Origin of the sequence: Pseudomonas sp. Irchel s3f7 (genome assembly GCF_900187615.1) — a bacterium.
Lineage (GTDB): Bacteria > Pseudomonadota > Gammaproteobacteria > Pseudomonadales > Pseudomonadaceae > Aquipseudomonas.
Window position 1 is genome coordinate 1 of record NZ_FYDO01000038.1, and the last position, 55,233, is coordinate 55,233.

46 protein-coding genes, 5 tRNA genes and 4 pseudogenes are annotated in these 55,233 nt (G+C 58.9%); 19 read left to right on the forward strand and 36 right to left on the reverse strand.

All coding sequences use genetic code 11. From position 1 onward, the window contains the following. Positions 1–207: 207 nt before the first annotated feature. From CKW19_RS25465 to leuC, 16 genes are all read right to left on the reverse strand, one after another. Complete coding sequence (locus tag CKW19_RS25465) at positions 208–984, reverse strand: SDR family oxidoreductase (protein WP_095060885.1); 777 nt, start codon at positions 982–984, stop codon at positions 208–210. Next, the gene (locus CKW19_RS25470; RefSeq protein ID WP_095060887.1) at positions 981–2,192 is read right to left on the reverse strand and encodes an O-succinylhomoserine sulfhydrylase; all 1,212 of its coding nucleotides are present in this window, start codon (positions 2,190–2,192) and stop codon (positions 981–983) included. Before CKW19_RS25470 ends, CKW19_RS25465 begins: the two co-directional genes overlap by 4 nt. 73 nt (positions 2,193–2,265) lie before the next feature. Continuing rightward, a complete protein-coding gene (gene purF, locus CKW19_RS25475) occupies positions 2,266–3,771 on the reverse strand; it encodes an amidophosphoribosyltransferase (protein ID WP_095060889.1) in 1,506 nt (501 codons plus the stop codon). Positions 3,772–3,812: 41 nt separating this feature from the next. Continuing rightward, complete coding sequence (locus CKW19_RS25480; protein WP_095060891.1) at positions 3,813–4,373, reverse strand: CvpA family protein; 561 nt, start codon at positions 4,371–4,373, stop codon at positions 3,813–3,815. Between the two features lie 98 nt (positions 4,374–4,471). Continuing rightward, positions 4,472–5,143, reverse strand: coding sequence for an SPOR domain-containing protein (locus CKW19_RS25485; RefSeq protein WP_095060893.1), 672 nt, complete (start codon positions 5,141–5,143; stop codon positions 4,472–4,474). Further along, positions 5,127–6,434: a bifunctional tetrahydrofolate synthase/dihydrofolate synthase gene (gene folC, locus CKW19_RS25490; RefSeq protein WP_095060895.1), complete on the reverse strand. Its 1,308-nt coding sequence runs from the start codon at positions 6,432–6,434 to the stop codon at positions 5,127–5,129. Before folC ends, CKW19_RS25485 begins: the two co-directional genes overlap by 17 nt. Continuing rightward, positions 6,431–7,351, reverse strand: coding sequence for an acetyl-CoA carboxylase, carboxyltransferase subunit beta (gene accD / locus CKW19_RS25495; RefSeq protein ID WP_095060897.1), 921 nt, complete (start codon positions 7,349–7,351; stop codon positions 6,431–6,433). The genes folC and accD overlap by 4 nt, the downstream gene beginning before the upstream one ends. Positions 7,352–7,577: 226 nt before the next feature. Further along, positions 7,578–8,204 (reverse strand): phosphoribosylanthranilate isomerase, encoded by a 627-nt coding sequence (locus CKW19_RS25500; RefSeq protein WP_095060899.1) that lies wholly within the window; start codon positions 8,202–8,204, stop codon positions 7,578–7,580. 63 nt (positions 8,205–8,267) lie between these two features. After that, on the reverse strand, positions 8,268–9,092 hold the full coding sequence (gene truA, locus CKW19_RS25505; RefSeq protein ID WP_095060901.1) for a tRNA pseudouridine(38-40) synthase TruA: 825 nt from the start codon (positions 9,090–9,092) through the stop codon (positions 8,268–8,270). 249 nt (positions 9,093–9,341) lie between these two features. Then, complete coding sequence (locus CKW19_RS25510) at positions 9,342–12,026, reverse strand: FimV/HubP family polar landmark protein (RefSeq protein ID WP_095060903.1); 2,685 nt, start codon at positions 12,024–12,026, stop codon at positions 9,342–9,344. 206 nt (positions 12,027–12,232) lie between these two features. Next, positions 12,233–13,243: an aspartate-semialdehyde dehydrogenase gene (locus tag CKW19_RS25515; RefSeq protein WP_095060905.1), complete on the reverse strand. Its 1,011-nt coding sequence runs from the start codon at positions 13,241–13,243 to the stop codon at positions 12,233–12,235. A 248-nt stretch (positions 13,244–13,491) separates the two neighbouring features. Continuing rightward, positions 13,492–14,604, reverse strand: coding sequence for an aspartate-semialdehyde dehydrogenase (gene asd / locus CKW19_RS25520; protein ID WP_095060917.1), 1,113 nt, complete (start codon positions 14,602–14,604; stop codon positions 13,492–13,494). A gap of 66 nt (positions 14,605–14,670) precedes the next feature. Beyond that, positions 14,671–15,753, reverse strand: coding sequence for a 3-isopropylmalate dehydrogenase (gene leuB, locus CKW19_RS25525; protein ID WP_095060919.1), 1,083 nt, complete (start codon positions 15,751–15,753; stop codon positions 14,671–14,673). A gap of 51 nt (positions 15,754–15,804) precedes the next feature. Further along, on the reverse strand, positions 15,805–16,572 hold the full coding sequence (locus CKW19_RS25530) for a class I SAM-dependent methyltransferase (RefSeq protein ID WP_095060921.1): 768 nt from the start codon (positions 16,570–16,572) through the stop codon (positions 15,805–15,807). A gap of 137 nt (positions 16,573–16,709) precedes the next feature. Further along, positions 16,710–17,354, reverse strand: coding sequence for a 3-isopropylmalate dehydratase small subunit (leuD, locus tag CKW19_RS25535; protein ID WP_053157879.1), 645 nt, complete (start codon positions 17,352–17,354; stop codon positions 16,710–16,712). Between the two features lie 11 nt (positions 17,355–17,365). Further along, positions 17,366–18,784, reverse strand: a complete 1,419-nt coding sequence (gene leuC, locus CKW19_RS25540; RefSeq protein WP_095060923.1) for a 3-isopropylmalate dehydratase large subunit — start codon at positions 18,782–18,784, stop codon at positions 17,366–17,368. A 147-nt stretch (positions 18,785–18,931) separates the two neighbouring features. On the opposite strand from leuC, the gene CKW19_RS25545 reads away from it, so the two are divergent. Then, on the forward strand, positions 18,932–19,822 hold the full coding sequence (locus CKW19_RS25545; RefSeq protein WP_095060925.1) for a LysR family transcriptional regulator: 891 nt from the start codon (positions 18,932–18,934) through the stop codon (positions 19,820–19,822). 65 nt (positions 19,823–19,887) lie between these two features. Next, a complete protein-coding gene (locus CKW19_RS25550) occupies positions 19,888–23,166 on the forward strand; it encodes an EAL domain-containing protein (protein ID WP_095060927.1) in 3,279 nt (1,092 codons plus the stop codon). Between the two features lie 58 nt (positions 23,167–23,224). Here CKW19_RS25550 and CKW19_RS25555 read toward each other — a convergent pair. From CKW19_RS25555 to gltX, 10 genes and pseudogenes are all read right to left on the reverse strand, one after another. Further along, positions 23,225–23,332, reverse strand: a pseudogene (locus CKW19_RS25555) (heat-shock protein); the annotation flags it as partial. Next, a complete protein-coding gene (locus CKW19_RS25560) occupies positions 23,329–24,288 on the reverse strand; it encodes a tRNA-dihydrouridine synthase (protein WP_095060929.1) in 960 nt (319 codons plus the stop codon). The gene CKW19_RS25560 and the pseudogene CKW19_RS25555, both read right to left, overlap by 4 nt. Before the next feature lie 172 nt (positions 24,289–24,460). Next, the gene (locus CKW19_RS25565; protein ID WP_095060931.1) at positions 24,461–24,898 is read right to left on the reverse strand and encodes a thioesterase family protein; all 438 of its coding nucleotides are present in this window, start codon (positions 24,896–24,898) and stop codon (positions 24,461–24,463) included. Between the two features lie 48 nt (positions 24,899–24,946). Next, the gene (locus CKW19_RS25570) at positions 24,947–25,780 is read right to left on the reverse strand and encodes an alpha/beta fold hydrolase (RefSeq protein ID WP_095060941.1); all 834 of its coding nucleotides are present in this window, start codon (positions 25,778–25,780) and stop codon (positions 24,947–24,949) included. A gap of 29 nt (positions 25,781–25,809) precedes the next feature. Beyond that, a complete protein-coding gene (locus CKW19_RS25575; RefSeq protein ID WP_095060943.1) occupies positions 25,810–26,349 on the reverse strand; it encodes a TetR/AcrR family transcriptional regulator in 540 nt (179 codons plus the stop codon). A gap of 184 nt (positions 26,350–26,533) precedes the next feature. Continuing rightward, a tRNA-Glu gene (locus CKW19_RS25580) sits at positions 26,534–26,609 on the reverse strand. Between the two features lie 81 nt (positions 26,610–26,690). Further along, positions 26,691–26,766: transfer RNA gene (locus tag CKW19_RS25585), tRNA-Ala, on the reverse strand. 53 nt (positions 26,767–26,819) lie between these two features. After that, positions 26,820–26,895: transfer RNA gene (locus CKW19_RS25590), tRNA-Glu, on the reverse strand. Between the two features lie 79 nt (positions 26,896–26,974). After that, positions 26,975–27,050 (reverse strand) — tRNA-Ala (locus CKW19_RS25595). A 217-nt stretch (positions 27,051–27,267) separates the two neighbouring features. Beyond that, on the reverse strand, positions 27,268–28,749 hold the full coding sequence (gene gltX, locus CKW19_RS25600; protein ID WP_095060945.1) for a glutamate--tRNA ligase: 1,482 nt from the start codon (positions 28,747–28,749) through the stop codon (positions 27,268–27,270). A gap of 229 nt (positions 28,750–28,978) precedes the next feature. Between gltX and CKW19_RS25605 the strand changes: the two genes are divergently transcribed. Together CKW19_RS25605 and CKW19_RS25610 are read left to right on the forward strand one after the other, a co-directional pair. Then, positions 28,979–30,067: an HlyD family secretion protein gene (locus CKW19_RS25605; RefSeq protein ID WP_095060947.1), complete on the forward strand. Its 1,089-nt coding sequence runs from the start codon at positions 28,979–28,981 to the stop codon at positions 30,065–30,067. A 49-nt stretch (positions 30,068–30,116) separates the two neighbouring features. Then, positions 30,117–31,607 (forward strand): MDR family MFS transporter, encoded by a 1,491-nt coding sequence (locus CKW19_RS25610; protein WP_177408853.1) that lies wholly within the window; start codon positions 30,117–30,119, stop codon positions 31,605–31,607. A gap of 40 nt (positions 31,608–31,647) precedes the next feature. Here CKW19_RS25610 and uvrB read toward each other — a convergent pair whose 3' ends face one another. Further along, positions 31,648–33,663 carry an excinuclease ABC subunit UvrB gene (gene uvrB / locus CKW19_RS25615; RefSeq protein WP_095060951.1) on the reverse strand — a complete coding sequence of 672 codons (2,016 nt, stop codon included), beginning with the start codon at positions 33,661–33,663 and terminating at the stop codon, positions 31,648–31,650. Here uvrB and CKW19_RS28905 point away from each other — a divergent pair. The 3 genes from CKW19_RS28905 to CKW19_RS25625 all read left to right on the forward strand — a co-directional run bounded on the left by CKW19_RS28905 (position 33,662) and on the right by CKW19_RS25625 (position 35,640). Continuing rightward, positions 33,662–33,811 (forward strand): hypothetical protein, encoded by a 150-nt coding sequence (locus tag CKW19_RS28905; RefSeq protein WP_218232136.1) that lies wholly within the window; start codon positions 33,662–33,664, stop codon positions 33,809–33,811. The two genes, uvrB and CKW19_RS28905, sit on opposite strands and share 2 nt — an antisense overlap. Before the next feature lie 187 nt (positions 33,812–33,998). Then, on the forward strand, positions 33,999–35,195 hold the full coding sequence (locus CKW19_RS25620) for an amino acid aminotransferase (protein WP_095060953.1): 1,197 nt from the start codon (positions 33,999–34,001) through the stop codon (positions 35,193–35,195). Between the two features lie 235 nt (positions 35,196–35,430). Continuing rightward, positions 35,431–35,640, forward strand: coding sequence for a hypothetical protein (locus CKW19_RS25625; protein WP_095060955.1), 210 nt, complete (start codon positions 35,431–35,433; stop codon positions 35,638–35,640). Here CKW19_RS25625 and CKW19_RS25630 read toward each other — a convergent pair. Continuing rightward, complete coding sequence (locus CKW19_RS25630) at positions 35,637–35,867, reverse strand: hypothetical protein (RefSeq protein ID WP_046027137.1); 231 nt, start codon at positions 35,865–35,867, stop codon at positions 35,637–35,639. The genes CKW19_RS25625 and CKW19_RS25630 overlap by 4 nt on opposite strands. A 230-nt stretch (positions 35,868–36,097) precedes the next feature. Here CKW19_RS25630 and CKW19_RS25635 point away from each other — a divergent pair. Next, a tRNA-Asn gene (locus CKW19_RS25635) sits at positions 36,098–36,173 on the forward strand. Positions 36,174–36,361: 188 nt separating this feature from the next. Here the strand turns inward: CKW19_RS25635 and CKW19_RS25640 are convergent. After that, on the reverse strand, positions 36,362–37,891 hold the full coding sequence (locus CKW19_RS25640) for a nucleobase:cation symporter-2 family protein (protein ID WP_095060957.1): 1,530 nt from the start codon (positions 37,889–37,891) through the stop codon (positions 36,362–36,364). A gap of 114 nt (positions 37,892–38,005) precedes the next feature. On the opposite strand from CKW19_RS25640, the gene CKW19_RS25645 reads away from it, so the two are divergent. Next, on the forward strand, positions 38,006–38,233 hold the full coding sequence (locus tag CKW19_RS25645) for a BrnT family toxin (protein WP_256580385.1): 228 nt from the start codon (positions 38,006–38,008) through the stop codon (positions 38,231–38,233). Positions 38,234–38,236: 3 nt separating this feature from the next. Further along, positions 38,237–38,542, forward strand: a complete 306-nt coding sequence (locus CKW19_RS25650; protein ID WP_095060961.1) for a BrnA antitoxin family protein — start codon at positions 38,237–38,239, stop codon at positions 38,540–38,542. A 55-nt stretch (positions 38,543–38,597) separates the two neighbouring features. On the opposite strand, the gene CKW19_RS25655 is transcribed toward CKW19_RS25650, so the two are convergent. From CKW19_RS25655 to CKW19_RS25670, 4 genes are all read right to left on the reverse strand, one after another. After that, a complete protein-coding gene (locus CKW19_RS25655) occupies positions 38,598–39,428 on the reverse strand; it encodes an arylamine N-acetyltransferase (protein ID WP_095060963.1) in 831 nt (276 codons plus the stop codon). A 113-nt stretch (positions 39,429–39,541) separates the two neighbouring features. After that, positions 39,542–40,336 (reverse strand): exodeoxyribonuclease III, encoded by a 795-nt coding sequence (locus tag CKW19_RS25660; protein WP_095060965.1) that lies wholly within the window; start codon positions 40,334–40,336, stop codon positions 39,542–39,544. 269 nt (positions 40,337–40,605) lie between these two features. Next, a complete protein-coding gene (locus CKW19_RS25665; RefSeq protein WP_095060987.1) occupies positions 40,606–42,177 on the reverse strand; it encodes a GGDEF domain-containing protein in 1,572 nt (523 codons plus the stop codon). A gap of 123 nt (positions 42,178–42,300) precedes the next feature. After that, positions 42,301–44,055, reverse strand: coding sequence for a murein L,D-transpeptidase (locus CKW19_RS25670; RefSeq protein ID WP_095060967.1), 1,755 nt, complete (start codon positions 44,053–44,055; stop codon positions 42,301–42,303). An 81-nt stretch (positions 44,056–44,136) separates the two neighbouring features. Between CKW19_RS25670 and CKW19_RS25675 the strand changes: the two genes are divergently transcribed. The 5 genes and pseudogenes from CKW19_RS25675 to CKW19_RS25695 all read left to right on the forward strand — a co-directional run. Next, a complete protein-coding gene (locus CKW19_RS25675; RefSeq protein WP_095060969.1) occupies positions 44,137–44,838 on the forward strand; it encodes a murein L,D-transpeptidase catalytic domain family protein in 702 nt (233 codons plus the stop codon). 105 nt (positions 44,839–44,943) lie between these two features. Continuing rightward, a complete protein-coding gene (locus tag CKW19_RS25680; protein WP_095060971.1) occupies positions 44,944–46,611 on the forward strand; it encodes a copper resistance system multicopper oxidase in 1,668 nt (555 codons plus the stop codon). 10 nt (positions 46,612–46,621) lie between these two features. After that, positions 46,622–47,509: a copper resistance protein B gene (locus CKW19_RS25685; RefSeq protein ID WP_095060973.1), complete on the forward strand. Its 888-nt coding sequence runs from the start codon at positions 46,622–46,624 to the stop codon at positions 47,507–47,509. Between the two features lie 52 nt (positions 47,510–47,561). Continuing rightward, positions 47,562–47,944: pseudogene (gene copC, locus CKW19_RS25690) on the forward strand (copper homeostasis periplasmic binding protein CopC). Positions 47,945–47,947: 3 nt separating this feature from the next. Then, a pseudogene (locus CKW19_RS25695) lies at positions 47,948–48,322 on the forward strand (copper resistance protein CopD); the annotation flags it as partial. 87 nt (positions 48,323–48,409) lie between these two features. On the opposite strand, the gene CKW19_RS25700 reads toward CKW19_RS25695, so the two are convergent. After that, entirely contained in the window at positions 48,410–48,628 is a 219-nt protein-coding gene (locus tag CKW19_RS25700) for a hypothetical protein (protein ID WP_095060975.1), read from the reverse strand. Between the two features lie 210 nt (positions 48,629–48,838). Between CKW19_RS25700 and dusA the strand changes: the two genes are divergently transcribed. After that, positions 48,839–49,834 (forward strand): tRNA dihydrouridine(20/20a) synthase DusA, encoded by a 996-nt coding sequence (gene dusA, locus CKW19_RS25705; protein WP_095060977.1) that lies wholly within the window; start codon positions 48,839–48,841, stop codon positions 49,832–49,834. Between the two features lie 55 nt (positions 49,835–49,889). On the opposite strand, the gene CKW19_RS25710 is transcribed toward dusA, so the two are convergent. Further along, on the reverse strand, positions 49,890–50,726 hold the full coding sequence (locus CKW19_RS25710; RefSeq protein WP_095060979.1) for an undecaprenyl-diphosphate phosphatase: 837 nt from the start codon (positions 50,724–50,726) through the stop codon (positions 49,890–49,892). Positions 50,727–51,276: 550 nt separating this feature from the next. Between CKW19_RS25710 and CKW19_RS25715 the strand changes: the two genes are divergently transcribed. The 3 genes from CKW19_RS25715 to CKW19_RS25725 all read left to right on the forward strand — a co-directional run bounded on the left by CKW19_RS25715 (position 51,277) and on the right by CKW19_RS25725 (position 54,721). Then, on the forward strand, positions 51,277–52,017 hold the full coding sequence (locus CKW19_RS25715) for a winged helix-turn-helix domain-containing protein (RefSeq protein ID WP_095060981.1): 741 nt from the start codon (positions 51,277–51,279) through the stop codon (positions 52,015–52,017). A 272-nt stretch (positions 52,018–52,289) separates the two neighbouring features. Further along, positions 52,290–52,949, forward strand: coding sequence for a winged helix-turn-helix domain-containing protein (locus CKW19_RS25720; RefSeq protein WP_095060982.1), 660 nt, complete (start codon positions 52,290–52,292; stop codon positions 52,947–52,949). Between the two features lie 377 nt (positions 52,950–53,326). Then, positions 53,327–54,721 (forward strand): undecaprenyl-phosphate glucose phosphotransferase, encoded by a 1,395-nt coding sequence (locus CKW19_RS25725; RefSeq protein WP_095060985.1) that lies wholly within the window; start codon positions 53,327–53,329, stop codon positions 54,719–54,721. A gap of 392 nt (positions 54,722–55,113) precedes the next feature. Here CKW19_RS25725 and CKW19_RS29265 read toward each other — a convergent pair. Continuing rightward, positions 55,114–55,233, reverse strand: a pseudogene (locus CKW19_RS29265) (IS110 family transposase); the annotation flags it as partial.

The following is a 55,233-nucleotide window of genomic DNA, read 5'->3' on the forward strand; positions in this document are numbered from 1 at the left end:
CTGCGACCTGAAAGACCTGCTTGGCAAGATCGACCGCCACTGTCGTACAGGCCGACACATCGGTTGAAGACAGGGACTGTTTAAGCGTCGTATTCTTTTTCATGGACTCGCCCTCGCTGCCGTTGGCTTCTTAGACTGCCACCGTGGCGCATTGACGCCTCGGCGTGGGCGAGTCCATCCAATTACGGTTGATCAGATCCGCCAGCGTCACTCGCTGTAGATCATTTTCTTGGTCATACCGCCGTCGACCACAAACTCCTGGCCCGTAACGAACCCTGCGTTCCTGGACAACAGCCACGCCACCATCGCCGCCACATCCTCAACCGTCCCCACCCTGCCCGCCGGATGCTGGGCATGATCGGCATCAGTCAGTGGTTCGGCACGGCGTGCCGAAGGGTCGCGCGCATCGATCCAGCCAGGGCTGACGGCGTTGACCCGAATCTCCGGGCCCAGGCTGATTGCGAGCGCGTGAGTCAGGGCCAGCAGGCCGCCCTTGCTCGCCGCGTAAGCCTCTGTGTCAGGCTCCGACTGCCCGGCACGGGTCGAAGCCAGATTGACGATCGCCCCGCTGTGAGCGCGCAGGTACGGCGCACAGTGCTTGGCCAACAACATCGGCCCACTGAGGTTTACCGCCAGCACACGATTCCAGTAGGCCAGATCAAGGCTTTCCAGAGTGATGTTGTGCGGATCCGCAACCGCGGCGTTACAGACCAGCGCATCAAGACGCCCGAATTGGCCCAACACCTCGGCAACACCGAGTGCCACCTGCCCTTCGTTCGAGACATCCATGGCAATGAACCAGGCGCTATCACCCAGGACCTTCGCCACTTTCGACCCGCGCTCGCGGTCCAGGTCCGTCAATACGACTTGCCAGCCTTCGCTGATCAGCCAGGCGGCAATCCCCAAGCCAATACCTCGCGCCGCACCGGTTACCAGTGCGACACGACCATTGGAGCCAGCGGACGGCGTGGACAACTCGATCACAGCGCAGCCAGACCGCGTGCCAGATCGGCTTGCAGATCGGCCACGTCTTCGAGGCCGACAGCAACGCGAATCAGACTGTCACGAATACCGGCTGCTTCACGCTCTTGCGGCGCCAGACGTCCGTGCGAAGTTGTGCTCGGGTGCGTGATGGTGGTTTTGCTATCGCCCAGGTTGGCGGTGATCGAAATCAGTCGCGTGGCGTCGATAAAGCGCCAGGCGCCCTCTTTGCCACCCTTGACCTCGAAACTCACCACCGCCCCGAAACCCTTCTGCTGGCGCAAGGCCAACTCGTGCTGCGGATGGCTCTTGAGCCCGGCGTAATGGACTTTCTCGATACCGTCCTGCTGCTCCAGCCACTCGGCCAGTTGCTGGGCGTTGGCGCAATGCGCCTTCATCCGCAGGTTCAACGTTTCCAGGCCCTTGAGGAAGATCCAGGCGTTGAACGGGCTAAGCGTTGGCCCGGCAGTGCGCAGGAAGCCGACCACCTCTTTCATCTGTTCGCCACGACCTGCAACGACGCCCCCCATGCAACGGCCCTGACCGTCGATGAACTTGGTGGCCGAGTGCACGACGATGTCTGCGCCCATTTTCAGCGGCTGCTGCAATGCCGGCGTGCAGAAACAGTTGTCGACCACCAGCATCGCGCCTTTGGCGTGAGCGATTTTCGACAGTTCCGCGATGTCCACCAATTCAGCCAGTGGATTGGACGGCGACTCGACGAACAGCAATTTGGTATTGGATTTGATCGCCGCGTCCCAACCGGACAAGTCCGCCAGGGCTACGTAATCGACTTCGATGCCGAAACGCTTGAAGTACTTCTCGAACAGGCTGATGGTCGACCCGAACACGCTACGCGACACCAGCACGTGATCGCCAGCGCTGCACAGACTCATCACCACCGCCATGATCGCGGCCATGCCGGTCGCGGTGGCCACGGCCTGCTCGGCGCTTTCCAGCGCGGCAATGCGCTCTTCAAAGGCGCGCACGGTCGGGTTGGTGTAGCGCGAGTAAACGTTACCCGGCACTTCGCCAGCGAAACGCGCAGCGGCGTCGGCGGCGGTACGGAATACGTAGCTGGAGGTGAAGAACATCGGATCACCGTGTTCGCCTTCCGGCGTGCGGTGCTGACCGGCACGTACGGCCAGGGTATCGAACGCTACGCCTTCGAGGTCGCTGTCCAACCGACCGGCATCCCAATCCTGACTCATGCTGTCACTCCTTTCCCTATTCTCGTAGTTTAAAAGCCAGATACAAAACCGGCCCCTCAGGGCCGGTAATTACTCAGTTGTTGTACAGATCGATGATCGCACTGACTGCCTGCGTCTTGACCTTGGAGGCATCGTTGCGTGCCTGCTCGATCTTGTTCAGGTAAGCCTCGTCGACGTCACCGGTGACGTAATGGCCGTCGAACACCGCACAATCGAACTTGTCGATCTTGATCTTGCCGCCACCGACCGCTTCGATCAAGTCAGGCAAGTCCTGATAGATCAGCCAGTCGGCGCCGATCAGGTCGGCCACGTCCTGAGTGGTACGGTTGTGGGCGATCAGCTCGTGAGCGCTCGGCATGTCGATGCCGTAGACGTTCGGGTAGCGAACAGCCGGGGCCGCGGAGCAGAAGTAAACGTTCTTGGCGCCGGCTTCGCGGGCCATCTGGATGATCTGCTTGCAAGTAGTACCGCGAACAATGGAGTCGTCCACCAGCATCACGTTCTTGCCGCGGAATTCCAACTCGATGGCGTTGAGTTTCTGGCGTACGGATTTTTTCCGTGCTGCCTGGCCCGGCATGATGAAGGTCCGGCCGATGTAGCGGTTCTTCACGAAGCCTTCGCGGAATTTCACGCCCAAGTGGTTCGCCAGCTCCAGGGCCGCGGTGCGGCTGGTGTCCGGGATCGGGATGACCACATCGATGTCGTGCTCCGGACGCTCGCGCAGGATCTTCTCGGCGAGTTTCTCACCCATGCGCAGACGAGCCTTGTAGACCGACACGCCGTCGATGATCGAGTCCGGACGCGCCAGGTAGACGTGCTCAAAGATGCACGGCGTCAGGGACGGGTTGGTCGCGCACTGACGGGTGTAGAGCTTGCCCTCTTCAGTGATGTAGACCGCTTCGCCCGGTGCCAGGTCGCGAATCAGGGTAAAACCGAGCACGTCCAGGGAAACGCTTTCCGAAGCGATCATGTACTCGACGCCTTCGTCGGTGTGACGCTGGCCGAATACGATCGGACGGATGCCGTGCGGATCGCGGAAACCGACGATGCCGTAGCCGGTGATCATCGCTACAACGGCATAACCACCGACGCAACGGTTGTGCACATCAGTGACGGCAGCAAAAACGTCTTCTTCGGTTGGCTGCAACTTGCCGCGCTGGGCCAGTTCGTGCGCGAACACGTTGAGCAGCACTTCCGAGTCGGAGTTGGTGTTGACATGGCGCAGGTCAGATTCGTAAATCTCCTTGGCCAGTTGTTCAACGTTGGTCAGGTTACCGTTGTGCGCCAAGGTGATGCCGTAAGGCGAGTTGACGTAAAACGGTTGCGCTTCGGCCGAAGTCGAGCTGCCCGCGGTCGGGTAGCGCACATGGCCAATGCCCATGTGGCCAACCAGACGCTGCATGTGACGCTGCTGGAACACATCACGCACCAGGCCGTTGTCCTTGCGCAGGAATAACCGGCCATCATGGCTGGTCACGATACCGGCAGCGTCCTGGCCGCGGTGCTGGAGCACGGTTAGCGCGTCATACAGCGCCTGATTGACGTTCGACTTACCGACGATACCGACGATGCCACACATGCGACGCAACCCCTACTTAATGGATCTGAACTGAACACTGCTCACTGAGGCGTTTTGGCCATCGGCAAGAGGTGTTCCTTGAACGGTATTTCAGCGGGTACGCTGATACCGCTGGCAAGCCACTGACTGCTCCACCCGAGAATCAGGTTTTTGGACCAGTCGGCGACCAATAGAAATTTTGGCACGAGCTGTGATTCTTTCCACCACCCGTCCTGCTGTACCGGCCCCAGGCTCAACAGCCCGACAGCAATAACCACCAGCAACACACCGCGTGCGGCGCCGAAGGCCATGCCGAGGAATCGGTCGGTCCCGGAAAGCCCGGTGACGCGTACCAATTCGCCGATAAGATAATTGATCATTGCGCCTACGATTAACGTGGCGACAAACATGATGGCACAGCCCGTGATTGTACGAGCCGATGGCGTTTCGATGTATCCGGCGAGGTACTCGGACAATGAGCCACCAAACATCCAGGCAACGACTCCTGCGATGATCCAGGTCACCAGCGACAAAGCTTCTTTGACGAAGCCGCGGCTCAGACTGATCAATGCGGAGATGGCGACGATAGCAACGATCGCCCAGTCAACCCAGGTAAATGGCACAGTGCAGCCTACAGACGGATAAGGCGGCGCATTTTAGCAGAGCCCATGCTTATCGGTAAGCTGCGATTGTCAGTGCATTTCAAATAGGAGCGATAGTTTTAACCGCGCTCTGGCTGAAAGCGCACGACGAACCCCTTGAGGTTCTGTTGACGGCTGAGCAAGTCACGCAGGCGATCCGCTTCGGCGCGCTCGATCAACGGCCCGACAAACACCCGGTTTTTGCCGTCAGCAGCACGAATGTAGGCGTTGTAACCCTGGCTACGCAGGGACTTTTGCAGTTTTTCCGCGCTTTCACGACTGGACAGGCTGGCCAGTTGCACCGACCAGCTGACCGACAGCCCATTGGCATCGACGCGGCTTTGTGTGGTGTCTGGTTTGCTCGGTGCCGTGGTGATCGGCTGAGCAGGCGCAGTAGCAGGCTTGGCGGCCAACGCTGGATTCGGGGCCAGCGCAGGCGCTGCCGATTTGACCGCGGGAACCGGCGCCACTGGCGCACTCGGTACAGCCGGCACAACAGGCGTTTCCTGCTGAGCGATTTCGTCATCGCTAGGCACCGGCTCTTGAGGCAATGCTTGCGGCTCAGGCACCACCACTGGCTCCACTTGTACCTGGGGCATCGCCGGAGCCTGTGGTGCCGACGGAGCGTCAACCGTCACCGAACGCTGTTCATCCTGACGGGAAAACAGCATGGGCAGAAAAATCACCGCCAGCGCTACCAGCACCAGGGCGCCGACCATACGCTGTTTGTATGCTTTATCCAGCAATGCCATTTGCCGCTTCCTCCGTGGAGCGCCGGGCCAGCCATTCAAGGGCCTCGGCGACACAATAAAATGATCCGAACAACAGGATTTCATCGTCGTTCGTTGCTTGCGCGCACTGCCCTTCCAGGGCGGCGGCCACACTGTCGTAACACGTTACCGACGCGCCAAGGCTCTGTAACGCGCCCTGCAACTCAGCAACCGGCCGAGCGCGCGGAGAATCCAGCGGCGCAACGGCCCAGTGCTGGACACTAGCACTCAACTCACCGACAACACCATCCAGATCCTTGTCCGCCAGCAGCCCGAACACCGCCAGGCGCTTGCCAACCGGAGGACGACTCGCCAGACGACGGGCCAGATACTCCGCCGCATGGGGGTTATGCCCTACATCCAGCAACAAATTCAGGCGTTTACCCTGCCAGTCGATCTCACGACGGTCCAGACGACCAACGACACGCGTCGCTTGCAGCGCCTTGACAATCTGCGCATCCACCCAAGGCAAACCGAGCAACAGGTAAGCCTGCAGAGCCAGCGCGGCATTCTCCATCGGCAAGTCGAGCAACGGCAGATCGTGCAACTCAACCACACGACCTTGAGCATCAAGACCGCGCCATTGCCAGTTGTGATCGGTGACACCCAGATCAAAATCACGCCCACGCAGGAAAAACGGGCAGCTGAGCTCGCGCGCTTTATCCAGCAGGGGTTGAGGGGGATTCAGGTCACCACAGAGTGCAGGCGCGCCCTGGCGGAAAATGCCGGCCTTTTCGAAGGCCACGGATTCGCGGGTATCACCCAGATAATCCGCATGATCGACGCCGATACTGGTGACCAGCGCAATGTCGGCATCCACCACGTTGACCGTGTCCAGACGCCCGCCCAGACCGACCTCCAGCACCACTGCATCGAGCGCTGACTGTTGAAACAGCCAGAATGCCGCGAGCGTGCCCATCTCGAAATAAGTCAGGGAGGTTTCGCCGCGACCCGCTTCCACCGCAGCAAAGGCTTCACACAGCTGCGCGTCAGTGGCTTCGACGCCATCAACCTGCACCCGCTCGTTGTATCGCAGCAGGTGCGGAGAGTTGTACACCCCGACTTTCAGGCCCTGCGCCCGCAGCAATGACGCCACGAAGGCACAGGTAGAACCCTTGCCGTTGGTGCCGGTGACGGTGATCACCCGAGGCGCCGGCTTGCCCAGTCCCATGCGGGACGCTACCTGTTGCGAACGCTCCAGGCCCATGTCGATGGCCGAAGGGTGCAACTGCTCAAGGTAGGCGAGCCATTCGCCAAGGGTGCGCTCGGTCATACGTTGGCAGGTACCGGTGGAACCACGATCGGCTCAATAGGTGCAGCGACGAATGTCGGCGTCGGCAGGCCCATCATTTGCGCCAGCAGATTGCCCAGACGCGGACGCAGCTCCTGACGGTGAACGATCATGTCGATGGCACCGTGCTCCAGCAGGAACTCGCTGCGCTGGAAGCCTTCCGGCAGTTTTTCGCGAACGGTCTGCTCGATAACACGCGGACCGGCAAAACCGATCAGCGCCTTCGGCTCACCGACAATCACGTCGCCCAGCATCGCCAGACTGGCGGAAACACCGCCGTAGACCGGATCGGTCAGCACGGAGATGAACGGGATGCCCTCTTCACGCAGACGCGCCAGCACCGCGGAGGTCTTGGCCATTTGCATCAAGGAAATCAGCGCTTCCTGCATTCGCGCACCACCGGAAGCGGCGAAGCAGATCATCGGGCAGCGTTTTTCCAGGGCGTAGTTGGCGGCGCGAACAAAACGCTCACCGACGATGGCGCCCATCGAACCACCCATGAAGGAGAACTCGAACGCCGAGACCACAACCGGCATACCCAGCAAGGTACCGCTCATGGAGACCAGGGCGTCTTTTTCGCCCGTCTGCTTTTGTGCAGCGGTCAGGCGATCCTTGTACTTCTTGCCGTCGCGGAATTTCAGGCGGTCAACCGGCTCCAGGTCCGCACCCAGCTCGGCACGGCCTTCGACGTCGAGGAAGATGTCGATACGGGCGCGGGCGCCGATACGCATGTGATGGTTGCACTTGGGGCAAACATCCAGGGTCTTTTCCAACTCGGGACGATACAGCACCGCCTCGCAAGACGGGCATTTGTGCCAAAGACCTTCAGGCACCGAGCTCTTCTTGACCTCGGAACGCATGATCGAAGGGATCAGTTTGTCTACTAACCAGTTGCTCATGCTTTCTTTCTCCAGTACCGGTGGCCCGAACGCTCTGGTTCGCAACCCCGTGTATGCCCTTGAGCTAAATTCATGTGTACGGCGATGATCGAAGGGTCGCCACGGTCAGCGCGAAACATGACCTGCGTGCAACCCCGAAAACCCTCAGCCTTGCCTGCTTTGTGCAAGTGCAGTTAAAGACGGCGGCAGTGTGCCAGCCGTCACATCGACAAATCGCAGCCTCGTTTCACGAGACAGCTCCTACGGCTGCCTTGATGAAGGCGCGAATCTTTGCATGATCCTTGATGCCTTTGCTTGCCTCTACCCCGCCGCTGACGTCCACGGCATAGGGCCGAACCCGCGCCACGGCTTCTGCGACGTTATCGGGCGTAAGGCCACCGGCCAGGATAATCGGCTTACTCAGGCCTTGCGGTATCAAAGACCAGTCGAACGCTTCACCGGTTCCCCCGGGAATGCCTTCGACATAGGCATCGAGCAAAATTCCGCTGGCACTCGGGTAAGCATTACAGGCTGCCGCAATGTCATCACCGGCCTTGACCCGCAGCGCCTTGATGTAGGGTCGGTGCCAGCTTTCGCAGTCCGCGGCGACTTCATCGCCATGAAACTGCAGCAGGCCCAACGGCACCGCATCGAGGATTTCCCCCAATTCGCAACGGCTGGCATTTACGAACAAACCGACAGTGGTCACGAACGGCGGCAGCGCCTGGATGATCGAGCGCGCCTGCTGGAACGTCACTGCCCGGGGGCTCTTGGCATAGAACACGAATCCAATGGCATCCGCCCCGGCCTCGACGGCTGCCAACGCATCTTCTATGCGGGTAATCCCACAAATCTTGCTGCGAACGGCTGACATGTCGGCACAACTCCAAGACAAATCCGGGAAAGTCCCGGATGGTAGCAAAAGCGTTCGAGGGCGTCAGCCGTCAAGTTCCGAGAAACCGGTCAAGAAGTGTGGACCGATGTAACGCTCGGGCAACTCGAATTCGTCGCGATACTCGACCTGCACCAGGTAAAGACCAAACGGATGCGCCGTCACCCCGCCGGAACGGCGTATACGACTTTCCAGCACTTCTTTCATCCACTCCACCGGACGCTCGCCGGCGCCAATCGTCATCAGCACGCCGGCAATGTTGCGCACCATGTGGTGAAGGAACGCGCTGGCACGAATATCCAGCACGATCATCTTGCCGTGGCGCGTGACGCGCAGGTGATGAAGCTCCTTGATCGGCGACTTGGCCTGACACTGACCGGCGCGAAAAGCGCTGAAATCATGGGTGCCGACTAAATACTGAGCCGCTTCGGCCATGCGTTCGACGTCCAGCGGACGGTGGTTCCAGGTGATTTCTTCATTCAGATGCGCGGGACGAATCTGATCGTTGTAAATCACGTAGCGATAGCGCCGGGCGATCGCCTTGAACCGCGCATGGAAGTGCGGCGGCATAACCTTGGCCCAACTGACGCTGACGTCGTGGGGCAAATTGATATTGGCGCCCATGACCCAGGCCTTCATCGAGCGCTCGACCTGCGTATCGAAATGCACCACTTGTCCGCAGGCGTGCACTCCGGCATCCGTACGACCGGCACAAAGCAGCGACACCGGGGAGTCGGCGACTTTGGACAAGGCGTTTTCGAGGGTTTCCTGCACGGTGAGCACGCCAGAGGCCTGACGCTGCCAGCCACGATACCGCGAGCCTTTGTATTCCACGCCCAACGCGACCCGGAAAAAGCCGTCGGCCGCCATTTCGGCGGCCGGATTATCTATATTTGCCAAGGAGTGACAGCCTGCTGATTGACGCAAAGGTGGGCATTATAAGGCGCTCGGGCGGGGATGCCAGAGTTGGTCGACTGAAGATCGAAAGATCGCAGCCTGCGGCAGCTCCTACAAAAAAGCATGCAATCCCCTGTAGGAGCTGTCGCAGGCTGCGATCTTTTGACTCAACAAACAAAAACGGCAGCCTCAATGGCTGCCGTTTCATTTGCAACGATTGACTCACACCAGACGCGAAAGCATTTCCTCGGCTTCGCTCTTCTGACCGGCATCGCCTTCCGTCACCACCTCATTGAGGATGTCCCGGGCGCCGTCGTTGTCACCCATGTCGATGTAGGCCTGGGCCAGATCGAGCTTGGTAGCGACTTCATCAGTACCCGACAGGAAGTCAAACTCGGGTTCCTCGTCAACTGTGGCCAGAGCATCGTCCACGGTGAAGCTCGGCTCACTGATGCTCTGGGACAGGCGATCCAGTTCGGCGTTGACGTCGTCCAGCTCGACGGCAAAGGCGTCCGGCGCATCTGCAGCTTCCGTGGCGTCCATTTCGTCAGCCAGTGACAGATCAAAGTCAGATGGCAGCTCCAGGTCGTCCAGCGGTGCTTCAGCAACCGCTGGAGCGTCAACCGACGGCAGATCTTTCACCCCTTCGTCGAGATCCAGCAAGAAGTCGTCTTCAGCGAGAATGGCTGGCGTTGGCTCCGCCCCCAGATCCAAATCCAGATCGAAGTCTGCCAGGTCGTCGAGGTTGTCCCTGATATCGGTCTGCTGCTGCAATACCGACTCAAAGCTCAAATCGTCATCCCGCGGGAATTCTTCCAGCTCGCCCAGGGTCGCATCCGGCTCAGGTTGTGTCGCTGGAGCAATGTTTTCGAAGTCATCGAGACTCAGGTCGAAGGCGCTGTCGAGACCATCTTCGGCCGGGACCGGAGCAGCCGGCGCCGGTGTCACGTTTTCGAGATCGTCCAGGCTCAAGTCGAAAGCACTGTCGAGATCGTCATCAACGGCGGCCGGTGCTTGCGGCTCATCCAGCAGCAGATCCTTGACGTATTGCGCGTCCAGTTCGGCGGTAGCCGCGGCGGCGGCGATTCCACCGGCAGCAACCAGTACCATCGCCGGGAAGCGGCTTTTCAGCTTTTCAACCTGGGCGTAGTTGTCGCCATTGGCCACCAACTGACGTTCCTGCGCAACGAACGCATCGCGGTCGCCTTGCTGGCCGTAGACTTCCATCAGTTTCAAGCGCACATCGCTGCGCTGGGGCTCTTGCTTGACGCCGTCTTCCAGCAACGCTGCGGCCTGATTCAGGCGACCGGCGTTGATGTGCGATTGCGCCTGACCCAGCACATCATCGGAACGCTCGGCAGACGGTGCAACCAACGGCGCAGCGATTGGCGTGGTCATCACAACCGGTGCAACCACTGGCGCAGGAGCAGGTTTCGGTGCAGTCGCCAGTTTCACACTTGGCGATGGAACCTCAAGACCTTCAAAGCTGCTTTCCGGCAGATCAAGGTCAGCCGAAAACGGCTGTTCTTCAGCCAGCGCACGGGCCATGCGCAGATGTTTTTCAGCTTCTTGCTGGGCTTTGCGGCGACGAGCCAACAACAGCAGCAGAAGCAGAAGCACTACAGCGCCACCACCCATCAGGCCGAGCAGTAATGGGTTGGTCAGCAGTTCGTTGAATTTTTGATCGTCGGATGTGGCTGCTGGCGTTTCGACGGGTGCCTGCGTTGGAGCCGTCGCCTCAGGCGCAGCTACAGCTGGCGTCGGGGCTGGAGCAGTCTGCGATGGCGTTGCCGCGGGATCGGCAGCCAGCTCAGCCGACATCGCTGGCGCTGTGGCAGCCGGTGCGCCCGCAGCCCCTTCGGCCTGCAACTTGGCCAATTGATTGTTTTTCAGCTCGATCAGGCGTTGCAGCTTGTCCAGCTGACTTTGCAAATCGGTCATGCGGCTTTTCAGTTCAGCGTTGTCACGACGCGTCGTGTCGAGGCTTTCCTGGGTTACCGCCAACTTGTTGTTTAAGGCTTTGGCATCACCGGCCGCACCTTTGCCAAGGTTCTTGCCGGATTCGGCAGACACCAGGCTCAGCTTATCGGTGGCCGCCTGTTTCGGAGCATCTTCACCGCGGGCGCGATGGGTGGCGTCGATCTGCTGCTGCCCTGCCCCTGGCTTGGCGACGTAACGACGGCCCTGACGCCATGCGGTGTTCTGGGCTGCCACTTCGGCGATGGCTTTGGATTGCGGCAAACCGGTGCTCTGCGCCTGATCCGGCAGGCGCAACACCTGGCCGGTTTTCAAGCGGTTGATATTGCCATCGATGAACGCATCCGGGTTCAAGGCCTGGATGGCCAGCATGGTCTGCTGGATCGAACCGCCGTTACGCGCCTTCGCAGCAATTTCCCAGAGGGTATCGCGTGGCGAGGTGGTGTGCTGGGACGGTTTGGTCGCACCGGTGACAGGCGCGGCAACCGTAGACGTCGGTTGCGCAGCCGCTTCAGCGGTTTGTGGTGAGAATTTGGACGGATCGAGCAACACGCTGTAATCGCGCAACAGACGGCCGTTCGGCCACATCACCTGCACCAGGAATTTCACCATGGGCTCGGAGAGTGGTTTGCTGGAGGTCACGCGCAGGATGCTTTTGCCGCTGGCGTTGAGTACCGGGGTGAAGGTCAAGTCGTTGAGAAACGCCTGGCGGTCGACACCGGCCTTGGCGAAATCGTCAGGCGAAGCAAGGCTTGGCACCACTTCGGCAACGGTGAGGTCCTTGACATCAAGCAGCTCGATTTCCGCAACCAGCGGCTGGTTGAGCGTCGATTTCAGGGTCAGCTCCCCGAGCCCGAGGGCATGCGCCATACCGGAGGACAGCGCCGAGGCGGCCGCTATTGCTAACACCAGTTTGCGAACTTGAACCATTAGTTCATCCTTAGTTTGAACATTCCTCGGCCAGCGAGAAGGTATTGATAGTCGCTGCCGCAAGGCATTGCGCGCAACGGCGAAGGTCGTCGCGCGCGGTCATTTCATTGTTGCTCCGCAAAGCCACGCAGAGTGGCTCTGCCGTCAGCATTCGGGCAAGCATAGGCTCGCCCGGAAACATTCGACAATTTGTAGCAAAGTATCTTTTACAGCAGGTCTTTTATCAACAACTCAGCCAGTTGCACAGCGTTGAGCGCAGCGCCTTTGCGTACGTTATCTGACGTCAGCCACAAATTAAGTTCCGACAGGTCGTCGATACCCTGGCGAACCCGACCAACGTAGACCACATCCTGCCCCACCGCATCGCCAACCGGGGTCGGATAATCGCCGGCTTCCACCAGCTCGATACCCGGCGCGTCTTCCAGGGCTGCGTTCACCTTCGCCAGGTCGATATCACTTGCCGACTGCAGGGTCACATTAAAGCTATCGCCAAAAAACACCGGGGCTTGAATGCAAGTGACAGAAATCTTCAACGACGGCAGGTTCATGACCTGGCGAAGTTCACGTACCAGCCGCTTTTCCAGCAGCGTATGGCCCTGATCATCCGGCTTGCCGACTTGTGCCAGCAGGTTGAATGCCATCTGCCGATCAAAGAACTTCGGTTCAAGCGGGCGCACATTGAGCAGTTCGGCGGTTTGCCGCGCCAGCTCGCTCACCGCTTCGCGGCCCTGGGCAGACACCGCGAGGCTGGCGGTCAGATTGATACGTTGCAATTCCATCAAGCTCAGCAACGGTGCAAGCACTACCGCCAGGGTGGTGGCCGATGGACTCGGGCTGCTGACCAGGAATGGCTTTTTCAAGTTGGCCAGTACCTGTGGATTGGCTTCCGGCACCACTTGCGGCGCTTGTTCGGCCGACAAGGCTCCGGACAGATCAATCACCGAGCAACCGGCAGCACTGGCGCGCGAAGCGAAACTCAGGGTTACCGCCGGGCCTGCGGCAAAAAATACCAACTGCACTTTGCCGAAATCGAATTCATCGACTTCGCGCACACGCACGTTCTTGCCACGAAACGGCACTGAGCTGCCGGCGGATTCGCTGCTGGCCAGCAAGTGCAGGTTACCGATTGGAAAATCGCGCTCTTCCAGAATCTGCACGAGCGTTTCGCCGACAGTACCGGTGGCGCCGATCACGGCGATATCAATGGTCTGGCTCATGGGTTTTACCTCTGGCGAAACGGGGGGAGCGGCACTTTACCGGGTGGGTGGCACACAGGCAATTTCCGCAGGGGGTTATGCGGCGCCGATGAGATCGCCATCGCCAGCAAGCCGGCTCCTACAGGTGTGAGTAAGCTCATCATTGTAGGAGCCAGCTTGCTGGCGATGGCGGCCTGACTGGCGACACAACTCCCATAAAAAAACCCGCACCTCTTTCAAGGCGCGGGTTCTTTCATTGCATCAATCGATCAACGCTCAAGCAGGATCCGCAGCATGCGACGCAGCGGTTCGGCCGCGCCCCACAGCAACTGGTCGCCGACGGTGAATGCACCGATGAACTGCGAACCCATGTTCAGCTTGCGCAGACGACCCACCGGCACGTTCAGGGTACCGGTGACCTTGGTCGGGCTCAGTTCCTGAATGCTGGTCTCGCGGTTGTTCGGCACCAGCTTGACCCAAGGGTTGTGCTGGCTGATCAGCCCTTCGATATCGGCGATCGGCACGTCTTTGTTCAGCTTGATGGTCAAAGCCTGGCTGTGGCAACGCATGGCGCCGATGCGCACGCAGATGCCGTCGACTGGAATCGGGCTCTTGAAGCGACCGAGAATCTTGTTGGTCTCGGCCTGGGCCTTCCACTCTTCGCGGCTCTGACCGTTCGGCAATTCCTTGTCGATCCACGGGATCAGGCTGCCGGCCAGTGGTACGCCGAAGTTTTCGGTCGGGTACGCGTCGCTGCGCATGGCTTCGGCCACACGGCGGTCAATGTCGAGGATCGCGCTGGCCGGATCGGCCAGTTGATCGGCGACAGCGGCGTGGGTCGCGCCCATTTGCTTGATCAGTTCACGCATGTTCTGCGCGCCGGCACCGGAGGCCGCCTGATAAGTCATGGCGCTCATCCACTCCACCAGGCCAGCTTCGAACAGGCCACCGAGGCCCATCAGCATCAGGCTGACGGTGCAGTTGCCGCCGATGTAGTTCTTGGTGCCCGCGTCCAGTTGCTGGTCGATGACCTTGCGGTTCACTGGATCCAGAACGATCACCGCATCATCCTGCATACGCAGGCTGGAAGCGGCGTCGATCCAGTAACCCTGCCAGCCGGCTTCACGCAGTTTCGGGAAGACTTCGCTGGTGTAGTCGCCACCCTGGCAGGTCAGAATCACATCGAGGGTTTTCAGCTCTTCAATGCTGTAAGCGTCTTTGAGCGGAGCAATGTCCTTGCCCACGGACGGGCCTTGGCCACCGACATTGGAAGTGGTGAAAAACACCGGCTCGATAAGATCGAAATCCTGCTCTTCCAGCATCCGCTGCATGAGCACGGAACCGACCATACCGCGCCAACCGATCAGACCTACACGTTTCATCGCAACTACACCTTCTTGAAATGTGGGCCGCTGCTTTGTCTTGAATTTGGCAGCGGGCCCGAGAGATTACAGATTCCGCAGCGCGGCGACTACTGCGTCACCCATTTCCTGCGTACCGACTTTAGTGCAACCTGCCGAATAAATGTCACCGGTGCGCAAGCCCTGATCCAGCACCAGGCTGACGGCTTTCTCAATGGCATCGGCTGCAGCCTGCTGATTGAAGCTGTAACGCAGCATCATCGACACCGACAGAATGGTCGCCAGCGGGTTGGCGATGCCTTTGCCCGCGATGTCCGGCGCCGAACCGTGGCACGGCTCGTACATGCCCTTGTTGTTGGTGTCCAGGGACGCCGATGGCAGCATGCCGATGGAACCGGTGAGCATCGAAGCCTGGTCGGACAGGATGTCGCCGAACATGTTGTCGGTGACGATCACGTCGAACTGCTTCGGTGCACGCACCAGTTGCATGGCGGCGTTGTCGACATACATGTGGCTCAGTTCGACTTCAGGGTAATCCTTGGCCACTTCCTCGACAATTTCACGCCACAGTTGGCTGGAGGCCAACACGTTGGCTTTATCCACCGAGCAGAGCTTCTTGCCACGGACCATGGCCATGTCGAAACCGACACGGGCGATACGGCGAATTTCGCTTTCGCTGTACGGCAGCGTGTCGTAGGACTGGCGCTCGCCGTTTTCGAGGGTGCGGGTACCGCGTGGCGCGCCGAAGTAGATGCCGCCGGTCAGTTCACGAACGATCAGGATATCCAGGCCGGCAACGATTTCCGGCTTCAGGCTGGAAGCCTCGGCCAGTTGCGGGTAGAGGATTGCCGGACGCAGGTTGCCGAACAAGCCCAGTTGCGCACGGATTTTCAACAGACCGCGCTCAGGGCGGATGTCACGTTCGATGGCATCCCATTTCGGGCCGCCAACGGCACCCAACAGCACGGCATCGGCCGCACGGGCACGTTCCAGGGTCTCGTCGGCCAGTGGCACGCCGTGCTTGTCGATGGCAGCGCCACCGATCACGTCGTGGCTCAGCTCGAAGCCCAGGGCGAACTTGTCGCTGGCCAGCTCCAGCACCTTGACCGCTTCGGCCATGATTTCCGGGCCAATACCGTCACCTGGGAGAATCAGAATCTGCTTGCTCATGCTTTCCTCATGTCATCAGTCGGTGCGCCCATGGACGCACCCGGAAAAATTCTATCGCTCGGCCATCAGTACCAGTACATCGGTACTGAACGAACCATCAGCCTCAATCTCAAAATATTCGCGCACTTCGTTGCCCATCGACTGCTGCAACTCGCGGATCGCCGCGCGCATCACTTCAGGCGTGCGCATGCGTTCGACCCAGCTGCTGTACTCCAGGCGCAGGCGCTGACGAGTGGTACTGCGGGTGTGCAGTCCCGCCTCGCTGACCTGGCGCAACCACTCGCCGGCGGAATAATCGCGCACATGGCTGGTGTCGCGCAGCACTTCGACGCTTTGCAGGTAAGTGTCGAACAACGGGCTGCCCGGTGACAACACGTCGATGAACGCGGCGACGCCACCCGGTTTCAACACCCGACGCACTTCGCGCAATGCCAGGCCGAGATCACTCCAATGGTGCGCCGAATAACGGCTGAAGACGAAATCGAATTCGCCATCGGCAAACGGCAGACGCTCAGCGGCACCATTGACCGTGGACACATTGTTCAAGCCACGATCGATGGCAGCGGCCGTCACCACGTCGAGCATCTGCTGCGACAGGTCGTAGGCCACCACTTCTTTCACCAACGAGGCAACGTGAAAACTCACGTGACCGGCGCCGCAGCCCAGGTCCAGAATCCTGGCATCGCCCTGCCCCGCCAGCTCAGCCTGTAGCAGCGCGAACTCGGTACCTTGAGCGTGAACGGCGCTGCTCAAGTAGGCCGAAGCCTGTTCACCGAATTGCTTTTGGACTACCTGGTTGTGCTGGGCGGTGCTGGTCATGGGGACTTCCTTTTTGGGGTTTAGCCTGGTGTTGTCTGGGCGGGCCTCTTCGCCGGCAAGCCAGCTCCTACAGGGGAATGCGTTTCAACTGTAGGAGCTGGCTTGCCGGTGATGGCGTCATTACGCCTTACACAAAATCACGCGTCGCGAAACAACCAAGGCTGGCTCGCACGATGCTTGGCCTCAAACGTCGCAATCGCATCGCCGTCCTGCAAGGTCAGGCCGATATCGTCCAGGCCGTTGAGCAGGCAATGCTTGCGGAACGCATCGATTTCGAAGTTCAACACCTTGCCGTCAGGGCGAGTCACGGTCTGGGCTTGCAGATCGACCTGCAACTGATAGCCCGGATTAGCCTCGACCTGCTGGAACAGTTCATCGACTTCGGCGTCGCTCAAGATGATCGGCAGCAAGCCGTTCTTGAAGCTGTTGTTGAAGAAGATGTCGGCGTAGCTCGGCGCGATGATGCTGCGGAAACCGTACTCTTCCAGTGCCCACGGCGCGTGTTCACGGCTGGAACCGCAACCGAAGTTTTCACGGGCCAACAGTACGCTGGCGCCTTGATAACGCTCGGCATTAAGGACGAAGTCCTTGTTCAACGGGCGCTTGGAGTTGTCCTGATACGGCTGCCCTACATCGAGGTAGCGCCATTCATCGAACAGGTTCGGGCCGAAACCCGTGCGCTTGATCGATTTCAAGAATTGCTTCGGGATGATCTGGTCGGTGTCGACGTTGGCACGATCCAAAGGCGCGACAAGTCCAGTGTGCTGGGTAAAAGCTTTCATGCTGCGCTCCTTTAGATCAATTCACGGACGTCAATGAAACGACCGTTCACAGCGGCGGCCGCGGCCATGGCCGGGCTGACGAGGTGGGTACGGCCACCGGCGCCCTGACGGCCTTCGAAGTTACGGTTAGAGGTCGACGCGCAATGCTCGCCGGACTCCAAACGGTCCGGGTTCATCGCCAGACACATCGAGCAACCCGGCTCGCGCCATTCGAAACCGGCTTCGAGGAAAATCTTGTCCAGACCTTCCGATTCGGCCTGCGCCTTCACCAGACCCGAGCCCGGCACCACGATGGCCTGCTTGATGGTCGAAGCCACTTTGCGGCCCTTGGCGATCACGGCCGCAGCGCGCAAATCTTCGATCCGCGAGTTGGTGCAGGAACCGATGAACACGCGGTCGAGCTGGATGTCGGTGATCGCCTGGTTGGCGGTCAAACCCATGTATTTCAAGGCGCGGACGATGGAATCGCGCTTGACCAGGTCCATTTCCTTCGCAGGATCTGGCACGTTCTGGTCTACCGCCAACACCATCTCAGGCGAAGTGCCCCAGCTGACTTGCGGTTTGATCTGGGTCGCATCGAGCTCGACCACAGTATCGAACCTGGCATCAGCGTCGGAGACGAGGTCCTTCCAGGCTTCGACGGCCAAATCCCATTCCGCGCCTTTCGGGGCGAATGGACGGCCCTTCACGTAAGCCACGGTCTTTTCGTCAGCGGCCACCAGGCCTACGCGAGCGCCGGCCTCGATGGACATGTTGCAGATGGTCATGCGGCCTTCGACAGACAGGTCGCGAATGGCGCTGCCGGCAAATTCGATGGCATGGCCGTTACCGCCGGCGGTGCCGATCTTGCCGATCACCGCGAGGACGATGTCCTTGGCGGTCACGCCGAACGGCAATTGACCTTCGACGGACACCAGCATGTTTTTCATTTTCTTGGCGACGAGGCACTGAGTGGCGAGCACGTGCTCGACCTCGGAGGTGCCGATACCGTGAGCCAGAGCGCCAAATGCGCCGTGGGTCGAGGTGTGGGAGTCACCGCAGACCACAGTCATGCCCGGCAAGGTCGCGCCCTGCTCAGGGCCAATAACGTGGACGATACCCTGGCGGATGTCGTTCATCTTGAACTCGACGATGCCGTATTCATCGCAGTTGTCGTCGAGGGTCTGAACCTGCAAACGCGAGACCTGGTCGACAATCGCCTCGATGCCGCCCTTGCGCTCCGGGGTGGTCGGTACGTTGTGGTCCGGGGTCGCGATGTTGGCATCGATGCGCCATGGCTTGCGCCCGGCCAGACGCAGGCCTTCGAAGGCTTGCGGCGAGGTCACTTCGTGAATGATGTGACGATCGATGTAGATCAGCGCAGAGCCATCATCGCGCTGCTTGACCAAATGCGAATCCCAGAGCTTGTCGTAGAGCGTTTTGCCGGCCATCAGACGGTTCCTCATCAGCTTGTTTCTATGCCCCGGGCCTTGAAAGTCTCAATAACCCTTTGGCTTGTGAGGCTGATCCTATGGGGTTACATTAAATAACTCAAATTCATATTTTTTATGCTTTGGATAACCAACTGGAATACAACCATGGACCTGGCCAATCTCAATGCCTTTATTGCCATCGCCGAGACCGGAAGCTTCTCCGGTGCGGGCGAACGGCTGCACCTGACTCAACCGGCGATCAGCAAACGCATCGCCGGGCTGGAGCAGCAATTAAAGGTGCGACTGTTCGATCGACTGGGCCGCGAGGTCGGGCTGACCGAGGCTGGCCGCGCCCTGTTGCCACGGGCGTATCAGATTCTGAATGTCCTCGATGATACGCGCCGCGCCCTGACCAACCTCACGGGCGAAGTGACCGGTCGTCTGACCCTGGCCACCAGCCACCACATTGGCCTGCACCGCTTGCCGCCCTTATTAAGGGAGTTCACCCGACGCTATCCCGAGGTGGCGCTGGATATTCAGTTCCTCGACTCAGAAGTCGCCTACGAGGAAATTCTCCACGGCCGCGCTGAACTGGCTGTCATCACCCTCGCGCCGGAACCCCACACACTGGTCAAAGCCACGCCTGTATGGGACGACCCGCTGGACTTCGTGGTTGCCCCGGAGCACTCACTCCTCAACAACGGCAAGGTCACCCTCGCGGACATAGCCCGGCATCCCGCCGTTTTCCCCGGCGGCAACACCTTTACCCATCACATCGTGCAGCGCCTGTTTGAAGCCCAAGGCCTGACGCCCAACATCGCCATGAGCACCAACTACCTGGAAACCATCAAGATGATGGTCTCGATCGGCCTGGCCTGGAGTGTTTTACCGCGCACCATGCTCGACGATCAGGTGGCGAGGATACCTTTGCCGGGCATACAGCTCACTCGCCAGCTAGGCTATATCCTGCACACCGAACGGACATTGTCGAATGCTGCCCGGGCTTTCATGGCCCTGCTGGACGCCCAACTCGATCTGCCAGGGACTCAAGGCTAAATTGTGCTAAGCCTATAAAGCCGCGAACACCTGTGCCAAACGCCCATTCAGCCTAAGGCTTGCCAATGCCGAAATCTGTTGACCGTATTCCGCCGATGCCGCGTATACAGGCGATTGACCCTAAAAACTCGGAGCAGAGTTGGGAAAGTGCCTCGCAATTGCTGGCCGCACTTAACGGCGCGCACCTGGGTGCCTGGTATTGGGACATTGAACGCGGGCAGATCAGTTGGTCACGAGGCACACAGGCGTTGTTCGGCTTCGACCCCCGCCGACCGTTGCCGGCGGACATGGAATACCTCGACCTGCTACCCCCGGAAGACCGGGCGAAAACCATTCGTGCGTTCCATGCGGTGATCGCCGGCGCGCCACTGGAACAGGCCATGCACCACCGGATTCGCTGGCCCGATGGCAGCTTGCACTGGCTGGAAGTCAGCGGCAGCCTGTTGCCGGACAAGCACGGCCGGCCACGCATGATTGGTGTGATCCGCGAGATCACCCAACAGCGCCAGCGCGAGCACGCGCTGAGCAGCTCGGAAAAACGCTTCGCCACGCTGTTTCATCTGTGTCCGAACATGGTCCTGCTGACCCGCCAGGAAGATGGCCTGATCACCGAAGCCAACCAGTATTTCGAAAGCCTGTTCGGCTGGCCGGTACAACATGCGATCGGCCGCACAACGCTGGAACTGGGCCTATGGGTGCACCCTGAACAGCGGGCAGAACTGGTCAAGGCCACCAAGGCCAAAGGCGATCTGGTCAGCATGGAGGTGCAATTTCGCGCCAGCAACGGGCAGATTCACGACGGCATCCTCAGCGCCCAGAAGGTCGAACTCGAAGGCCAGCCGTACTTGCTGAGCACCTTCCTCGACACCACCGAACGAAAAATCGCCGAACACGCCCTCAAGGACAGTCAGGAACGCCTTGACCTGGCCCTGGACTCGGCGCAACTCGGCACCTGGGATTGGCACATTCCCAGCGGCATGCTCTATGGCTCGGCACGCGCGGCTCAACTGCACGGGATGGAAGCCATACCGTTCCATGAGTCCTTTGACGATTTTTTCGAAGGGGTACCGGGCGAAGAACGCGACACCATGCGCGACGCCTACCGCAGCCTGCGCGAAGGCCCGGCCGGCAACTATCAACTGACCTATCGTGTGCAACTGTCGGACGGCAGTTCACGCTACCTGGAAAGCCGAGCCCGCCTCTATCGGGATGAAAACGGTGCGCCATTGCGCATGGCCGGCACCCTGCTCGACATCACGGATCAGGTTGAACGCGAACAGAAACTGGTGGCCTCCGAAGAGAAGTTCGCCACCCTGTTTCAAGTCAGCCCAGACCCGATCTGCGTCACTCGCCAGGACACCGGCCACTTCATCGAGATCAATTCCAGTTTCACCCAGACTTTCGGCTGGAACACCGCCGACGTGATCGATCGCAGCGCCGATGAAATCGGCCTGTGGGATGCCTCGGCCCAAAGCTTGCGACGCATCGAACAAGTCATCCGCGAACAAGACCTGAGCAATGTCGCGATACAGGTCCAGCACAAGGACGGACAGTCACTGACCTGCGTGATTTCCAGCCGCCAGATCAGCGTTGGCGAACAGCCCTGCATCGTCACCACATTGCGCGACATCACCCAGCAACAGCGCTCGGAAGCGGCACTCAAGGCCAGCGAAGAGAAGTTCGCCAAGGCGTTCCACTCCAGCCCCGATGCCATCACCATCACCGAGCGCGACACCGGCTTCTATCTGGAGGTCAACGACGGCTTTTGCCGCTTGACCGGTTACCGCACCGAGGACGTGGTGGGCCGCACGGTCTATGAGGTCGGGATTTGGGCCGAAGAAAAACAGCGGTCGGGTTTGTTGGCCGAATTGCACACCAAGGGCCGGGTCCATCACCGGGAAATGCTCGCACGCAACAAGCGCGGTGAGTTGCTGACCGTCGAAGTCTCGGTTGAGCCGATCACCCTCAACGAAACCGCATGCCTGTTGCTGACCGCGCGGGACGTCAGCCTGCTGAAAAATGCCGAAGCGCAAATTCGTCACCTGGCTTACCACGACCCGCTGACCAACCTGCCCAACCGCGCACTGCTGATGGATCGCCTGAGCCAACAGATCGCCCTGCTCAAACGCCACAATCTGCGCGGCGCGTTGATGTTCCTTGACCTCGACCACTTCAAGCACATCAACGACTCCCTCGGTCATCCGGTGGGCGATACCGTGTTGAAAATCATCACCGCCCGCCTTGAGGCGAGCGTGCGCATGGAAGACACCGTCGCACGCCTGGGCGGTGATGAATTCGTCGTGCTGCTCAGCGGCCTCGAAGGTTCGCGCAGCGCAGTCAGCGATCAGGTGCGGGAACTGGCCGACACCCTGCGCGAACTGCTATCCGAACCGATGTTCCTCGACGGCCATCGCCTGCAGGTGACACCGAGTATCGGCATTGCTCTGATTCCTGATCACGGCTCGACACCAACGGACCTGCTCAAACGCGCCGATATCGCGCTCTATCGAGCAAAAGACTCGGGGCGTAATACCGCGCAGATGTACCACAACACCATGCAGAAGGCCGCGAGCGAACGCCTGCGCCTGGAAACCGACTTGCGCTTGGCCCTTTCCCGAGGCGAATTTCGTGTGCATTACCAACCCCAGATCGACGCCCGGGGCGACCGTATCGTCGGTGCCGAGGCATTGCTGCGCTGGACTCATCCGGAACTCGGTGCGCAATCACCCAACGAGTTCATCAAAGTACTGGAAGACAGTGGACTGATTCTTGAGGTCGGCAACTGGATCCTCAATGAAGCCTGCCTGGCGTTCAAGAAGTTGGTCGATAAACACCTGGTGGACCCGCATCGGTTCAGCCTGTGCGTCAACATCAGCCCCCGTCAGTTCCGTCAGAACGATTTTGTCGAACGCGTCGAAAGCAGCCTCACCAGCCAAGGCCTGCCCTGCTCGATACTGAAACTGGAAATTACCGAAGGCATCGTCATCCAGAACCTGGAAGACACCATCAGCAAAATGCGCCGCCTGAAAAAACTCGGCGTGAGCTTCGCCATGGATGACTTCGGCACGGGGTACTCCTCGCTGACCTACCTCAAGCGCCTGCCGGTCGACACCTTGAAAATCGACCAATCTTTCATCCGCGATGCGACCAGCGACCCGAACGACGCCGAAATCATTCGCGCTATCGTCGCGATGGCCCGCAGCCTGGACTTGAAAGTGATTGCCGAAGGGGTGGAAACGGCGGAGCAGCTGGAGTTTCTGCAAGGGCTGGAATGTCACTTCTATCAGGGGTATCTGCACAGCCAGCCGCTGCCGGTTGAAGAGTTTCAGAAATTACTGAAATGATCCCTACAAAGAACAGGTACAAAAAAGGGCGCCGTTGGCGCCCTTTTCTTGCTCTGGCTTAGTGTTGCAGAGCTGGCTTTTGCGTCCCGTTGATCGGGATGCGCCTGGCTTTCGCCTCTTCAGGAATCACCCGCAGCAGGTCAATGCTCAACAGACCGTTGTTCAGGCCGCTTCCGCCACCGGCAATCCCAGCAAACGCGAGACCTGATCCAGTTCTGTCTCGCGTCGCAGGACGGTGAACAGCTCTACGGCTTCGGGATAATTACGGGTCAACATCGCCAGCCATTGCTTCAGGCGACCAGGGGATTGACGCGCTGTCATCTGCGCCTTGGCTTGCAGCCAGAAGTCCTGAATCAGCGGTAGCAGCTCGCTCCAGGTCATCTCGACCACTTCCTCACCGGCACGTGCAGCGGCAATCTGTCGGGCGAGATCCGGGCGCGAAACCAGGCCGCGACCGAGCATGATGTCTTCCACGCCACTGATTTCACGACACCGGCGCCAATCTTCGACGCTCCAGATGTCACCATTGGCGAACACCGGAACCTTGACCACGTCTTGCACCCGTGGAATCCATTCCCAGTGCGCAGGCGGTTTGTACCCGTCAACCTTGGTTCGCGCGTGCACCACGATGTGCTCGGCACCGCCCTCGGCCAGGGCCGTGGCGCAGACCAGCGAACCGTCCGGGCTGTCGAACCCCAGGCGCATCTTGGCGGTGACGGGAATGTGTGCAGGCACGGCACGACGCACGTGCTCGACGATCTGGTTGAGCAGTTCAGGCTCTTTGAGCAACACCGCACCGCCACGGGACTTGTTGACGGTCTTGGCCGGGCAGCCGAAGTTCAGGTCGATCACCTCGGAACCCAACTCGCAGGCCAGCGCGGCGTTTTCCGCCAGGCACACCGGGTCGGAACCCAGCAGCTGCACGCGCAGCGGCACGCCAGAGGCGGTCCGCGCGCCGTTGAGCAGCTCCGGTCCGAACTTGTGGAAGTAGGCGGGCGTGAGTAACTGGTCGTTGACCCGGATGAACTCGGTCACACACCAATCGATGCCGCCCACTCGGGTCAGCACGTCGCGCAGGATGTCGTCGACCAACCCCTCCATGGGCGCCAAAGCAATTTGCATGAAAAACACACTCAACGAAAAACGTGCGGCAGTTTACTGGATTATCGAGCGAAAGACTTGCGCATACCTTTGTGGCGAGGGAGCTTGCTCCCGCTGGAGCGCGAAGCGGTCCCCCTGCAAATGAAGAGTGCTGCGCACTAACGGGAGCCAGCTCCCTCGCCACAGGGCCGTGTCAGGCCGGGACTTGCAACGCCGGGCCGTAGCCCTCGATAAATTCTGCCGGCATCCGCTTGGGTCTGCCCGTGGACAGCTCGATGCAAACGAACGTGGTCTGTGCGCGCAATAGCGTGGTGTTGTCACTCGGGCGGATCAGCTGGAAATGCCGGGTCATCTTCAGGCGCTGGTCCCAATCGACGATCCAGGTCGCCAACTGCAACTCGTCGCCCTCGTAGGCGGCCGCCAGGTAATCGATCTCGTGCCGCACCACCGCCATGGCACGGTCCAGCCGACGGTACTCGACCAGATCCAGGCCCAGGCGCTGGGAGTGGCGCCAGGCACAACGCTCCAGCCAGGTCACGTACACCGCGTTGTTCGCGTGACCCAACCCATCGATGTCCTCGGCGCCCACTTGCAGATCAATGATAAATGGCGTTTCCCGATCCCAGCCCATGCCCCACTCCCGGTCAGATAGTTTCGACCGGGGCAGTGTAACGGATGCTCAGGCCGATTGGCGCGATTGCAGGCTGCGACCGGCCAGCAGTGATAACACCCCGTCAATCACCCGAGGATCGGCCAGTACCCGCTGATGACCACCCTCTTGCAGGCGCAGCAAGCGGCTATCAAACCAGGCTTCGTGGATCAGTTGCGACTCCTTGACCGAGACAAAGTTGTCGTCTTCGGCGTGGACGATCAAGCCGGGCATGTCGAGTTGATAATGGGCGACGTCGAGCATCGCTGCGCGCATGCCGACATCTTTCTCGACCTGGCGAATGAACGCGGAACGGGCTTTGGGTGGCAACCCAACATAACGGGCAAACCCGCGCAACACGCCGAGGATGCGGGCCGGGGCGCCAATGGTGACCAGTGTTTCGGTGCGCAGGCCCAGCTGCACGGCCAGCATGGCACTGGCACCGCCCATGGAGTGGCCGATGACCGCTTGCAACGGCGGCAATTCAGCGGCGGCTTCAAGCATGGCGCGGGCGAACAGCACCACATTCGCTTCACTGCCCGGTGAGCGGCCGTGGGCCGGACCGTCCAGCGCGACCACCGAATATCCGGCATCGACCAGCGCCGTGATCAGGCTGGCGAACTGCGTCGGCCGCCCTTCCCAGCCGTGCATCAGCAAAACCGCCGGGCCTTGCCCCCAGCGCAACGCTGAAAGACCGAATCGCAAAGTGATGCGTTCGGACTTCGCCAACAGCGGCAATTCCCAGTCACGCGGCGGCAGATCCCGCGGCGTCATGAAAGCCAGTCGCATTTTGCTTGCAACCAGTTTCGGTGCAACCCAGCCCAAGGTGCCATTAACGCCACGAACCCACTTCAACGTGCTCATCGCATTCTCCCCAGGCCGCAGCCTTCAGGTCAACGCACTGCCGATTTGGCGGCACGCAGTAATCGATCGGACAATTCTCCCGGCCCCAGCGCCCGCGCCAGAGCCAGACCACCCACCATCAAGGCCATGTCGGCCAAGGCTTTATCGGTTTCTTCAGGGCTGGCCGCCAATTGCGCGACCATCAATTCCATGTGCTCGCTGAGCGCGACACGGAAGGCATCCGGCAGCCGCCCAAGCTCACCGACCGACGCGGGAATCGGGCAGGCCGACTCGGAGGAATCACGGTGCTTGCGCGACAGATAAAACGCCGCCACCAACGCACGACGCTCTTCGCCGGTCAGCTCGGCATCCATGTCGGCAATCAGGTCACGCCGGTGACCGAGCAATTGCTTGAACGCCTCCAGCATCATGGCGTCCTTGCTTTCGAAGTGCGCGTAGAAGCCGCCGACCGTCAGGCCCGCCGCGCCCATCACCTCGCCCACGCTCGGTTCGGCCGGGCCACGCTGAATCAGCGCGGAGCTGGCGGCCTTGAGGATGCGTTCGCGGGTTTGAGCTTTTTTATCGTTCATCGTTGCCTCCGAATATTACGACTCAAATATTATTCTCATAATAATTTTTCGCAAGTCGTGGATGTGACCGCTGGTCTGAAGAACAGTTTGAAAGAGAAAGGGAGATTTGGCCAAACGCCAGACAAACAAAAGGGCCATTCAATAATTGAATGACCCTTATAAAATCCCGCAGAGCGGGTAATCGTGGCGTCCCCTAGGGGACTCGAACCCCTGTTACCGCCGTGAAAGGGCGGTGTCCTAGGCCACTAGACGAAGGGGACACAAACCCTTCTATACAACTGATCAGTGCTGAGAGCTGATCGATTCAAGGCCGGTGTGGCCAGACCTTGAACTTGTAAAATTGGTGGAGCTTAGCGGGATCGAACCGCTGACCTCCTGCATGCCATGCAGGCGCTCTCCCAGCTGAGCTAAAGCCCCGGATTTTTCGCCTCGCGGCGGAGTGACATCTTGCAACATCACTTCTGTAAAACTGGCGTCCCCTAGGGGACTCGAACCCCTGTTACCGCCGTGAAAGGGCGGTGTCCTAGGCCACTAGACGAAGGGGACGCAAACCCTTCTATACAACAGATCAACGCTGAGTGTTGATCGCTTCAAAGCCGGTGTGGCCAGACCTTGAAGTGTAAATTGGTGGAGCTAGACGGGATCGAACCGTCGACCTCTTGCATGCCATGCAAGCGCTCTCCCAGCTGAGCTATAGCCCCTCATCGCTGAGGACGGGGCGAATCTTAAGGGCGCATCGAAAGTCTGTCAAACTTATTTTGCAAAAAAACTGAAATTTTTTGCCGACATAACAATCACTTACCGCCCTCCCCCGAAAAATCAGGGGTTTTCCCCAACTGTAGGAGCTGGCTTGCCAGCGATGGCGGCCGCAAGGTCGCTTCGCCAGCAAGCCGGCTCCTACAGGTCAACCCTGTGGGATCAGGCGATAGCGCCCAGCAGCTTTTCCCACTCTTTGTTTTCTTTCTTCGACACGCCGCCCAGCAGGTCGATCGCCTGGCGCAGACGGAAACGGGTCAGGTCCGGCCCGAGGATTTCCATCGCATCGAGCACCGACACCGAACTGGCCTGGCCGGTGATCGCCGCAAACATCAGCGGCATGGCGTCGCGCAGTTTCAGCTCCAGCGATTCGACCACGGCCTGAATGGTCGCAGTGATGCTGTCCTTCTCCCACTGGCGCAGGCTTTCGAGCTTCCACAGGATCAACTGCATCAATTGTCGAACCTGATCGCCCGAGAGCTTCTTGGATTCGAACAACTTGGCATCCGGGTTCACGCCACCGGCAAAGAAGAACCCGGCCAACGGTGCAACCTGGCTGAAGGTTTCAACCCGGCCCTGCACGTGTGGTGCGATCTTCATCATGTATTCGGAATTGAACGCCCACTTCTGCACGCGTGCGGCGAACTCTTCGACCGGCAGGTCACGCAGCCATTGGCCGTTGAGCCAAGACAGCTTCTCGATGTCGAAGATCGGCCCGCCGAGGGACACGCGCTTCAGATCGAAGTTGTCGACCATTTCCTGCAGCGAGAACTTCTCGCGCTCGTCCGGCATCGACCAACCCATGCGACCCAGGTAGTTGAGCATCGCCTCAGGCATGAAACCCATACGCTCGTAGAACGTCACCGAAGTCGGGTTCTTGCGCTTGGACAGCTTGCTCTTGTCCGGGTTACGCAGCAGCGGCATGTAACACAGCTCGGGCTGCTCCCAGCCGAAGTACTCGTAAAGCAGGATCAGTTTCGGCGCCGATGGCAGCCATTCTTCGCCACGCAATACGTGGGTGATGCCCATCAGGTGGTCGTCGACGACGTTGGCGAGGAAGTACGTCGGCAAGCCGTCGGTCTTCATCAGGACCTGCATGTCCATGCGGTCCCACGGGATTTCAACGTCGCCACGCAGCATGTCCGGCACTACGCAGACGCCTTCGCTCGGTACCTTCATGCGGATCACGTGCGGTTCGCCGGCAGCCAGGCGACGATCGACTTCTTCCTTGGACAGCAGCAAGGCGCGGCCGTCGTAACGCGGAGTTTCGCCGCGAGCCATTTGCTCGGCGCGCATCTGGTCCAGCTCTTCGGCGGTGCAGAAGCACGGGAAGGCATGACCGAGCTCTACCAACTGCTGGCAATATTTCTGGTAGATATCGCCGCGTTCGCTTTGACGATAAGGACCGTGCGGGCCGCCAACGTCCGGGCCTTCGCTCCAGTTGATACCCAGCCAGCGCAGGGCGTCGAAGATCTGCTGTTCGGACTCGCGGGTCGAACGCAACTGGTCGGTGTCTTCGATCCGCAGGATGAACTCACCGCCATGCTGCTTGGCAAAGCAGTAGTTGAACAATGCGATGTAAGCGGTGCCTACGTGGGGATCCCCGGTAGGCGATGGCGCGATGCGAGTGCGGACGGTGGTCATGGCATGTCTCGAAAAGAATAAAAGCGAAGTTCAAACAAGGCGCGAATGGTAACAGGCGACACCCGCCCGGCTCCAGCTAACAGGGCATTTAAGCCAAGGTTGCGACTGGAATGCCTGTATGGCGTGGTGAATGGCCGAATATCAGTCGTCGGCATTTACCGCTTATCGGTGATATGACAGATTTGGGTGCTGTAAACTTCTCTTACAATTTCTTGACTACAGTTTGCCCATGCCTGCCCAACTCAAGCGTCGCCTGCTTACCTTCCTGCTGATTGTCCTGTTGATTGCCGGGGGATTGTTTGCCCACTGGTTCCTCAACGGTCGTTTTTATGAAAGCACCGATAACGCCTACGTCCAGGGTGAAATCACCCGCGTGTCCAGCCAGTTGGGCGCACGCATCGACGAAGTGTTGGTGCAGGACAACCAGCATGTCGAGAAAGGCCAATTGCTGATCAGGCTCGAAGGCGAAGACTTCCGCCTCGCCGTCGACCGTGCCAACGCCGCCCTCGCCACCCGCCAGGCCGAACGCCTGCAAGCCCAGAGCAAACTGACTCAGCAAGGCAGCCTGATTGCCGCCAGCGAAGCGCAAGTCTCGTCCAGCCAGGCGAGCCTGGGTCGCTCGCAAATCGACCTGATTCGCGCCGAAACCTTGCGCAAACCCGGCTATATCTCGGAAGAACGCGTGACGAGCCTTTCCGCAGAAAACCACATCGCCCGCTCGCAAGTCACCAAAGCCCAGGCCGATGCGCAAAGTCAGCGCCAGCAAGTCAATGCACTGAATGCCGACATCAAACGCCTCGACGCGCAGATCGCCAACGCCAAAACCGACCTGGCCCAGGCCGAACTGAACCTGACCCGCAGCGAGATCCACGCCCCCATCAGCGGCCTGATCGGCCAGCGTGCTGCGCGTAACGGTCAAGTTGTGCAGGCCGGTGCCTATCTGTTGTCGATCGTGCCGGACGAAGACATCTGGATTCAGGCGAATTTCAAGGAAACCCAGATCGGTCACATGCAGCCCGGCCAGAAAGCCGAGCTGACCTTCGATGCCTATGGCGATACACCGATCGAAGCCCGGGTCGACAGCCTGTTTGCCGCCTCGGGCGCGCAATTCAGCCTGCTGCCTCCGGACAATGCCACGGGCAACTTCACCAAAGTCGTGCAACGGATTCCGGTCAAACTGACCTTCGCTGCGGACAATCCGCTGCGCGGCAAGATTCGTCCGGGCATGTCGGTCACCGCCAAGGTGAACATCAAGGACGCCCCGGAAGACGTCACCGTGAAAGTGAGCCTCAAAGACGCCCCTGCCGATGGCCGGTGATCAACTGATCCGCCCGGTCGGCGAGCCGACCCGGCGGGACTGGATTGCGGTGATGAGCGTGATGCTCGGCGCCTTCATGGCGGTGCTGGACATCCAGATCACCAACTCGTCGCTCAAGGATATTCAAGGCGCGCTGTCGGCGACGCTGGAAGAAGGCTCGTGGATTTCCACTTCCTACCTGGTGGCCGAGATCATCATGATCCCGCTGACCGCGTGGCTGGTTCAACTGCTCTCGGCGCGACGCCTGGCGGTGTGGGTATCCATCGGATTTCTGTTCGCTTCCCTACTCTGCTCCATGGCGTGGAGCCTGGAAAGCATGATTGTGTTCCGAGCCCTGCAAGGTTTTACCGGCGGCGCACTGATCCCGCTCGCCTTCACCCTGACGCTGATCAAACTCCCGGAGCATCACCGCGCCAAAGGCATGGCGATGTTTGCCATGACGGCGACCTTCGCCCCTTCCATTGGCCCGACCCTCGGCGGTTGGCTGACGGAAAACTGGGGCTGGGAATACATCTTCTATATCAACATCCCGCCCGGCTTGCTCATGATCGCCGGCCTGATGTACGGCCTCGAAAAGAAGGAAGCACACTGGGAGTTACTCAAAAGCACCGACTACGCCGGCATCCTCACGCTGGGCATCGGTCTCGGCTGCTTGCAGGTGTTCCTGGAAGAAGGCCATCGCAAGGACTGGCTGGAATCGAGCCTGATCGTGGCCTTGGGCAGTATCGCGCTGATCAGCCTGATCACCTTTGTGATCGTGCAGACCTCCAAGCCCAATCCGCTGATCAACCTCGGCATCCTGCGCAATCGTAACTTTGGATTATCGAGCATTTCCAGTGTCGGGATGGGGGTCGGCTTGTACGGCTCGATCTATTTGTTGCCGCTGTATCTGGCGCAGATCCAGAACTACAACGCCCTGCAAATCGGCGAAGTGATCATGTGGATGGGTGTGCCGCAGCTGTTTCTGATTCCGCTGGTGCCGAAGCTGATGAAGTATGTCTCGCCCAAATGGCTGTGCACGCTGGGCTTCGGGTTGTTCGGACTGGCGAGTTTTTCCTCGGGCGTGCTGAACCCGGACTTTGCCGGGCCGCAGTTCAATCAGATCCAGATCGTCCGCGCCCTCGGCCAGCCACTGATCATGGTCACCATTTCGTTGATCGCCACGGCGTACATTCTTCCGCAGGACGCGGGATCGGCGTCGAGCCTGTTCAACATTCTGCGCAACCTCGGCGGCGCCATTGGCATCGCCCTCCTCGCCACGCTACTGGATGCGCGGACCAAGGTTTACTTCGATTACTTGCGCGAGGCCCTGGTGCCGAGCAATCCGCAGGTCGCCGAGCGCATCGCCTCGTTGAGCGATCGATTGGGCAATGAAACGGCGGCGCTGGCCAAGCTCAGTGAAATCGCCCATCAGCAGGCGTCGATCATGGCTTACAACGATGCGTTTCATTTTGTCGGGATTGCACTGGGGATCAGCATGCTGGCGGTGTTGCTGACCAAGAAATTGCCGGAGGGGTTGAAGGCTGGCGAGGCGCATTGATATTGAGCCATACACAACATGTGGCGAGCGCATTTTAAGTTCAGACCGTCAGCAGTCTTTCGCGCAACTTGGCAATCTCATCGCGCATCTGCGCCGCTGCTTCGAACTCCAGGTCGCGAGCGAGCTGATACATCTTCTCTTCCAGGGCTTTGATGCGCTTGGCAATCTCGCCAGGCGAGCGCAATTCCGCTTCGTACCGGGCGTTTTCCTCGGCAGCCTTGGCCATGCCCTTGCGCTTCTTGCTGCGCGAACCCGGCACGGTCGCGCCTTCCATGATGTCGGCAACGTCCTTGAACACACCTTTGGGGGTGATGCCATTGGCCAGGTTGAAGGCGATCTGCTTGTCGCGACGACGCTCGGTTTCACCGATGGCCCGCTCCATGGAGCCGGTGATCCGGTCGGCGTAGAGAATTGCCCGGCCATTGAGGTTACGCGCCGCACGGCCGATGGTCTGGATCAGCGAACGCTCGGACCGCAGGAAGCCTTCCTTGTCCGCATCGAGGATCGCCACCAGCGACACTTCAGGCATGTCCAGACCTTCGCGCAGCAGGTTGATCCCCACCAACACATCGAAGGTGCCAAGACGCAGATCGCGAATGATTTCGACCCGCTCCACGGTGTCGATGTCCGAGTGCAGATAGCGCACGCGCACGCCGTGATCGGCCAGGTAATCGGTCAAGTCCTCGGCCATGCGTTTGGTCAGCGTGGTGACCAGCACCCGCTCTTCGACCGCCACGCGCTTGCTGATTTCCGACAACAAGTCGTCGACCTGGGTCAGTGCCGGGCGAATCTCGATTTGCGGGTCCACCAGCCCGGTCGGACGCACCACCATGTCAATCACGCGCCCAGCGTGCTCGGCTTCATAGTTGCCCGGTGTCGCCGAGACGAAAATCGTCTGCGGGCTGATGCTTTCCCACTCGTCAAAGCGCATCGGCCGGTTGTCCAGCGCCGACGGCAGACGGAATCCGTATTCCACCAGTGTCTCTTTGCGCGAGCGGTCGCCTTTGTACATCGCACCGACCTGCGGGACGCTGACGTGGGATTCGTCGATCACCAGCAAGGCGTCCGCTGGCAAGTAATCGTATAAGGTTGGCGGCGCTTCACCGGATGCGCGTCCGGACAGGTAGCGCGAGTAGTTTTCAATGCCGTTGCAGTAACCCAATTCGAGAATCATCTCTATGTCGAAACGGGTGCGCTGTTCCAGGCGCTGAGCTTCCACCAGTTTGTTGTTCGAACGCAGGTACTCCAGGCGCTCCTTCAACTCCTCCTTGATCCCTTCCACGGCGCCCATCAGGGTTTCCCGGGGCGTCACGTAGTGGCTTTTCGGGTAGAAGGTGAAGCGCGGCAGTTTGCGGATGACCTCACCGGTCAAAGGATCAAACGCCGACAGGCTTTCCACTTCGTCATCGAACAGTTCGATGCGGATCGCCTCGAAATCGGATTCCGCCGGGTGGATATCGATCACGTCGCCGCGCACGCGGAAGGTCGCACGGGCGAAATCCATGTCGTTGCGGGTGTATTGCAGATCGGCCAGACGCCGCAGCAACTCCCGCTGATCGAGTCGGTCACCCCGATCCACGTGCAGCACCATTTTCAGGTAGGTTTCCGGACTGCCCAGACCATAGATGCACGACACCGTGGTGACGATGATCGCGTCCTTGCGCTCCAGCAACGCCTTGGTCGCGGAAAGGCGCATCTGTTCGATGTGATCGTTGATCGAGGCGTCTTTCTCGATGAAGGTATCGGAGGACGGCACATAGGCTTCGGGCTGGTAGTAGTCGTAGTAGGAAACGAAGTACTCGACCGCGTTGTTCGGGAAGAACGCCTTGAACTCCCCGTACAGCTGCGCCGCGAGGGTCTTGTTCGGCGCCAGCACCAGCGTCGGGCGCTGTACCTGGGCGATCACGTTGGCGATGCTGAAAGTCTTGCCCGAGCCGGTCACACCGAGCAACGTCTGGTGCGCCAGCCCGGCTTCGATACCCTCGACCATCAGGCGGATGGCTTCCGGCTGATCGCCGGCGGGCTCGAAACGGGTGACTAGCTGGAATTCAGACATGAAATACCTCTGGATCACTCTTGCCGGCAAAACCGACACGAACGAGAAAGACCGCAAACGACCGTTGTCGCCCGAGGAAAAAACTGGATTGCGCTCAATGTGGAGCCGATTGCCGTCGCTTTCAAGGCAAACGTCCTACAACGCGTAAAGCCTTTGATGACAACAATCGACTAACGGTCGAAAAATAATCGGAAAAACTTACGGGAAAAGCCGATTCGCCTGTCGCCATCAATCGCAGATGGCCTCTATACTAGCTCCCCGTTTGTGCACCGCTCTAGTGCATTCGGCTGGAGCGCGACACGTCCCTCCATTTTCCATTCAGAGCCGCCGCAATAATGAGCCTGTTCTCCGCTGTCGAAATGGCACCACGCGATCCAATCCTGGGCCTCAACGAAGCATTCAACGCCGATACCCGTACCAACAAGGTCAACCTGGGGGTCGGTGTTTATTGCAACGAGGAGGGGCGAATTCCACTCCTGCGCGCCGTTGTCGAAGCCGAAACCATTCGCGTTGCTCAACACGCTTCCCGTGGCTATTTGCCAATCGACGGTATTGCCGCCTATGACCAGGCTGTGCAGAAACTGTTGTTCGGCAATGACTCGCCGCTGATCGCCGCTGGCCGCGTGATCACCACCCAGGCCGTTGGCGGTACGGGCGCCCTGAAAATCGGTGCCGACTTCCTCAAGCAACTGCTGCCGAACGCCGTCGTGGCGATCAGCGACCCAAGCTGGGAAAACCACCGCGCCCTGTTCGAAACCGCGGGTTTCCCGGTGCAGAACTATCGCTACTACGACGCCGCGACCCACGACGTAAATCGTGTTGGCCTGCTGGAAGATCTGAACGCGCTGCCAAACGGTTCGATCGTTGTGCTGCACGCTTGCTGCCATAACCCGACCGGCGTCGACCTGAGCCCGGCGGACTGGAACAACGTGCTGGACGTGGTGAAAGCCAAAGGTCACGTGCCATTTCTCGACATGGCCTACCAGGGCTTTGGCGATGGTATCGACGAAGACGCCGCCGCCGTGCGTCTGTTTGCTGAATCGGGCCTGACCTTCTTTGTTTCCAGCTCGTTCTCCAAATCGTTCTCGCTGTATGGCGAGCGCGTTGGCGCGCTGTCGATCGTCAGCGAATCGAAAGAAGAAAGCGCGCGCGTGCTGTCGCAAGTCAAACGCGTGATCCGCACCAACTACTCCAACCCGCCGACCCACGGTGCAAGCATCGTCGCCGCCGTGCTGAACAGCCCGGAACTGCGCGCCCAGTGGGAAGCCGAACTGGCCGAAATGCGCCTGCGCATTCGTGGCATGCGTATCCAGATGGTCGACACCCTGGCGAAGAACGCGCCGCAGCGCGATTTCAGCTTTGTTGGCCGTCAGCGTGGCATGTTCTCTTACTCCGGCCTGACGGTTGAGCAAGTGACCCGCCTGCGCAACGAGTTCGGCATCTATGCCCTGGACACCGGCCGCATCTGCGTCGCCGCGCTGAACCAGAGCAACATCAAGGCTGTGACTGACGCCATCGTTCAGGTGATCTGAATCACGCCGTGAGACGAAAAACGGGAAGCCCTTTGGCTTCCCGTTTTTTATTTGTCCTGTTGATTGCTCAATAACGGGACCAAGCCCTTAGACTGCACACAGACCCTTGTAGGAGCCGGCTTGCCGGCGATAGCGTTCGGGAGACCGACATCGATGTCGGAGATTCTGACCTCTTCGCCAGCAAGCCGGCTCCTGCAGGCTTCGTGTACGCCCCGCTATTCTGACGAGTGCCGATATGAAAAACGATGACCTGCGCGCCGACCGCGACGATCTGGATGACCTGGATCGCTTCATCCCCCGCGCCCCGGCCAAACGCGGCAACAACCTGGTCATGCAAGTCGCTGCCGGTGTGTTTCTCGGTGGCCTGGCCCTGTGGCTGGTGCAATTGGGTGCCACCGCGCTCTATGCCAAACTGATGCTAGGCACGATTACCTTCGGCGGTTAAGCCAGTTCGGTCGCACGCTGGCTGGCCGCGTCGTCATAGGCCACGTACAGCGACTCGGCGACCTGGCTCTTGATCGCTTTGGTACTTTCCAGGCCCAGAACAAAACCTTCAGCCTTGCCGCCTGCACGGTTCAACTCCTCGGCGTTGCTGGCCTGAGTGATAGCATCGAACAGTTTTTCAGCGTGAGGACCGACCCCTTTGGGCAGGCTGATTTGAGCGATGCTCATGCGAACACCTCGTTGTTGCGAGGCGGTGTTGTGGTCAAGCAAGTCATGGCGCGTACCTTTTCGGCGAATGGCCGGCAGCGCGTGTTACCACTTCCGGGCAGCCATGTTAGCCCCCGCAAGCGAATCCGGTAACCGCCAATCACCGACAAATCACCTTCCGTCCCCTTGAATGGCTCACCTGATCATCCGGCGCTTGACTTCTCTTTTTGAATCAGTAACATAGGCGCCATTCCGCGATAGCTCAGTTGGTAGAGCAAGTGACTGTTAATCACTGGGTCCCTGGTTCGAGTCCAGGTCGTGGAGCCAGACAGCAATATCAAGAAGCCCCTGAACCGAAAGGTTCAGGGGCTTTTTTGTGATCCGCATAAAGCAAAGGATCGCAGCCCACGGGTACGTTTTAGGTAGGAGCTGCCGAAGGCTGCGATCCTTTGATCTACAAAAAAGGGCCGATCTGTCTATTCAACAGATCGGCCCTTTTTCAGTCGACGTAAACGTCAGACATGCTCACTGCTTTTCGAATGCAGCGCTGGCGACTCTCCATGACCATGACCATGCCCATGGTCAGGCTCAACAATTGGAATCTCCTTGCCATCGCAGTCATGCAGTTTGCCGTCGCTGAAGTAGTCGCCTTCACGCAACGCTGCCAGATCCTGATAGCGCAGCACCCGCTCGGTACCTGCCGCAAACACCGACTGCTGGTCGGAGTTACCCGCCGTGAGGTGGTTGAAAGCCAGGTTGAGCAAGATAGCCATGATCGCCGAAGAACTGATGCCCGAATGGAAGATGGTCGCGAACCAGCTCGGGAAATGATCATAGAAGTTCGGTGCCGCGATCGGGATCATGCCGAAGCCGATCGAAGTGGCGACAATGATCAAGTTGACGTTGTTGCGATAATCGACCTTGGACAGGGTACGGATACCACTGGCTGCGACCGTACCGAACAACACGATACCGGCACCACCGAGCACCGAAGTCGGCACCGCAGCGATCACTCGTCCCATGAACGGCAACAGGCCCAGGACCACCAGGAATACACCGCCAGTGGCAACCACGTATCGGCTCTTGATCCCGGTGACCGCCACCAGCCCGACGTTCTGGGCAAAGGCACTCTGAGTGAAGGAGCCGAAGATCGGTGCAATCATGCTCGACAGCATGTCGGCACGCAGGCCGTTGCCCAGACGCTTGGAGTCAACCTTGGTGTCGATGATCTCGCCCACCGCCAGGATGTCGGCGGACGTTTCCACCAGCGTCACCATCACCACAATGCACATCGACAGGATCGCGGCGAAGTGGAAGGTTGGCATACCGAAGTGGAACGGGGTCGGGAAGCCGAACATCGGACCTTCGCCAACGGAGGAAAAATCCGCCATGCCGAGGAACACTGCGATGATGGTACCGATGACCATGGCCAGCAGAATCGAGAGACGCGAGATGGTCGCACTGCCGATTTTGCTTAACAGCAGCACCAGTACCAGCGTCACCGCTGCCAGACCGATGTTCGCCACGCTACCGAAGTCCGGCGCATGGCTGTTGCCACCCATGGCCCAGCGAGCGGCCACCGGCATCAGCGTCAAGCCAATGGTGGTGATCACGATCCCCGTGACCAACGGTGGAAAGAACTTGGTGATTCGCGAGAACACCGGCGTGATCAACAAACCTATCAGCGACGCCGCGATGACAGCCCCCAGAATCGACTGGAAGCCACCCTCCCCGCCACTGCTGACAATTGCCACCATGGTGGCGACGCCAGAAAACGACACGCCCTGAACCAGCGGCAACTGACAACCAAAAAACGGTAGACCCAGGGTTTGCAGCAGCGTTGCCAACCCCCCCGCAAACAATGAAGCAGCAATCAACAAACCGATGTCCGCCGGCGACAGCCCGGCAGCCTGACCAACGATCAAAGGCACGGCGACGATGCCACCGTACATGGTCAGAACATGTTGCAGGCCGTAAGCCATATTCGCGCCGATCCCTAGGTTTTCGTCCTCGGGCCGTTTGTGTGAAACATGGGGCGTTTTCATGTTAGGGGGTTCCCTGGTTTTTGTTATGCGCACACTGTATGCAAGACACGGGACAAATGTCTATAGAGTTGTATACAACTTGTCAGTCACAAAATGGATACCGGTCCATTTGTCATGCATCAAGGCGTCAGCCTCGCCGAAACCGAAGCGGTATTTCATGACGAGCGAGCACTGACCATTGAGGACAACCACCACGACGAGCAGCGCTGGATCACCATGGGAATGGATGCAAAAGGTCCTTTGCTGGTCGTTCCGCACATCTACCGCGACCCGAATTTCGTACGAATCAATTCCGCGTGTCTAGCCTGTATACGCGAGCGCCATCAATATCTGGAGGCATGAACAATGAAAGATGAATACGAATTCAGCGATGCCAAGCGTGGGGCGATGGCCACCAGCAAAGGCAAGACACGCATCACCATCATGCTTGATGACGCTGTCATCGAGGCCGCGCGGGCAGTAGCAGAAAGCGAGGGATACGGTTACCAGACGGTGATCAACAACACGTTGCGCCAGGCATTGCTCGGTGGCGACAAAGCAGGCCTGCTCAAAAAAGACATCACGGCTGACGAACTGAAAAACCTCCAGCAAAAACTGACAGAAGCGCTTCGAGAAATTCAACGCGTAATCGAGCCGAGCGTTCAGCCCTGAAACGAAAACGGGCCGATCAATCAGATCAGCCCGATAGGTGTTTACAACGCTGAGCCTACTTCGGCACCTCGATCAATCGTTCGAGCGTCTGCTGCAACTGCGCATGGCCCGGAACACGAATGCCGAACTCGGTCTGCAGCAACGCAATCAAGGCCTGCACATCACTTACCTGCCGCCGCTCGCTGTCCTCGCCGACACGGTGAATGGCGAAACTACCGTTGTTGAGCGTGCGTCGCCAGCCCTCCCCGGTGCGCGCCACCATCAGCTGCCGGGTGAAAGTAGACTCGGGATGGGTCGAGACGTACCAGTTGCCGACCGTGAAATCGATGTCTTCCTGGCGTTGCAGATCGAAGATGTACATGGCGCGCCACTCGTCACCGACAAGAGCGCGCAGGGTGTAGCCGTCGACGTGCGGTTCGATGCGATACGGTTCGTGAGGCGTGAGCTGTTCAACGCGAGAGTCCAGCAGCAGTGGAGCGGTGGGCACCATGCCGCCGAAGCCGACGTCGGTGATGTATCGAATGTCATCGATGATGACCAGGCTCAAGCGATGAGTCCGCGCCGTCCACGCCCCCTCCGGCTGCCCCATCACCACTCGGCCACTGATGGCGCGGGCGTCGTAGCCCAATTCCTGGAGCAAGGCCAGGAACAGATTATTGAGTTCGTAGCAGTAACCCCCACGACCGTCGTGCAGGACTTTTTGCTCGATCGACGGCAGATCGATGAGCACCGGTTCGCCGGACAGCGTGGTGAGGTTTTCAAACGGGAATTCGCCAGTGTGGCGCAATTGAAGCCGTCGCAGGTTTTCCAGGGTCGGCGCTGGCGGCTCATCGAAGCCCAGCCGTTGCAGGTATAACGCAAGGTGTGTGAGGCGTGGTTCGCTCATCGTTCAATCCTTTTGCACGCAAGCGGCGGATCTTTCCGCCAATGGGCGCTATGTATAAGGGATGAACCGGTGCCGCCGACAATTGATTTAGCCAATTGCCCTGCATGAAAAACTCAACGCAGCTTGCGCGAGCTCAACTGTATCCAGGTCGGCGCATGGTCGCTGGCACGGGGTTCGTTGCGCACCCACGCATCGACCCCGGCCTCTTGCAGATAAGGACTCAAGGCGGGATTGAGCAACAGGTGATCGATGCGCAATCCGGAGTTCTTTTGCCAATGCTGACGAAAATAATCCCAGAAGGTGTAGAGCCGATCGTGTGGATACACGTGGCGCAACGAGTCGGTCCAGCCTTGGTCCAGCAGGCGCTGGTAGCACTCGCGGCTCTCCGGTTGCAACAACGCGTCCTTGAGCCAGGAGCGCGGGTTGTAGATGTCCAGGTCGGTGGGCACGACGTTGTAATCACCGGCCAGCACGACCGGATGCTCGCTGCTTTGAAGTGACTCGGCATAGCGGATCAACCGCTCGAACCAGGCCAGTTTGTAATCGAACTTCGGCCCCGGTTGTGGATTGCCGTTAGGCAAATACAGGCAGCCGACCAACACGCCATGCACCGCCGCTTCCAGATAGCGACTATGACTGTCACCCTCATCGCCCGGCAGGCCTCGCCGACTCTCCAGCGGCTGCGCCTCACGCGCCAGAATCGCTACGCCGTTCCAGGACGCCTGACCGTGCCAGATTGCGCCATAACCGGCCGCTTCCAGTTCGGCGACAGGGAACGCACTGTCGACCGATTTCAGCTCCTGCAAGCAGGCGATGTCGGGTTTTTCGCGTTCAAGCCACGCCAACAGGTTTGGCAACCGGGCACGTATGCCATTGACGTTGAACGTCGCGATACGCAGCTTCTTCATGGACGGACTCTCCTGAGGACGAGATGCCCAATGTCTGACACTTGACCCTTTCGGTGGTTGCGTCTGTTGCCCTGTCCAGGCTACGTGCGGCGCCTCAACTGAATCCAGCGCTATCGGCTGCTTTCTTACCCAGGATTCACAGTTGTTTGACCGGTGCCGGGTTCCATTTACCGTTCAACGCATCAAGCTTCGGCCCGTACAAACGCATGGTCAGGTTAAACGGACCTTTGGGCCGGGTGTCAAGCCAGTGAAACACCGTCGAAAAGCCTTCAACGGTCGGAACGCATCAGCGTTTCGACGCCCACCTCTCTCAACAACGTTGCCGTGCAGTTGCGACCCGAATGCTTGGCCCGGTACAACGCCGCATCCGCCCGCTCAATGAACACGTCCATGCTGTCACGCCCGCTCGGCACAAACGAATAGCAACCGAGGCTGATCGTCACATAGCCATGTGGCGAGCCGGTGTGGCTGATGTTTTTGTCGATGACATTGCGGCGGATTTGCTCGGCAATGGTCATGGCGCCATGGATGTCGGTATCGGGCAGCAACACGGCGAACTCTTCACCGCCGTAACGCACCGCCAGATCAGCCTTGCGGTGGCAGCAGCTTTTCAGCGCCCGCGCCACTTCGGCCAGGCAGTGATCCCCCACCACGTGGCCATAGGTGTCGTTGTAGCGTTTGAAGTAATCGATATCGAGCATGATCAGGCTCAGCGGGCTGGCCTGACGAGCGCCGCGACCGAACTCGACGTCCAGCGCCCGCTCGAACAAGCGACGGTTGGCCAAACCGGTCAGGCTGTCATGGGTGGCGATCAACTCCAGCGCTTCCTGCGCGCGACGCAGATCCGCCTCGACCCGTTCGCCGACCCGCACCTGTTGAATGAACACCCAACCGAACAGCCCCACGCCCAGCAATACCAGGGCAACGATGAGGCTGGAGCGAAACGCGGTGTCGTACCAGCCGGCGAGAATGGCATCCAGGGACGATGCCGCCGAAACCACCAGCGGATACGTTTCCAGTTGTCGATAGCCGTAGAGGCGCTCGACACCATCAATCATGGAAGTGAACGTCGCATGGCCGGCGGTCGACAGCGGCAGGAACTTCTGGAAGATATCGCCCTGCGCCAATGACGTTCCGATCTGCGCCTCGACAAAAGGACGACGCGCCAGCAACGTTCCATCAGTCAGGGTGAGAAACATCGAACCCTTGTCATCGAGGCTGAAGCTTTTGAAAAACTGATCGAAGTACGACATCTTGATGCCGGCCATCAACACGCCCTGGAAGTGACCGTTCTTGTCGTTGATCCGCTTGGAAATCGGAATGATCCACTCGCCACTTTCCCGACTGCGGATTGCCGGGCCGATGTGCACCAAGGACGTCACGTTCTGCTGGTGAAACTTGAAGTAATCGCGATCTGCGACCCCGGCGCCACGGGGCAGGTCTTCAAACGAACTGATCACCCATTGCCCTTTCTGATCGAACAGCAGGATGCCGTGCAGCTGCTTCAGCGCCAGCACTCGCCGGGCGAAAGTTTTCTGCAAAAGCGGCCGCTGTTCCGGACCAAAACCGTCCAGCTGAATCCAGTCCACCAGACTGCTCAACACCAGGTCAGCCTTCATGAACGTGTCTTCGGCTTGTTGTGCCATGGCCCGCGTCAGGTTCGACGATGCCACTTGCGCCAGGCTCAGGTCATGTCGCCGGGATTGTTCCAACTGCAGGTAAAGCAGCCCGCACAGGCACAGACACACCGTGGCAATGAACAACACCGCCGCCTTGCGTAGCGGTATGCGTTTCAATGCAACACCGGGGGTGTGGTGCGAGTCGTGAAGGCGTGTAGGCAAAAAGCTCATCCTGTTGGGGGCAAGGCATGGGCGAAAACCCAAATCCCTCGGTGTGAGCCTAGTTTACGGGGTTATCCGGGATAAAAGCCGACCACTTGCCGGGTGGCGCGCGCTGTTTGCGCCCTATTGCCTGTTTTCCCCCGTTACCGCCAGCGGCGCTTCAGTGCGACGCAGGTCCAGTGCCGGCAATCGGGTCGGACCATTCAGCCCTTTCAGCACCCGGGCATCGTAATCGTAGATATCCGGCTTGAATGTCACCCGCCCCTCGTTGCTCAGGTCTACGGTCCAGTAAGCCAACAGCACCGGCACTTTCACCGGTAGCCGAATGTTTTCGGTCCTGCCATTGGCCAGTTGCTTCTGAATACCTGCACTGTTCCAGCGGACCGGGTCGTTGAACAGCAACTCAACCAGTTGCAACGGGTTTTCCACGCGAATGCAGCCCGAGCTGGTGGCCCGAACGGTTTTGGCAAACAACTCGCGATGCGGCGTGTCATGCAGGTAAATCGCATAGTCGTTGGGGAAGCGGATGACGACCTGGCCCAGCGAACTGTCGGGCCCGGCGTCCTGACGCAGGCTGATGCCCCGCGGATTGCTCCAGTCGACGCTCGACGGACTGAGCACATTGCCCTCCCGATCCAGCACACGAATCCGATTGGCGGCCAGATAGCCCGGGTCGTTCTGGATTTTCGGAATCACATCCTGCTTGAGGATCGTCGGCGGCACCGTCCAGGTCGGATTGAACGTGATGTAAGTGATCTCGGCCTGGAACACCGGCGTACTGCGTACCGGTTTACCGACCTGCACCCGCGAACGCCAGATCGGCAGACCATCGCGATACATCGCCACTTTGTACCCGGCGATATCGACAATGACAAACGTGCCCTGCAGCTTGTACAGCAGCCAACGCGCGCGCTCCATGTTTACCCGCACCTGATCGATCCGCGCCTCGACGGGCACGTTCAACGCCGCCAGTGTCGCTGCCCCCGCCACGCCGTCGGCGCCCAGGTATTGCTCGGTCTGATACTTTTTCACCGCGGCGATGACGTTGTCGTCATAGAGGGCTTTTTTCGACACGCCAGGAGCCAGATATCCGCCCGCCACCAGGCGCGCACGGAGTTGTCCGACCGCGAGCCCTTCCATGCCAGGCTTGAGCGATTGGCCCTCGGTCACTTTTGGCCAGCCACCGGCACTGCGAACCTGGCGCAACTTCGCCAGCCCTTCACGCAGGTCGCGGTAAATCATTTCCTGGGGAGGCGCCTGGGTAAATGCACGTGCCACATCATGGGCATCGAGGGCGGCGAACAGGGTGTTCATGTCCTCGCGGGGATCAACACCGGCCGGGTCGAAATTCCAGTGGATATCCAGCCGCGACGGATCGACTTTGCCCCGGCGCAATTGAAGCAACGCGGTAATGAAGGTGCGGGTCGCCGCCATATCGAACATCGCCCGTTGCGACGTCGAAGGCATGGCCGCCACCAGCGCTTCATGGGCCTGCGCCAACTCCGTGATGCGGAAGTCCGCCGGGTTCAGGCCGTCGATCTGGGTGTCGTTGAGGCTTTTCAGCAACTGCGTCACATCGCGGTCATCCGTCCACGCGGCGCGATAGTGACGATGCATGTAAAAATCCATGACCACCCGATCGACATCCACGCGCTGATGGCGTTTGGAGGTCAGCACCGGCGGAAACGCCGTGCGCAGTGGCTCCAGCGTTGCCTGGATCGCTTGGCCGATAGCATCATTCGGCGCCGCGGCATCAATTTCGTTGTTTGCCGGAGATACCGGCACAATCGGCGAAGTTTGCGCGATCGCTGCACCGCTGATCAGAAAGCCCATAAAAAACATGCGGCTTATGACGAATAACCTTGTTAATTGCACCATGGATAATCCTTAATCTCCCGTTTCAAACGGCTTGCTTCCTGCTCGCTGCTAGACTCGAAATTATCACGATGAGACCCGACTATGGCGCTAATCCGCTCTGGCCTTTTATTTGCCATTTTACTGACGAGCCTTTCAGTAACGTCAGCCTACGCCGATTCGCTTGAAAACGCGCTGGTCAAAGCTGCACCAGACGCCAACGCTAAAGTGATTGCCCTCGCCGTCCGCGCCTCGCAATGCAGCCGTGCCCAAGGCAAGCCTGCTGCCCAAAGGCTGGCAGTGATCGATTATTCCCTGCCTTCGACCGAACAACGCCTGTGGGTGTTCGATCTTAAACGCCGCAAGTTGCTGTTTCACGAACTGGTTGCCCATGGCCGCAACAGCGGCGAAAACATGGCCACGCTGTTTTCCAACAAGAACGAAAGCCACGCCACCAGCCTCGGCCTGTTTCGCACGCAACAGAGCTATCGCGGCCAGAACGGCTATTCCCTGCGCATGGAAGGCCTGGAACCAGGCTTCAACGACAACGCATTTGACCGGGCCATCGTCATTCACGGCGCCCCTTATGTCAGCCCGGTACTGGCCCGCGCCAACGGCCGGATCGGCAGAAGCCTGGGTTGCCCGGCGGTGAGACCGGCGATTGCGCAGAAGCTGATCGACTCGATGAAAGACGGGCAGTTGTTGTTTTCCTATTACCCGGACCAGCGCTGGTTGAAATCGTCTTCTTATATCAATTGCGGTGGCAACACCGTGGCGTCTTCGGACAAGACCACGTCGCGCCAGTAAACAACGCATCTACCTGTCAAAACTGTAATCCCCGCCTCAGTTTGCTGAAAGACACCGACCGTTAGCCTCGTCGACACGTTCAACAGGCTGACGGCGGATAAACCGATGCATACCCCCACATCAAGACGCACCTTCGTCAAAGGCCTGGCCGTTGGCGGGCTCTTTGCCGGCCTCGGGCTGTGGCGCACGCCGGTCTGGGCGATCACCAGCCCCGGCGAACCGCAGGTGTTGGCCGGCAGCGATTTCGACCTGTTCATCGGTGAAACTCCGGTCAACTTCACCGGCAACCCGCGCACGGCGATGACCATCAACGGCAGCCTCCCCGGCCCGCTGCTGCGCTGGCGTGAAGGCGACACCGTTACGCTGCGGGTCCGCAACCGACTCAAGGACAACACCTCCATTCACTGGCACGGCATCCTGCTGCCAGCCAACATGGATGGCGTACCGGGGCTGAGTTTCAAAGGCATCGAACCGGGCGGAGTGTATGTCTATCAGTTCAAGGTGCGGCAGAACGGCACCTACTGGTATCACAGCCATTCAGGGCTTCAGGAACAGGCCGGTGTCTATGGCCCGCTGATCATCGACGCGAAGGAGCCGGAGCCGTTTCAGTACGACCGCGACTACGTGGTGATGCTCAGCGACTGGACCGACCAAGACCCGGCCAGCCTGATGAAGACCCTGAAAAAACAATCCGATTACTACAACTTCAACAAACGCACCGTGGGCGACTTCATCCACGACGTCAGCGAAAAAGGCTGGGGAGCGACCGTCGCCGATCGCAAAATGTGGGCCGAGATGAAGATGAACCCCACCGATCTGGCAGACGTCGGTGGCGCCACTTACACCTTCCTGTTGAACGGCCAGGTGCCGGACACGAACTGGACCGGTCTGTTTCGCCCGGGTGAAAAGCTGCGCCTGCGCTTCATCAATGGCTCCGCCATGACGTACTTCGACGTGCGCATTCCCGGCCTGAAAATGACCGTGGTCGCGGCGGACGGTCTGCACATCAAACCGGTGAGCGTCGACGAGTTTCGCATTGCCGTGGCGGAGACCTTTGACGTGATCGTCGAGCCGACCGAGGCGAGCTACACCCTGTTCGCCCAAGCCATGGATCGCAGCGGATACGCCCGCGGCACCCTTGCGGTGAAGGCCGGTTTGTCGGCGCCGTTACCACCACTGGACCCACGACCGCTGGTGACTATGGACGACATGGGCATGGCGGGCATGGATCACAGCAACATGCCCGGCATGCAGTCCCACCCGACCTCGGAAACCGACAACCCGCTGGTGGACATGCAGGCCATGTCCACCTCACCGAAACTCGCCGACCCCGGCATGGGCCTGCGCAACAACGGCCGCCGCGTGCTCACCTATTCCGACCTGCGCAGCACCTTCGAAGACCCGGACGGCCGCGAGCCTGGCCGCACCATCGAGTTGCACCTGACCGGTCACATGGAGAAATTCGCCTGGTCGTTCAACGGCGTGAAGTTTTCGGATGCCGAGCCGCTGCGCCTCAAGTACGGCGAGCGACTGCGGATCGTACTGGTCAACGACACGATGATGATGCACCCCATCCACCTGCATGGCATGTGGAGCGACCTCGAGGACGAGAACGGCCAGTTCATGGTGCGCAAACACACCATCGACATGCCACCGGGCTCCCGGCGCACCTATCGGGTCACTGCCGATGCGCTCGGCCGTTGGGCCTATCACTGCCATCTCCTGTACCACATGGAAATGGGCATGTTCCGTGAAGTTCGCGTGGAAGAATGAGGCGCATCCCATGATTCGATTCACCCCGTTTTTTTTGGCCCTCGCGACCTCGACGGCGATGGCCGTCAGCAATGACATGCAAGGCATGGATCACAGCCAGATGGACCACGGCCAAATGCAAGGCATGGTCGAAGGTCAGATGCAAGGCATGGACGACGGCCAGATGCAGCCCGCCGCGCCTAGCGAAAGCCGCACGCCGATCCCGGTGCTGACCGATGCCGATCACGCGGCGGTGTATGTCGATCCCGCCGGTCACCAGGTACATGACCGCACGTTCAATTCCTTTTTCCTTGCCGACAAACTGGAATGGCAGGACGCCGATGACGGCAGCACCCTGGCCTGGGATTTGTCCGGCTGGGTCGGCGGTGACATTGATCGCCTGTGGCTGCGCTCAGAAGGCGAACGCAGCACCGGCGTGACCGAGGACGCGGAAATCCAGGCCCTGTGGGGCCACGCGATCAGTCCATGGTGGGACGTCGTCAGCGGCGTTCGCCAGGACTTTAAACCCGGCGCCCCACAAACCTGGGCCGCGCTCGGCGTGCAAGGCATGGCGCTGTACAACTTCGAGACCGAAGCCACGGCCTTCATCGGCGAAGGCGGCCAGAGCGCCGTGCGGCTGGAGGGCGACTACGACATCCTGCTGACCAATCGGCTGATCCTGCAACCGACCGCAGAACTCAACGCCTACGGCAAAAACGATCCGCAACGCGGCATCGGTTCCGGCCTGTCCAACGCCGAAGCAGGTTTGCGCCTGCGCTACGAAATCCGCCGGGAATTCGCGCCCTACCTCGGCGTGACCTGGAACCGCACCTACGGCAACACCGCCGACTACGCCAACGACGAAGGCGAGGACCGCAGCGAAACTCGCCTCGTGCTCGGTATTCGGATGTGGTTCTGAACAGACTCACCCAAAACCAACAACAACCGCTTCGAGCGGTAAAGGACCTTGCATGCGCATCATCAAACCCACCGCCGTCGCAATCGCGTTGCTCAGTGGCCTGCTTGTCAGCACCCTCGCTCAAGCACCCCCAAACTACTCTCCTCCACCCCGGCGGAAGGCGTAGAAGGTGCATCACCTGAAAAGATCGAACTGCATTTTTCCGAAAACCTCGTCACCCAGTTTTCCGGCGCAAAACTGCTGATGACCGAAATGGCCGGCATGGCCCACGCCCCGATGCCGGTCAAGGCCAAAGTCAGTGGCGGCACTGACCCGAAGACCATGTTCATCATCCCGACATCACCCCTGACTACCGGCACCTACAAGGTCGAATGGCGCGCAGTGTCTTCGGACACCCACCCGATCACCGGCAACATCATCTTCAAAGTGAAATGATCGATAAGCGACTCGGCCAACGTCGTGCTGCGGTTTGTGTTGTATGTGGATTTGATGCTGTTGTTGGGCGTCGCGCTGTTCGGGCTCTACAGCTTCAAGGGACAGGAACGGCTATCCGGAACAGTGCTGCCCTTTCGACGGTTGTTGATGGCAACAGCCGGGCTCGGCCCACTGCTAGCGCTTGCCTTGATGGCACAACCCCGCGCCCTGCAAACCGAAGCATACATACGGTTGCTGGCTCGTGCCGTCAGGCGATTTTAGCTTGTCGGTGCGCTGATCGTCGTGGGCATCACCGTCACGGGCGTGGTGAACTACCTGTTCATCGTCAGGCCAAAGCTCGATGAGGTTTTACCCAGCCTCTACGGAATGTGGTTGTTCACACAGGAGAACATTTCTCCCTACGTGGATCTGTGGCTGACGGTGCCTGGCGCCAAGTAACGGATCGTTTTTTGTGCGGAGTACGTATCAGTCGTCGTGCAACAAACCTGAACCGTATTCACCGTAGCTATTGCCGAGCGCACTGCCATGAAAATTCATCTGGTCGGGGTTGCTGGTCGGCCCCGGGCCGAAGCCGGCAGGCTGCACCGAGTCAGCCGAATAATCGCGATGTGAGCTCACACCCGAACAGGCACTCAACAACAAAGCACCGGAAATCAGCGAGACTTTGACGAGGTTTGCGATCATTTTTTGATTCCTGTGGGTTGAGGCGTGGGGGACAAGACCTTTGGTGGGCATGCTATGCCTGGTCTGTGCCGGGGATCATGAAATGTGGCGAGGCGACAGTGAATGTTCAGGTTGCGCGTGAGCCTGGGCGTATCCCGACGCACCCAAACTCCACAGCCCCATTCCTGATAAACTCCCCCACCTCCCAGCCTCACCGATTCCAGATCCCCCATGTCCGTAACCAACGCTACACCCGCCCCGCTCTCCCGCCGCTTTTCCGTGGCCCCGATGATGGATTGGACCGACCGCCACTGCCGCTTCTTCCTGCGCTTGCTGTCGAAAAACGCCCTGCTCTACACCGAGATGGTCACCACCGGTGCCTTGCTCAACGGTGATCACGAGCGTTTCCTGCGGCACAACGAGGCCGAGCACCCGCTCGCCCTGCAACTCGGTGGCAGTGTTCCGCTGGATTTGGCGGCGTGTGCGCGCATGGCGCAGGAGCATGGTTACGACGAGGTGAATCTGAATGTCGGCTGCCCGAGTGATCGGGTGCAGAACAATATGATCGGCGCGTGCCTGATGGGGCATCCGCAGCTGGTGGCCGATTGCGTGAAGGCGATGCAGGATGCGGTGTCGATTCCGGTGACGGTGAAGCACCGGATCGGGATCAACGGGCGAGACAGTTACGCAGAGTTGTGTGATTTCGTCGGTACGGTGCGGGATGCCGGGTGCACGAGTTTTACCGTGCATGCGCGGATTGCGATTCTGGAGGGGTTGTCGCCGAAGGAAAACCGCGACATTCCTCCCCTGCGATATGACGTGGCAGCACAGTTGAAAGCTGATTTTCCGGCGCTGGAGATCATACTCAACGGCGGGATCAAGACGCTGGAAGCCTGCCACGAGCATTTGCAGACCTTCGATGGCGTGATGTTGGGTCGCGAGGCGTATCACAACCCTTATGTGATGGCCGAAGTCGATCAGCAGCTGTTTGGCAGCACGGCACCGGTCATCAGCCGCGCCGAGGCGCTGGCGCAGTTGCGGCCTTACATCGCGGCACACATTGATGCGGGTGGATCGATGCACCACATCACTCGCCACGTGCTCGGACTGGGCACCGGGTTCCCGGGAGCGCGGAAGTTTCGTCAGTTGTTGTCGGTGGATATTCACAAGGCCAAAGAGCCTTTGGCCTTGCTCGATCAAGCTGCCGAGTTGCTTGAAGGGCGTTAATGCCCGGTCGCTCTCGCCATTTCGGCCAGGCGGTTTGATCCGCCTGGCTCTGCTGTCAGCCTGCGGCTGCGGCCGCCGTCCAGTTCACCCAGCCGAACGTCCAGGTGGCCAGGATCAACAATCCGAACACGATCCGGTACCAGGCGAATGCCGCATAGCTGTGGTTCGCAATGAACTTCAACAAGCCGCGTACGGCGATCATGGCGAAGAAAAACGCTGTCACGAAACCCAGCGCGAAAACCGGCAGATCGCTGCTCTGGAACAGGTCCCGGTACTTGTAGCCTGAATACACCGCAGCACCGACCATCGTTGGCATCGCCAAAAAGAACGAGTACTCGGTGGCAGCCTTGCGTGATAGACCAAACAACAAGCCACCGATGATCGTCGATCCAGAGCGGGAAGTACCCGGCACCATCGCCAGGCATTGCGCAAACCCCACCTTCAGCGCATCTGGCCAGCGCATGTCGTCAACATGTTCGATATGCACCACATGATCCCGCTGTTCGGCCCACAACATCACGACACCACCGAGGACCAATGCGACGGCTACGGTGATCGGATTGAATAGATATTCATGAATCTTGTCAGCGAACAACACCCCCAGCACAACGGCCGGAAGAAATCCGATCAGCAAGTTGAGAGTAAAACGCTGTGCATTGCGTTGGCTCGGTAACCCTTTGATGATTGCGAAGATCTTGGGGCGAAACTCCCAAACGACAGCGAGAATGGCGCCCAGCTGAATAATGATATTGAACGCCATGGCGCGCTCCCCGCCAAACGCCAACAAGTCTGCAACAATGATCTGGTGGCCCGTACTTGAGATGGGCAAAAACTCGGTCAAGCCTTCTACCGCACCTAAAATCAACACCGTGAACAGGGTCCAGAAATCCATTAATCCTCCGTCAGACCATTTTTTGAGTATGGCCCGTCAACTGCACTCAGATATTGAGATGCTGAAAAGCAATCGGTGTAGCGACATCCATCACCCGATTTGGCGAGGGAGAATATGTCTTATCAAAAGACACACTCAAGCCATGTTAATAATCGTCCGCCTACGAATACGTCCGGAAGAAATTTAGTGCTCGACAGAAAAAGTCTCAGTCGTTATTAAGTGTGACCGTGCTCACACTATTTGTATTTCTACGGGACTAAGCCTTCTGTCATGAGTGATGGCACCCACTGATGAAAACAGTGGCAAAAGGACATAAAAACAAATCGCCACCGATTCAAAATAGTGGCACAATTCCATATTGCCACCATCTAACGACGTTATTCCACTAGTTCAGCCAGCCGAGAAAATCAACTAAAAGCTTGAAAAGCTTAGTTATTGTTAGAAAACTCGGGAGCCACGTCTAAAATCCGCGTAAATGTTACCAATTGTCAGTCACAGATGAGAACCGGTGCTTTAACATCCCGATGTCAGCACCTATTCGAGTCAATGCATGATGCTTACAGGGAACTTAGCGACTAGAAGCCAGCGCCAGACAAACGATGAACCCGGAGTCCTCACTCTGGGTCGTACCCGTGGCGTGGCTGAACATTTTAGAGCGCTAGTCGCAAGGCATGTGCGGACCGATATGGCTCTAGAGGCCAACGCCTACACTAGTTCATATAAGACAAATGAACGCTCTGGTTCGTATCGAGCCATCTTCATCATCATCGATAGCCCCCAAGCCCTCGAAGAAAGCCTCGCGCTAGTGGAAAACCTGCGCACCGGCAACTTGAAACCCATCATTTGTGCGGTCATCACGGGTCGCGGCGCCTTCAACAAGATAAAGTACTATCTGGCAGGGGCCGACTTTTGTATCAAGCTGACTACTCTTTCTGATGAAAGCTCGGCGCTGCTTGCCGAATTCTTTAGTAGTGAAGAATGGCAAAGAGATATCAATCTGATATTGGACCCTACTCGCATTTGCCTACTGGGCACCAGCAAGAAACTGGACATTTCCTTTGCAGAAATGAAGATTCTGGAAGCCTTTGCACACACCAGCAACCACATACTAAGCCATGATGAAATTGCCACCATCATGGGGTTGAACAGCAACTTTTATGACCCCAGAGCCCTGGAAAAGTCGATCAGTCGTCTTCGTGGAAAAATCAAGGACATGTATGGTACAAACGCGATCCAGAGCATTCGGGGGCATGGATACCGCCTGATGAGGGGGCTGATCTCAACGCCCTGACTCAAAGAGTTCAAGGCCTTTTGATATCAACTAGCCGAATGCCATCAACCCTATCGACTCATCGTTTATCCGAGTTGGTGATTTATCGATTACATGACGGTGGCAACATCGAACCATAACAATAAAAGTTTTATTCTATAGCAAGATCGAGTGGAACCTATCGAGGGCCATTTTGGGCCCAAACCCTGCCTTTCGATTACTTCCGTGGGAGTCGTTACTCCCCTGCCGATCATCTTTTTAGCCAAATTTGGTGTGTACGTTAGGAGAGAGACATGGAAATTAGTACAACCCTCCCAAGAAAATACTTTGTCGTCGTGACTCATAGCACAACGTCGCAGCGTGAACTCGAGACCATCCTGTCCAGTGAGCGCTTCAATTCGTTTGGCACGTCCCAGGCACAAATGTTTATTGAAGGTGTTGCTTCGCCCTCTTCCGCTCCAGTGCTGATGGGGTTCACTTACCCGAGCGTTTCAAGGAAAAATGTCGCGCGCAGTATCGAACACGATACACAAAGAATCCTCGCCACACTTGAGTCCGAATGGCTGGCGGCACAATCCGCGAATCCATTCCATAACGTACCGGCAATAACGGGTGAAATAAGCGACGCCCCCCGAAAAATCGCGAACGACGCTGTTTGCAGCGAAGCCTGGCAACTCGACAATGATCAAAGTGCATTGGTCAAAGAGGGTATCGAGATCAACCTGACCGGATTGGAGGCCACGCTGATCAAGAAAATGTTGCACCACGAGGAGCGTGTCGTCAGTCGAGACGATCTGATCCTCAGCATCGGCAGAGAGCCAGAGCAATATCGCGGACTGGAAATGTGCCTGAGTCGCCTGCAAGACAAATTCAAAAGCGCCAGTAATGGCGAACGTCTGTTTCGTGCCGTGCGCAACCGTGGCTATTGCCTGATCCAGGAAGTCTTGGCGTAAGCAAGTCCTCCCTGAACGAACAAACAGAAAAGTGCGATCACAATAATAAAAGAGCACTCTGTTTGACGACCCCCGCTACTGCGACTCTCTTACTCCCTCCCTGTTACAGTACCAAATACCACACCCACTATTCACCCCTTCCTATTCGACCTTTTCTAACGCCCGCACTTTTACAAACTTGCATGATTGGCACTTTGCCATCTTGTTAGAACTCGTCAGACAGCATCCCTGCCAATAACTTAGTCTATTGACTGACGACAGTTCGGCATATCGACGTTGTTACCTCAGGACACTCGCTCCAATAACAATAATAAGCCTACTTAACAACTCGGTTTTCAACTGTCGAAACCTGAATGGACGTCTTTTGGGGATATTGTATGGATCTTACTCTTAGTATCAATCGAAACACCGGCCTCAAGGGACTGACCTTTTGGGGGCAATGGGCGCTGGCGCAAGGCTTTGTAGTTTCATTGTTGTTCATACTTGCTGAACAGCACACGGGAGCGGTCGAGTTCTACTACCGCATGTGCGCAACACTCGCCGTACTGGCCTCGGTCCCGGCTTATACATTTAGCGGTGTATATCGAAAAAGAGACAATTATCTGACCGGGCTGGGGCGCCTGTTCATGGGCTGGACCATGACAATGGCAGCACTGGCCTGCATCGCATTTGTCTGCAAGGCTGATGAGCTGTTTTCGCGGCAAGTGATCCTTGGTTGGGCGGTGTACGGGTTCCTCGGTCAGGCGTTGTTGTATGCGCCACTGCATGCGTTCTCGAAGTTCTACCAGCGCTCACGCAAAAGCGAGCATAAAACCCTGATCGTTGGCACCGGCGAACTGGCGCTGGGGTTGGCGCACAAGCTGAGCAACCTCGAGAACCTGCCGTTGGTGGGTCTGGTCAGCAACGGCGCCCTTCCCAATCTGGAACCAGGTGCACCGCGCATCGTCGGCGCCCAGGAGGATCTGCTGGAACTGATCAAAACCCATGACATCCGTCGTTTGTACATCACCCTGCCCCTGTCGGAAGCGGCAAAGATCGAAGCCATGTACGTCGATTTGTTGGGTGCCAACGTTGACGTGGTCTGGGTGCCGGACTTGAACAGCCTGACGTTGCTCAATCACTCGGTGAAAGTCGTGGACGGCCTGCCAGCGATCTACTTGAACGAAAGTCCGCTGACCAGTCGCCCCACTGCCGCGCTCAGTAAAAGCCTGGTGGAAAAAAGCGTGGCGCTGCTGGCTATCATCCTGTTGAGCCCGGTTCTGCTGGTCATTGCGCTGGCGGTAAAACTCAACTCGCCCGGCCCGGTGTTCTTCAAGCAGGACCGTCACGGCTGGAATGGCAAGGTGATTCAGGTCTGGAAGTTCCGCTCGATGCGCGTGCACGATGATCACGAGGTCAAGCAGGCCAGCCGTAACGACTCGCGCATCACGCCGGTCGGGCGCTTCATCCGTCGCACTTCGCTGGATGAGTTGCCGCAACTGTTCAACGTGCTGCAAGGGCACATGGCGCTGGTCGGCCCGCGTCCTCACGCCATCGCGCACAACAACTACTACTCCGGAAAAATTCTCGCTTACATGGCGCGTCACCGAATCAAACCGGGTATTACCGGCCTTGCGCAGGTCAACGGTTGCCGGGGCGAGACAGACACCATCGACAAGATGCAGAAGCGTGTCGAAATCGATCTGAAGTACATCAACAACTGGTCGTTGTGGCTGGACCTGAAGATCCTGGTGAAGACGCCGTTCACGTTGTTGTCGAAGGACATCTACTGATGGTTTAGGCCTGCACAAGGCAACACCGCAAGGGGACGTGAGTCCCCTTTTTTGTGGGTGTGATTTGGGGGTTGGGGTCTGCCGGGATTTCTGGATCGCCAAAAAAACACTGTAGGAGCGCGGCTTGCCCGCGATGACGTTGGGTCAGTCGACATCAATGCTGATGTACTGGCGCCATCGCGAGCAGGCTCGCTCCTACAGGGGATTGGGGGATCGCCTGGATCTTCGGGTCCCCAAAAAATCACTGTAGGAGCGCGGCTTGCTCGCGATGGCGTCGGGTCAGTCGATATCAATGCTGGATTTAACCACGCCATCGCTAGCAGGCTAGCTCCCACAGGGGATTGGGGGTTTTTCAGAATCTGCGGTTGGCCAAAGAACCAATGTGGGAGATTCTATGTTTGGGGGGAACCCCCAAACATAGAAATAGGCTTGTATTCACTTTGGTTTTTCATCAAGGCAAACAGTACCCGAGCCAGTTTTCTGGCAAGTATCACCAGCGCCTCGGTCCCTTT

Excerpts from the sequence above, each read along its gene's own strand:
- CKW19_RS25680 (WP_095060971.1), top strand. The coding sequence starts at position 44,944 with ATGCATACCCCCACATCAAGACGCACCTTCGTCAAAGGCCTGGCCGTT.
- CKW19_RS25530 (WP_095060921.1), bottom strand. The coding sequence starts at position 16,572 with ATGACCAGCACCGCCCAGCACAACCAGGTAGTCCAAAAGCAATTCGGT.
- CKW19_RS25620 (WP_095060953.1), top strand. The coding sequence starts at position 33,999 with ATGAGCCTGTTCTCCGCTGTCGAAATGGCACCACGCGATCCAATCCTG.
- asd (WP_095060917.1), bottom strand. The coding sequence starts at position 14,604 with ATGAAACGTGTAGGTCTGATCGGTTGGCGCGGTATGGTCGGTTCCGTG.
- CKW19_RS25710 (WP_095060979.1), bottom strand. The coding sequence starts at position 50,726 with ATGGATTTCTGGACCCTGTTCACGGTGTTGATTTTAGGTGCGGTAGAA.
- CKW19_RS25650 (WP_095060961.1), top strand. The coding sequence starts at position 38,237 with ATGAAAGATGAATACGAATTCAGCGATGCCAAGCGTGGGGCGATGGCC.
- uvrB (WP_095060951.1), bottom strand. The coding sequence starts at position 33,663 with ATGTCTGAATTCCAGCTAGTCACCCGTTTCGAGCCCGCCGGCGATCAG.
- CKW19_RS25545 (WP_095060925.1), top strand. The coding sequence starts at position 18,932 with ATGGACCTGGCCAATCTCAATGCCTTTATTGCCATCGCCGAGACCGGA.
- CKW19_RS25630 (WP_046027137.1), bottom strand. The coding sequence starts at position 35,867 with ATGAGCATCGCTCAAATCAGCCTGCCCAAAGGGGTCGGTCCTCACGCT.
- CKW19_RS25550 (WP_095060927.1), top strand. The coding sequence starts at position 19,888 with ATGCCGAAATCTGTTGACCGTATTCCGCCGATGCCGCGTATACAGGCG.
- CKW19_RS25485 (WP_095060893.1), bottom strand. The coding sequence starts at position 5,143 with ATGGCATTGCTGGATAAAGCATACAAACAGCGTATGGTCGGCGCCCTG.
- CKW19_RS25720 (WP_095060982.1), top strand. The coding sequence starts at position 52,290 with ATGGAAATTAGTACAACCCTCCCAAGAAAATACTTTGTCGTCGTGACT.
- CKW19_RS25605 (WP_095060947.1), top strand. The coding sequence starts at position 28,979 with ATGCCTGCCCAACTCAAGCGTCGCCTGCTTACCTTCCTGCTGATTGTC.
- CKW19_RS25515 (WP_095060905.1), bottom strand. The coding sequence starts at position 13,243 with ATGAGCCAGACCATTGATATCGCCGTGATCGGCGCCACCGGTACTGTC.
- CKW19_RS25645 (WP_256580385.1), top strand. The coding sequence starts at position 38,006 with ATGCATCAAGGCGTCAGCCTCGCCGAAACCGAAGCGGTATTTCATGAC.
- CKW19_RS25470 (WP_095060887.1), bottom strand. The coding sequence starts at position 2,192 with ATGAGTCAGGATTGGGATGCCGGTCGGTTGGACAGCGACCTCGAAGGC.
- dusA (WP_095060977.1), top strand. The coding sequence starts at position 48,839 with ATGTCCGTAACCAACGCTACACCCGCCCCGCTCTCCCGCCGCTTTTCC.
- CKW19_RS25725 (WP_095060985.1), top strand. The coding sequence starts at position 53,327 with ATGGATCTTACTCTTAGTATCAATCGAAACACCGGCCTCAAGGGACTG.
- CKW19_RS25700 (WP_095060975.1), bottom strand. The coding sequence starts at position 48,628 with ATGATCGCAAACCTCGTCAAAGTCTCGCTGATTTCCGGTGCTTTGTTG.
- CKW19_RS25685 (WP_095060973.1), top strand. The coding sequence starts at position 46,622 with ATGATTCGATTCACCCCGTTTTTTTTGGCCCTCGCGACCTCGACGGCG.
- CKW19_RS25670 (WP_095060967.1), bottom strand. The coding sequence starts at position 44,055 with ATGGTGCAATTAACAAGGTTATTCGTCATAAGCCGCATGTTTTTTATG.
- CKW19_RS28905 (WP_218232136.1), top strand. The coding sequence starts at position 33,662 with ATGAAATACCTCTGGATCACTCTTGCCGGCAAAACCGACACGAACGAG.
- CKW19_RS25565 (WP_095060931.1), bottom strand. The coding sequence starts at position 24,898 with ATGGGCTGGGATCGGGAAACGCCATTTATCATTGATCTGCAAGTGGGC.
- gltX (WP_095060945.1), bottom strand. The coding sequence starts at position 28,749 with ATGACCACCGTCCGCACTCGCATCGCGCCATCGCCTACCGGGGATCCC.
- CKW19_RS25560 (WP_095060929.1), bottom strand. The coding sequence starts at position 24,288 with ATGCAAATTGCTTTGGCGCCCATGGAGGGGTTGGTCGACGACATCCTG.
- accD (WP_095060897.1), bottom strand. The coding sequence starts at position 7,351 with ATGAGCAACTGGTTAGTAGACAAACTGATCCCTTCGATCATGCGTTCC.
- leuB (WP_095060919.1), bottom strand. The coding sequence starts at position 15,753 with ATGAGCAAGCAGATTCTGATTCTCCCAGGTGACGGTATTGGCCCGGAA.
- folC (WP_095060895.1), bottom strand. The coding sequence starts at position 6,434 with ATGACCGAGCGCACCCTTGGCGAATGGCTCGCCTACCTTGAGCAGTTG.
- CKW19_RS25570 (WP_095060941.1), bottom strand. The coding sequence starts at position 25,780 with ATGAGCACGTTGAAGTGGGTTCGTGGCGTTAATGGCACCTTGGGCTGG.
- CKW19_RS25715 (WP_095060981.1), top strand. The coding sequence starts at position 51,277 with ATGATGCTTACAGGGAACTTAGCGACTAGAAGCCAGCGCCAGACAAAC.
- purF (WP_095060889.1), bottom strand. The coding sequence starts at position 3,771 with ATGTGTGGCATCGTCGGTATCGTCGGTAAGTCGAACGTCAATCAGGCG.
- CKW19_RS25675 (WP_095060969.1), top strand. The coding sequence starts at position 44,137 with ATGGCGCTAATCCGCTCTGGCCTTTTATTTGCCATTTTACTGACGAGC.
- CKW19_RS25640 (WP_095060957.1), bottom strand. The coding sequence starts at position 37,891 with ATGAAAACGCCCCATGTTTCACACAAACGGCCCGAGGACGAAAACCTA.
- CKW19_RS25625 (WP_095060955.1), top strand. The coding sequence starts at position 35,431 with ATGAAAAACGATGACCTGCGCGCCGACCGCGACGATCTGGATGACCTG.
- CKW19_RS25575 (WP_095060943.1), bottom strand. The coding sequence starts at position 26,349 with ATGAACGATAAAAAAGCTCAAACCCGCGAACGCATCCTCAAGGCCGCC.
- CKW19_RS25660 (WP_095060965.1), bottom strand. The coding sequence starts at position 40,336 with ATGAAGAAGCTGCGTATCGCGACGTTCAACGTCAATGGCATACGTGCC.
- CKW19_RS25655 (WP_095060963.1), bottom strand. The coding sequence starts at position 39,428 with ATGAGCGAACCACGCCTCACACACCTTGCGTTATACCTGCAACGGCTG.
- CKW19_RS25510 (WP_095060903.1), bottom strand. The coding sequence starts at position 12,026 with ATGGTTCAAGTTCGCAAACTGGTGTTAGCAATAGCGGCCGCCTCGGCG.
- leuC (WP_095060923.1), bottom strand. The coding sequence starts at position 18,784 with ATGGCCGGCAAAACGCTCTACGACAAGCTCTGGGATTCGCATTTGGTC.
- CKW19_RS25500 (WP_095060899.1), bottom strand. The coding sequence starts at position 8,204 with ATGTCAGCCGTTCGCAGCAAGATTTGTGGGATTACCCGCATAGAAGAT.
- leuD (WP_053157879.1), bottom strand. The coding sequence starts at position 17,354 with ATGAAAGCTTTTACCCAGCACACTGGACTTGTCGCGCCTTTGGATCGT.
- truA (WP_095060901.1), bottom strand. The coding sequence starts at position 9,092 with ATGGCGGCCGACGGCTTTTTCCGGGTCGCGTTGGGCGTGGAATACAAA.